This is a genomic window from Magnetovibrio sp. PR-2 (genome assembly GCF_036689815.1).
Classification (GTDB): Bacteria; Pseudomonadota; Alphaproteobacteria; order Rhodospirillales; family Magnetovibrionaceae; genus Magnetovibrio.
The window spans coordinates 1-56,383 of sequence record NZ_JBAHUR010000007.1; the positions used below are offsets into that span (position 1 = coordinate 1).

Consider the following 56,383-nt stretch of genomic DNA (forward strand, 5'->3'; position numbering starts at 1 on the left):
CTTGATGTTTCTTATGGTTGAGTTACTATTCTGTCACTTAATCAAAAAGAGAGTGGCGATATGTGGTTACGTGTGGGGCTGAGTGCGCTGGTCGCAGTGGTGATGTTTTTTACGCCTCCTGACAAAGTGCATGCTAACGAAACCATTGAAGTTCTTCAGACTTACTATACTGCGCCCGATCCCAATGTGGCGCTGCGCCTTCTTAAAGATTTTGATGCTGGCATGTTCCGAGACGCAAGGCGTTACACAAGTGTGATTGTTGGGTTTTGTGCGGCTATCTTTCGCGAGCAGCCAGAATATATCGCATCCTTCACACTCTCTTTTGAACGCCAAGACACTCAACTTCTTGTCGGCTATGCACTGACGATGGCGGGAAAACGTGATCTTGCCGTCGACTATCTTCAACAATCAAATATCAATGAAGCCTTGATTGCGGAGCTCAAATTTCTCCCTCAGGATATCAAGGCGTTTCATCTGACCGTTCCCGTACATTTGGATTTTTTACTGGGGGCTAGTTACGCCACGGGAGATGGTGAATATATAAACCGCATTCTTGATTACGTTGCGGTTTGGTTGGATGCAGACGTGTTCCCTTCGGACGATGTGATGAAAATCGTTGGCCTGTTGATGGGCAAACAACCCTCCAGAAAAATCAAAGAGGTCTTGAGCCAACACAAACAGGTGTATCGCACCAACCTGTATATGACCGCAGCGGGAATATATTACGTTGGGCAAAACAGTGCGAAGCACAAATTTATGCAGCAAACGTTGTTCCAAAGAATAGCCTCTGCGCCCCGTTCTGCTCTGAGCAACGTATTCACGAAGTACCGGATGGTGTCTGATTTGGAATTTTCTGCGCCACAATTGCCGCATGTCTCGACTTATAAGATCGGGGACATCGAGTTTTTTGTCTATTTGACGCAAAACTATGATGGCGCGCGGGAGGCGGTCGCTGATCGTAACTTTCGTGGATTGTCGAAATACGTAGCTTCCCAATTCACGTCTTCGGACAATTTGGTCGTGGTCTTTGATTTTATTATTCGAGAAGAAATTTATGGTGAGATCAGTCTTCAAATTACAGAGCCATCGGGCTTCGTGAATGAACAACGACCATTCCCCATAGATGGGAAAGGGTATAAGACGGTCGCGCTTGAATTGTTTAAACTGATCTCAACCACACCTGGCCCATATACCATTGCCGGGACCTACAGTACGACTGACGGACGCCAAATCAAGTTCTCCAAAAAGTTTGTCATCACGGGAAAATAAGTTTTGGCCCAATGGGGGCAAACCGTTTTATCCGTTAATTTTAGTGAAGCTTGAAATGTATATTACGGCCTTTTTTTCGACAAATTGACAGCTATACTGTTTATCATGTGAATTAAAACAAATACGCGGTGATGGCTGTGAAATTCAACAAGGTGTTCCCCTTGGCTGTGGTGGCTGTTTTGGTTGGTGGCGGTGTTGTTGTTGCGACGAAAAGCAATCTGAACACGCAACCCAACACCACGGTGAACGTTGTCGTTCCAGAGCTGTCGGCCAAAGCGCGCATCGGGCAAACCAAATTCAATCAAAATTGCGTCGAGTGCCATGGGGCAGATGCTGGGGGAAGTGAGAAGGGGCCACCGCTGATCCACCGTTATTATGAACCGAACCACCACGCTGACGGAGCCTTTTTCTTAGCTGCCCAACGTGGTGTGCGCGCCCACCACTGGCCCTATGGCGACATGCCGCCGCAGCCGCATATGAGTACGGTTGACATGGCTGCCATCGTGCAATACGTCCGTGAACTGCAAAAGCACAACGGAATTTTTTAATCTCCTTTGGGAAAGAAATATGTTTATCAAACGCAGCTCTCTTTTGGTCCTTCTTTCGGTCCTCGTGGCCGTTCCGGTTATCGCCAGTGCACACAGTGGCGCAACCGGCGTGGTCAAGGAACGCATGGAGCACATGAAAGCCATGGGCGCGTCCATGAAAACGTTAGGGAAAATGGTTGGGGGGCAAGTTCCCTTTGATTCCGCTGAGGTGTCAAAAATCGCAGATCTGTTTGCCGCAGGCAGTGGGGAAGCCATGACTAAGCTGTTTCCCGAAGGCTCACCCCCCCATCCCAGCGAAGCAAAAGCTGAGATTTGGCAGAAGTGGGATAAGTTTCAACACTTGGCGGACGAGCTCAAAGCCCAAGCGGAAACCTTGTCCATGACGGCGAAGGGCTCGCCGATGATACGCACGCCTCAATCGTTTAATGGCGCTGGCAAAAGCAAGGCCTTAGGCGGCGCAGACGTGATGGAGGGGGGACCTGTGCAGATGCCGCCACAAATGGCCGTGCGCATGAATTTCATGCATTTGTCCAGCGTGTGCAAAAGCTGCCATACCGAATTTCGTGAAAAGAAGGCTGAGTGATCAGACTTCCCTTGCAATTCAAGGGTTTAAAGCGGAACGTAATTCACGTATAACCATGGTTGTCTAGTCCCATACACCGTTTGATTTTTTTGGCCTGTCCATGAGCACCGAGCACTGCCTGTCTTTTTTTATTGTTGATGACGATCCCAATCTGGTTGAGTTGGTGAGCGTGATTTTGCAGGCGGCTGGGCACAAGGTGGCCTCCAGCCTATCAAGCGTCGAAGCTTTAGAACGCATAGAGGCACAAAAACCCGACGTCGTTATCGCCGATATCATGTTGCCGGAGATGGACGGCTTTCAGCTTTGCAAGCGCGTCAAATCCAATCCAGATTTATCCGCCACCCAGGTGGTGATGTTGTCGGCGAAAGCTTATGACTTCGACAAAGCCTATGCCACCAAAATGGGCGCAGACGGCTACATCGTTAAACCGTTCAATCCCGAAACCTTGGCCGATGAAATGATGGCCATCGTTTCGTCCGGCATGACGGTGCGGTACTGGGGTGTGCGCGGCACGCTTCCTGTGCCCGGTGAGGACACGTTGCGCTATGGCGGGAACACGTCGTGCGTCAGCATCGAAGTGCCCAATAAGCCCATGCTGATCTTCGACGCCGGAACAGGCATCAAGAAGCTGTCGGATTACATCTTTGAAAACGTCAAAGGCAAGATCACGGCCAAGGTCTTTATTTCGCACCCGCATTGGGACCATATCAATGCGCTTCCGTTTTTTGGACCGATGTATGTGCCCGGCAACGAGTTTGAGATTTTGGGCACGCGTCATGGCGACACCAGCATGCGCGAATTGATCAGCGCGCAGATGGACGGCATCTATTTTCCCATCACCATTCGTGAGTTTGGTGCGCGGGTGTATTTCCGCGATCTGGGCGAAGAAACACTGCAAGTGAACGGCATGACGGTGAAAACCATGCTGTTGAACCATCCTGGCAATTGTCTGGGTTACCGGGTCGAGCTTGCAGGCAAAGTGGTTTGCTACATCACCGACCACGAATTGTTCTTGGACGACAATCCCATGTACAACCCTGGCTATGTCGATCACCTAATCGCGTTTTGCCACGGGGCGGATATTCTGATCACCGACACCACGTATGCGGATGAAGACTATCCGTCAAAGGTCACGTGGGGCCATTCGAGTGTTGGCCAAGTGGTGGGCTTGGCCCATCGCGCAGAGGTCAAAACACTGCATCTGTTTCACCACGATCCAGACCAAGACGACAGCGCGATTGATGCAAAGTTGAGCCAAGCGCAGCGCAAACTCGATCAGTTGGGTTCTTCGACCAAAGTCGCTGCGCCAGCTGAAGGCGACAGCATCTCTCTTTAAGCGATTTCGGCGTCTTCCACGCCGTGTGCGGTTTCCACGTCAAGACGGCGGGGTGTGGTGCGCTCTGCGGGGAAGTGCACGCTGACATGCGTGCCGCTGCCTTTGTGGCTTTTGATTTGGAAGTTTCCGCCGTGCAAATCAACCAAACCTTTGCACAAGGGCAGGCCTAGCCCTGTGCCCTGTTCCGTGCGCGAAAAGACACTGTCGACTTGTCCGAACATGGACATGGCGTGCTCCAGTTCTTGCGCATCCATGCCTATGCCCGTGTCGGATATGGAAAACCCGATGCCGCCCGAAAGGGTTTGATAAAAATCCAATTCAACAGTGCCGCCTTTCGGCGTGAATTTTATGGCGTTGGTGAGCAAGTTGATCAGAATTTGCTTCACGCGCCGCTCGTCAGCGCCCAGCTTGGGGAAGGGGGTGGTGATGTGGTGCAATAGTCGAATGCCCTTTGTCGTAGCGTGGGGCATGACGATGCGCAACACCCGCCCCGCGACCTCTTTCATGTCGATCAGGTCTTCATGAAGTTCGATCTTGCCGACCTCAAGTGCGGAGACATCCAAGATGTCGTTGATCAGCTCCAACAAATGATTGCCCGAATGATGGATGTCGTCGATGTATTCGCGTTGTTTGGGATTGGTGAGCTGTCCAAACACTTCAGTGCGTAACATGTTGGAAAAGCCGATGATGGCATTTAAGGGCGTGCGCAACTCGTGGCTCATATTGGCGAGAAACTCGCTCTTTGCACGGTTGGCGTTTTCCAGTTCGGTCTTGGAGTGCAGCAACCGGGCTTCGGTTTGTTTATGGCGTTCAAGTTCGCGCGACAATTCCCGCGTGCGGATGTCGATGCGCATTTCTAAGTGATCGTTGAGCTGCTCCAAGCTTTTGTGTGCATTGGACAGCTCTTCACGGTCACGCCGGGATGCGGCCAGATGGGTCACCAGTTCGTGATTGGACTGGGTCAGCTCATTGAGCGATTGGCGCAGCTGGCCTTCTAAGGGGCGGAATATGAAATAGGCTTCGATGCCCAAGATGCTCAACGTGACAATCCACAAGATCGTTTCAATGCGCTTGATCCGGTCGATGGCCTGACGACTGACATTTTCATATTCATCACTGGCGGCAGTGAACATGGCGTCTAAGACGTATGGGCCGTATTGCTGCAAAAACACCAGCGATCCGGTGTTGTGCTTCAGCTCCGACTGGGGCATGTCGTAGATGGTCCGTGCATGGTCAAGGTAGCGCTCCAAGGCCATATCAAGCCCAACTGTCGGGTCGAAGTAGATGGCTTTGAGAATGTCGGTTTGAATGCGCGGGATGCCGCTTTCCTCATCCCCCAACAGCAGTATCTTGTGCGAAGCTTTGAGCTTCGAGATGGCACGCCCCAACTGCGATTTTGCAATTTGAAACTCTTCTTCGTCGTGGGTGTGCACCATCAGCGCGGAAAAGTGCGAGATCCGCTCCGACAAACCGTTCTGGTTTCCAGCAATGGTCATCAGATGCGAATAGTTGCGCTGGTGATCGACAACGGCTTGCATGCTCAACCACGTGCCTGTCGCCAGCATGGCGATGGCGCTCAAAGCAATGATGTAGCGGTTGCGAAGGCGCTTGACGTCTTTAAATTCAGCCATGAGGCCCCAGCACAAAAATGAGCACAAACGATAGAGGTTGGGCACGTCAATTCGGGCGCCATCATAGGTTCGGGAGATGTCAGTTCTGTGTAGCTTTTTTGTCAGTGAGGCTGGTACTTGTGGGTAAGGTGGTTTTCGGGATGTATGGAATCAACAAAAACGGTTCGATTTAGGTCGAACCGCTTTTGTTGTGAATTCTCAATTAGCCTAGAGGTTGGTTTGAGATTAACTCAGCATATAAAGTATCGAGGTCATCAGATCTGACGCTCGCTAAGTTATGTTGATCCAAAAACGAGTTGATAAACGCTTTTGTAACCCTACCCATGACGCCGTCTGGCTTTATGGCTTTATATGTTTTACCGCGAACACGAATCGGGCCTAAATCATACTTTGTCAAAAGACGCTGAATTTCCATAACCTTACTAGCGTTAGATTTTTGTCCGAAGGATTTCATCATTGATTTCATGATGTTCGGATCCGCCTTCGCAGATCCAAAACCGCGCCAGTAGGGGAGATCATAATATTTCCCCATGAGCTCCAGCACGGACAACTCAACCAAGTTCCGCACGGCTTGGTGTAGGCCCTGGCTGGTTTTTAAGCGACCATTGCCGCCAACACCCGACCCATATACCAAAAAACCAAGTTGGTTCGATCCCCTCACTTCATAGACATAGATGGTATTGGTCGCTTGAATGCCAGGAACGTATGCTTGGGTTGCATAGTCTAGGAGGTGCAGGTCAATGGTGACGCGGGTGAAGCTTTCGCTATCTGCAACTTCGCCTCCTGCATCGGTTTCTCCACCACCGCCACCTAATATGATATCAACGTTGAATCCGCTGTTTTTTGTCTCGACGTCTTTGTCGTATTCGGTAATCGATCCTGCAATGACGACGTTTGGCAAAACGCGGTTCATGTTCGCATTACCGGTGTTGAGTTCGTTTTGGTAGTAGCTAGGGTCATAGCCAACGTAAACAAGGCGTTGCCCTGCCATACGGTTGACACTAGACGCGACCATGTTCGTTACATCAACGGGGAGCTCGCCACCACCTGCGGTATTGCCAATCGGTTTAGATTGCACAACAGTCATGTAATCAACGTTGTTGTTGATTTGGTTGCCTAATGTATCCAAGGCATCGCCGTAAATCGTCGTCCGTGTGAAGGCGAAACGGCTTTCGTTCATTTTTTTCTTCTGGCCTAGGTCGAGCTCAGGAATCATGATATTTGCGTTGCAGGCACTTACGCTTAACGCAGCCAATGTCATAAGGCCGAGTGCTTTTGCGCGAAGAATTTGTTTAGCGGACATTGACATTCCCTTGGACGGTTACGCTGTTTCTTAAAGTGTTTATACGGGCATTGCCGTGTGTTTTGATGTTACCGGTGTTGATTTGCCCACCGGAACTGCTCAGGTCGCCACTGACTTGTGTTCGATTGTCAACACTGTTCAAGGTGTTTGCGCCATTGATTGTGACCTCACCAATCGAAACGGATTTGTTTTGCAGGTTCAGATTTCGATCAATAACGGTTCGGTTATAGACGTCCCTGACGTGAGAACGTTTTCCGACATTAATATTACCGACTTTGGCAGCGTCTTCAGGCTTCGCGCGGCGATCAACACGGGTATATTGATAGACAACGGTACCATTTGCCGTGAACCCCCGGCTGGAGCGGTTTTTAATCTTTTTCAGCTGGTAGATGCCTTCGGGCGTTGCATCACCCGCGTGTAGTGTTTGGGGCAACGTCAAGACAAACGCGAACACACCGACCCAGATGCCATGCAAAAATCTGGCGTTCATGATCATACTCCTCAGCCACGCCAGTACCCCGCCGAAGCGGTGATACCGTGTGTTATTGGGAAGTGAAATTGCCCATATTCAAGTGGCTGTTGTTACTAGCGTTGATGGTGCCACGCACAGTGTTTTCTGTGGTGATTATTGCCGTCGAACCTTTGAGGTTTTGGACGTTGACATTGCCAAGGTTTGCAGACGAATTGTTGCGAATGTTCATAGATTGCGTCGAGTTGGTTGTTGTGATCTTGAGATCTTTCAGCTTGGTATTTTGCAAGCTGACATTTCCAAGGTTGGCTTGGGAATTGTTGTTGAGGTTGACGCTGCCCGACACGGTGTTTTGCTGCGTCACTTCCAGGTTTTCGATTTCGTTACTGGTGTGCAGAGCCCTCGCGCCCGCTTTCCCCCCTGCAGAAATCACATCACTGAGGGCTTGCCCGCCGCTGTTGACGACTTTCTGGCCAGCTTGAGAAGTCGCATTTGCCACTTTCGCGATGTTCGTGAGGGTTTTCCCCAACTCTTTCAGGTTGGAATTGGATTGGGCGGATTGGGCGTGGGCAATATTGGCCTGAGATAGGATAAGACCTAACGCCGTCGTGGTCATCAGAAGCATTTTGTGCATGATTGAGACTCCCTCAATAAGAGTATAGTTAATAAAGTACTACCAAAATGCATGCTACACATAGGGTGTGTTGAAATCAACATGCTATTTTAAGTAGATTTGAGGGGGCCGCATATGGCCTCATTTCAATAAAAATCATTGGGGAAGTCAGTTTTAGCCAGATACTTGGATGGGTTAAACCTATTGACGGCGGCGGGCTTGAGGGGTTAAATCCTTCTCACGGCTTTCTGCCGAAGACCAGTAGACGCCGAAGACCAGTAGACAAGGGTTTTGAGACATGACGGCACACGTTGCCAGCGCGAAAACGATCCAAGAGGCTGACATTCAGCGCTCTTTGCGTGCGCGTGCCCTCGATCTGCTGCTCCTGAACGGGAACCTGCTCCTAAGGAACCCCTAACACCTACGTCGTACATATGCCGATGGTGTTTAGGGGTGAAAAAAACTGCAATCTCAAAGGGTTGAGGTTGATCACACCTTACAAAGCAGACCCGAAGGAAAAGACATCATGACATCCCAAGATAAAAACCGCGTCGTCATTTTTGACACCACCTTGCGCGACGGCGAACAGTCGCCCGGCGCATCCATGAACTTGGACGAAAAGATCCGCATTGCCACCGTTTTGGAAGAAATGGGTGTGGATGTGATCGAAGCCGGTTTCCCCATTGCGTCCGAAGGCGACTTCGAAGCGGTGAACGAAATCGCCAAAATCGTCAAGAATTCCACCGTGTGTGGTTTGGCCCGTGCCACGAAGATGGATATCGAACGCTGCGCCGAAGCCATCAAACCGGCCCCGCGCCAACGCATCCACACGTTCATTTCCACCTCGCCCTTGCACATGAAGTACAAATTGCAGATGGAACCGGACGCTGTGTTTGAAAAGGTCAAGGAAAGTGTGACTTTGGCGCGCAACTTGACCGATGACGTGGAATGGTCCGCCGAAGACGGATCGCGCACGGAACGCGAATTTTTGGCGCGCTGCGTCGAAGCCGCCATTGCGTCCGGTGCCGGCACCATCAACATTCCCGACACCGTCGGCTATACCATGCCGCACGAATATTCGGACTTGATCGACTATTTGTTCAACACCGTGCCCAATATTGATAAGGCCATTATCTCGGTCCACTGTCATAACGATTTGGGCTTGGCGGTGGCGAACTCCTTAGCGGCTGTTGGTGCCGGAGCGCGTCAAGTGGAGTGCACCATCAATGGCTTGGGCGAGCGGGCAGGCAACGCGGCGATGGAAGAAGTTGTCATGGCCTTGCGCACGCGTCAGGACTTGATGCCGTACACCACGGGCGTGGTCACGGAAAACATCACCAAGGCGTCGCGCTTGGTGTCCGCCATCACCGGGTTCACCGTGCAGCCCAACAAAGCCATTGTCGGCAAAAATGCCTTCGCGCACGAAAGTGGCATTCATCAAGACGGCATGTTGAAGCACGCGGGCACCTACGAGATCATGACCCCCGAATCGGTCGGGCTCAATCAATCGAAATTGGTTCTGGGCAAACACTCGGGCCGCCATGCCTTCAAAGAGAAACTGAAGGGCTTGGGCTACGATTTGGGCGACAGCGCCGTCGAAGATGCGTTCAAACGCTTCAAAGACTTGGCCGATAAGAAAAAGGACGTGTTCGACGAAGACATCATGGCCTTGGTCGATGACGAGATTTTGCGCGTCAATGACCGCTTGCAGATGGTTGCGTTGGAGATCTTGTGCGGCACAAAGCACAATCCGCCCCAATCCAAGTTGGAGATGATTATCGATGGTGAATCAAAGACTTGTGAGTCTACCGGCGACGGCCCCGTGGACGCTGCATTCAATGCTGTGAAGGAATTGTTCCCCCACGGCGCGCGTTTGCAGCTCTACCAAGTTCACGCGGTTACCCAGGGCACCGACGCCCAAGCCGAGGTTACGGTTCGTTTGGAAGAAGACGGTCGGACTGTAAATGGTCAGGCTGCAGACACCGACACCATGGTCGCCAGCGTAAAAGCCTACATCAACGCGTTGAACAAATTGTTGGTGAAACGCGAAAAAACAGCGCCTTCTGCGCTTTCGGCCTAGCTTTCTCAAGCTTGGATTGAGTATAAATAGAGGGCCAGTGAGCGATTCGCTGGCTCTCTTTTTATTTGGCTTTCACTGTGACCCGCATGTGCAGGGGGAAACTCGGGGGAAGCTTGTTACATTTGCGGGGTTTAGCAACCAATGCTTTCGAAACTATTTGGCTTCCTGTCTGCCGATATGGCCATCGACTTGGGCACCGCCAACACGTTGGTGTATGTCAAAGGTAAAGGGATCGTCTTGAACGAACCTTCTGTGGTCGCCATCACTGAATCCAAGGGCAAGAAACAAGTTCTCGCCGTCGGTAACGAAGCCAAGCAGATGCTGGGCCGTACTCCGGGCGACATCAGCGCCATTCGCCCTTTGCGCGACGGCGTGATCGCCGACTTCGAAGTGGCCGAGCAGATGATCAAATACTTCATCCGCAAAGTTCACAACCGCCGCACCTTCGCCAGCCCCATGGTCGTGGTTTGTGTTCCGTCCGGCTCCACTGCCGTTGAACGACGCGCCATTCAAGAAAGCGCGGAAAGTGCGGGTGCGCGCAAAGTCTTTTTGATTGAAGAGCCCATGGCAGCTGCCATTGGTGCAGGCCTTCCGGTGACCGAGCCCACGGGCTCCATGGTCGTTGACATCGGCGGCGGCACGACAGAAGTCGCGGTTCTGTCCTTGGGCGGTATCGTTTATGCGCGCTCCGTTCGTGTGGGTGGCGATAAAATGGACGAAGCCATCATTGCTTACATCCGCCGCAACCATAACCTTTTGGTCGGTGAAGCCTCTGCTGCACGGATCAAGGAAACCATCGGTTCGGCGTGCCCGCCCGAAGACGGCGAAGGCCGCACCATGGAAATCAAAGGTCGCGATTTGATGAACGGTGTGCCGAAGGAAATCGTCATTTCCGAACGCCAAATTGCCGAAAGCTTGGCCGAACCTGTCGGTGCCATCATAGAGGCTGTGAAGGTCGCGTTGGAACACACCGCACCGGAACTGGCCGCCGATATTGTCGACAAAGGCATCGTGCTCACCGGTGGTGGCGGGTTGCTGGGCAACATCGATCACGTCTTGCGCCATGCTACGGGTCTGCCTGTGTCCATCGCTGACGACCCGCTGTCGTGTGTTGTGATGGGAACGGGCCGCGCGCTGGAAGAAATGAAGAAGCTGCGCAACGTGCTCACCACCATGTACTGATCCATTTCAGTTTGACTGAGAGCAAAACGCCCGCAGAGCATCTGTGGGCGTTTTGTCGCTTGTGGCGAAAACCGCAGAATTCTCACGCTTTTTGTTGTTTTGGCGTAAAAACTATATTAACCATGTAGCAGGCATAGTATCCGTCTGAAATTGGGTCAGACGGGTCGGATGGGCCCGTGCCCAATCAACAGTCCGGGGGAACCGGACGCAGGGGTTCGTAAGGAATTGCGTTGAGCAATCGACACAACCACGTTCATCATCTTGCGCACGCCGAAAAGGGCGTCGCTGGCCGCGTCGGGTACCTGGTGCTGGTGCTGGCGGCGTTTGCCCTGATGCTGTTGGGCAAGGCCGATGTCTTGGTGATGGAACGTGTTCGGGCGTCCATCGCAGACGCTGTGGCCCCGGTCCTGGATGTGTTGTCCCGTCCTGCTGCGACGGCAGACAACATGGTCGATCAATTTAATGAATTGTCAGCGCTGCGCGATGAAAACACCCGCCTGCGTATGGAAAACGAACGCCTGATCGAATGGCAAGCCTCGGCGCGCAAGCTGTCGTCGGAAAACCTTCAGCTCAAATCCTTATTGAATTTTGCACCCGGGGCAGAGCCGGGCTTTATTACAGGTCGGGTCATCGCCGATAGTGGCGGTGCGTTTGTGCATTCTCTTTTGCTCAATGCGGGTTCGCGCCAAAATGTGGCTAAGGGCCAAGCCGTCGTCACGGGTGACGGTCTGGTGGGCCGGGTTCACGGCGTCGGTGCACGCTCTGCGCGTGTGTTGCTGCTGACCGACTTGAACTCCCGCATTCCTGTGGTGGTGGAAGCCAACCGCACGCGGGCGATTTTGGCGGGCAATAACTCCGACCGTCCGCGTTTGATCCACATGCTGCCGGGCGTCAGCGTTACGGTCGGCGATCGCATTGTGACGTCTGGTCACGGCGGAGCCTTCCCGCCGGGTATTCCGGTTGGTGTTGTTGCGCAGTCCAGCGAAAATGGTGTGTTGGTGAAACCGCACGTTCAACGGGATCGTTTGGAATACGTTCGTGTGGTCGATTACGGCCTGCAAGGCATTTTGGATGCCAACTCCGCCGTCGAAGGCGCAGGGTTCTCGAGATGAATCTAACGTTCTGGCAGCGCCTGGACTTGATTGTTCGTGGCATCACGCCGTTTGTGTTGACGTTGATGTTGGTTGTCCTGGGCCAAGTCCCGTTACATGTTCCGGGCTTTGCCGAAGTCGCACCCCTGCTGCCACTGATGGCGGTTTACCATTGGGCCATTTATCGTCCCGATTTGTTGCCCGCGATCGCCGTCTTTTTTGCAGGTTTGTTGCAAGACGCCTTGAGCGGCATGCCCTTCGGTGTGAACACGGCGGTGTTCGTGATCATGCACATGGTTGTGATTGGACAAAGCACGTTCTTTGTCGGTAAGTCCTTTTTGATTGTTTGGTTGGGCTTTGGCATGGTTGCCGCCGCCGCGACAATACTGACGTGGTTGCTTACGGCACTGTTCTTTTCCGCCTTTACGACGCCGGATGCAGCCTTTGCCCAATATGTGATTACGGTGGGCCTGTTCCCGATCTTGGCGTGGCTACAGGCACGATGGCAACAAACGGTTTTGGCACAGGTGTAAGGCGCACAGGGCAGATCGATGCATAGAGATTCGGAACGCCACAAACTCTTTTCCCGCCGGGCTTTGATGTTGGCCGGTGGCAAGACTGCGTTGCTGTCGGTCTTGGTCGGTCGCATGTACTATCTGCAAGTGGTGGAATCTGAACGCTATGTGACGTTGGCGGACGAAAACCGCATCAACTTGCGTCTGTTACCGCCGCCCCGTGGGCGCATCGTTGACCGCTTGGAACGCCCGATGGCGGACAACCAGCAAAACTACCGCGTGGTGATCATTCCCGAACAAGCCCAAGATGTGCACAAAACGTTGGACCGCTTGTCCTTGATCGTATCGCTGAGCGCTGGTGAGCGTCGGCGCATCATGCGTGAAGTCAAACGCAAGCGCGCCTTTGTGCCGATCACGGTTCGGGAAAACTTAGACTGGCGTGAAGTGGCCCGCATTGAAGTCAATACGCCGGACCTTCCGGGTGTGTTGATTGATGTCGGTCAAAGCCGGAGCTATTTACATGGACCGCAAACCGCGCATGTCTTGGGATATGTGGCGGCTGTTTCTGAAAAAGATCTAACGGGTGATCCATTGTTGGAGCTTCCCGGGTTTCGGATTGGGAAAGCCGGGGTTGAAAAAGTCTATGATTTGGCCTTGCGCGGTTCGGGGGGCAGCTCACAAGTCGAAGTCAATGCTTTGGGCCGTGTCATTCGTGAATTGAACCGTCAAGAAGGCCAGCCGGGCACCGAAGTCCGCCTGACCATTGATCGTGACCTGCAAAACTACATTGCCAACCGGGTTGGCAACGAAAGCGCCTCTATTGTGGTGATGGATGTGCATACCGGTGAAATCTTATCCCTGGTGTCGTCTCCGTCGTTCGATCCGAATTCGTTCAACAAGGGGCTCAGCCAGGCTGAATGGGAATCGCTCATCAGCAATCCAAAGGCGCCGCTGACCAATAAATCCATTGCCGGGCAATATGCGCCGGGGTCAACCTACAAGCCTATTGTCGCCTTGGCAGCCCTGGACAAGGGCGTGATCAATCCTGAAACTAAGATCCATTGCAGTGGCGTGACCAAGCTGGGCAATGCGGAGTTTCACTGCTGGAAAAAAGGTGGGCATGGGCCGCTGAATATGCGCGAAGCCATCGAACATTCGTGCGATGTCTATTTTTACGAAGTCGCCCGGCGCACGGGAATTGATCGCATCGCCGCCATGTCTCGACGCTTAGGCTTGGGCAATCCGTTGGGGCTCGACTTGCCGGGTGAAAAATCCGGATTGGTGCCCAGCGACAAATGGAAACGCGGCGCCATCGGTACGCCTTGGCAACTGGGTGAAACCCTGATCGCGGGGATTGGCCAAGGTTACATCTTGACCACGCCCTTGCAGCTTGCGGTAATGACGGCACGTTTGGTCAACGGTGGCCGGGCGGTCAAACCGCATTTGACCATGGATGTGGTGAGCGAAGAGGGCGTCCAGCCTTATCCGGATCAAGAAGCCGATCCGTTGGGGATCCCGACTGAGCATCTCAATATCGTCCTGGGCGGCATGCAAGACGTCGTCAATGCCCCGACCGGCACGGCCTTTCGGGCCCGCATTCAAGAAGAAGAATGGCGCATGGGTGGAAAAACCGGCACCGTTCAGGTGCGCCGGATCACCAAGGCCGAACGTGAAACAGGCGTCGTGAAAAATGAAGACTTGCCCTGGGAAGAGCGCGATCACGCCTTGTTTGTGGGCTATGCCCCGTTTGAAAGTCCGCGTTATGCGGTATCTGTTGTGGTTGAACATGGCGGCGGCGGGTCGAGCACGGCCGCACCTATTGCCCGCGATGTGTTGCGCGAAACGCAACGCCTCGCCGCATTGCGTGCCCCTGACCAAGAGGCACAAGCCTATTTGAAGAAACGTGAGGAGGGCTGAGATGTTGACGCACGACGGCATATTGTCTCAGCCCAAGGTGAGCATCGGTCACAAGCTTTTGCACCTGCACTGGATCTACGTGATTTTGCTGACGCTGACTGCCAGCATTGGATTTGCCATGCTGTTCAGTGCGGCAGGCGGTGACTTTGATCCATGGGCGTCGCGCCAAATGGTACGTTTTGGCATCGGCGTCGTTGGCATGATTATTGTGGCGGTCATCGATATCCGGTTTTGGCTGCGCTACGCCTACGGCTTCTATTTTGTCGTCTTGGCTTTGCTGGTGGCTGTTGAGATTGCTGGTTTTGTCGGCATGGGCGCGCAGCGCTGGATCAGCTTCGGTATCTTCAATGTGCAGCCGTCAGAGCTGATGAAAGTTGCCATGGTGCTTGCGTTGGCGCGCTATTTCCACGGCGGCAGCATCGAAGATGTCGGGCGCATATTTTTTCTGGTGCCGCCGTTGGTGATGGTGGTGGTGCCGGCCGTTTTGATTATTCGCCAACCGGATCTCGGCACCACATTGATGCTGGTGTTGGCCTCAGTCGCCATGTTCTTTGCCGCCGGCGTGCGCATGTGGAAGTTCATTTTGGCGGGCGTGATCGGTTTGATCAGTGCGCCTGTGGCGTGGTTTACGATTTTGCGCGATTACCAAAAGCAGCGCATTTTAACTTTTATCAATCCCGAAACCGATACTTTGGGATCGGGCTATCATATCATTCAGTCTAAAATCGCCTTGGGATCAGGGGGCATGTTCGGCAAGGGCTTTATGCAAGGCACGCAAAGTCACTTGAACTTTTTGCCGGAAAAACAAACGGACTTCATCTTCACCATGCTGGCCGAAGAGTTCGGCTTGGTTGGCGGATTGACCTTGGTGGCGCTGTACATTCTTTTGTTGGCGTATGGTTACGTCATCTCTATGTCGTCGCGCAATCACTTTGGCCGCTTGGTCGGCATTGGCGTGATTGTGACCTTCTTTTTGTACATCTTCATTAACATCGCCATGGTGATGGGCCTGATCCCGGTTGTGGGTGTACCGTTGCCGTTGGTGTCATACGGCGGCACGGCGATGCTGACGTTGTTGTTTGGCTTTGGTCTGTTACTGAACGTGCACATCCACCGCGAAATGACCATTGGGCGACGCGACAGTGGGGATGAGTTTTAGTATACTGACTGCGTGATGATCCCAACGTTGGGGGCGTATAGCTCAGTTGGTAGAGCAGCTGACTCTTAATCAGCGGGTCCACGGTTCGAGTCCGTGTACGCCCACCATTTACATCACGCTTTCAAAGTACGCGATGGTTTTCTTTAACCCGTCTTCCAACTTCACCTTCGGCTCCCACCCTAAATCAGCCTTGGCCTGAGCGATGTTGGGGCAACGCTGCATGGGGTCGTCGGTGGGCAAGTCTTTGAACGCGAGCTTGGATTTAGCCCCCGTCAAGTCGATGACTTTTTCAGCGAGCTCCTTAATCGTGAACTCACCGGGATTGCCTAGGTTTACAGGACCCGTCACGCCGTCTTTGTCCATCAATGCTAAAAATGCATCGATCAAATCGTCCACATAACAAAATGAGCGCGTTTGCAGTCCGTCGCCGTAAATCGTGATGTCTTCGCCGCGCAACGCCTGGATGATGAAATTAGACACCACGCGTCCGTCATTGGGGTGCATGCGCGGCCCATAGGTGTTGAAAATGCGCGCAACCCGGATGTCGAGACCGTATTGGCGGTGATAGTCGAAAAACAAGGTTTCCGCACAGCGTTTGCCTTCGTCATAACACGCGCGCGGGCCGATGGGATTGACGTTGCCCCAATAGTCCTCGGTCTGCGGGTGGATGGAGGGATCGCCGTAAACTTCGGATGTCGAGGCCTGAAAAATCTTCGCCTTGATGCGTTTGGCGAGGCCCAACATATTGATGGCGCCGTGTACGGAGGTTTTGGTCGTTTGCACGGGGTCGTGTTGGTAGTGAATGGGCGACGCGGGGCAGGCGAGATTATAAATCTCGTCCACCTCCACATACAGCGGGAAGGTCACATCGTGGCGCATTAGTTCGAACCGGGGTTCGTTGATCAAATGCAAGATGTTGTCTTTGGGCCCGGTGTAGAAATTATCCACACAGATCAGGTCGTGACCTTGTTCGTGTAGGCGGTCCAACAGGTGCGAGCCCAGAAAGCCTGCACCACCGGTGACCAAAATGCGTTTGCGATCAAAAATGCTGAGCGCCATGTGTCCTCCCTGAGTTGTTGGGACGATAGCACCACCACAACCGCAAGAAAAGAGGCGAAAAGAAATTCAGGTCCTTGTTTTCAATGTTTTAGACCTGCTGTCATGATAGCGTTATACTGTTGGGGTTAACTTGGGAAAGCCCAGGTTGAGGATGTGGGGTTTGAATATGGTACGTGTATTTCCAGCCGATGAGTTGAGCGGCTTGCTGACCGTTTTGCAGAAATCCGGTTATCAAGTGATCGGCCCCAAAGTCGAAGACGCAGCGATTGTTTTGGGTGGTGTCTCTGACATTGCGGACCTGCCCAAAGGTTGGGTTGACGAGCAAGACGGCGGTCATTATCGCCTGAAATCCTCCAAAAAAGCGGGCTACTTCGATTTTACCCATGGCTCCCACACCTGGAAACGCTATCTGTTTCCCCCCAAAGAAAAGCTGTGGACGGCAACCAAATCGGGCCAGAAAATCTCCATCGAAGAACATCGCGACGCACCAAAGTACGCCTTTTTGGGGGTGCGCGCATGTGAACTTACGGCCATGGAAATCCAAGACGAAGTCTTGATGAAGGGCGATTATGTGTCCGAATCCTACACGGAGCGGCGTGAGCAGGCCTTTATCATTGCGCTCAATTGCCGTCGCGCGGGCGGAACATGCTTTTGTGTGTCCCAAGGTGCTGGTCCAAAAGCCAAAGGCGGCTTTGATTTGGCGCTGACGGAGCTCAAAGATCGCTTCTTGGTCGAGGCCGGAACGGATCGCGGCGAAAAAGTTCTGGCTCAGCTGAAAACCGTAGAAGCCACCAAGGCAGATATCAAAGCCGCCGACAAAGCCGTGCAAAAGGCCGCCGACGGCATGGGGCGTAAAATGCCTGCCAAAGCGGCTTCGATCTTGGAAAAGAACTTGGAAAGCCCGCGTTGGGACGAAATCGCCAAGCGCTGCTTGGATTGCGCCAACTGCACATTCGTCTGCCCCACGTGTTTTTGTTCGACGACGACCGACGAAACTTCGCTGGACGGTGCCACGGCGGAACGCTTCCGCCAGTGGGACAGCTGCTTCACGCTGGATTACAGCTACATCCACGGCGGCGCCATCCGCAATACGGGCGGGGAACGGTATCGTCAATGGATTACTCACAAATTGACGCATTGGCATGAACAGTTCGGAACGTCGGGCTGTGTCGGCTGCGGGCGATGTATCACCTGGTGCCCGGTGGGCATCGACATCACAGCAGAGGTCAATGCGTTTCGGAAAGGGAAATAAGGAGACACGTTATGGTTAAAGTTGATGGTCTCGATAAATTGCTGGCGGAACATCCCTTTTTCGACGGAATGGATGAGAGTTACCGCAAAACGCTCGCGGGCTGTGCGCGCAACGAACGTTTTAAGCCGGGCGAAATGATCGCCCAGGAAGGCAAACCGGCGGAACGCTTTTATTTCATCCGCACGGGCGCTGTGTCCTTGGAATTTCATGTGCCGGGCCACGACGGACTGGTGTTGGAGACCCTTCATGACGGAGATATCTTCGGATGGTCGTGGATGGTGGAACCCTATGAGTGGTCGTATGATATTTGCGCCCTTGAGCTCACCCGCGTGATCAGTCTGGATGGTGCATGTCTGCGCAAGAAGCTCAAAAAAGATCATGCGCTGGGCTTTGAGCTGTATTCCCGCTTTATGCCGGTGATGGCGAAGCGGCTGTATAGAACGCGCCAGCAGCTCACCGACATGTTTGCGAAGAAGTAGGTCCTCCATGCCCGATCAAACCACCTCAGACGCCCCCTATGCAGACCCTATGGTGCCGGACCTTCTGCCCATCACACTGCGCCGGAAAGAGCTGGACGACACCTTCACCATAGAGCTTGATCCCGGCAAACCTGGATTTCACTTCCAACCCGGTCAGTTCAACATGCTCTATGTGTTCGGCGTTGGCGAAGTGCCCATTTCCATCAGCGGCGATCCGGCTAATCCGGGCAAGCTGGTGCACACCATCCGCAATGTCGGTGCCGTGACGGATGCCTTGTCGAAACTGAAAAAAGGCGATCAAGTCGGCGTGCGCGGGCCCTTTGGCAGTGCCTGGCCGGTGATTGAGGCGGACGGTCACGACGTGGTTATCATAGCGGGTGGCATCGGCTTGGCCCCGCTGCGCCCGGCCATCGAACACGTTTTGGCGAACCGCGAACACTTCGGCCGTTTCGTGATTTTGTACGGTGCGCGTTCCCCCGAAGACGTCTTGTACATGAAGCAGTTACAACAATGGCGCGGGCGCCTGGACACCTATGTCGATGTCACAGTGGATCACGCGGACCGCAGTTGGGCCGGGAACGTCGGGGTGGTGCCACGTCTGATCGAGCGCGCGGATTTTGATCCGCACCACACCAAAGTGATGATCTGCGGCCCCGAAATTATGATGCGCTTCACCATCAAAGAGCTGGTCCAGCGCGGGATGGAAAAAGACGACATCTTCGTGTCCATGGAACGCAATATGAAGTGCGCCATCGGGCATTGTGGGCACTGTCAGTTTGGCGGCAAGTTCATCTGTAAGGACGGACCTGTGTTCGCCTACAGCCAAATCGAAGACCTGTTGCAGGTGAGGGGGCTTTAATGGCTGCACGTAAACCCAAACTGGCCGTCTGGAAATTTTCGTCATGTGACGGCTGTCAGCTGAGCCTGCTGGACTGTGAAGACGAGCTTTTGGCGGTCGCGGACAAAGTCGATATTGCTTACTTCTTGGAAGCCACACGCGCGCAGTTGAAAGGGCCTTATGACATTTCTTTGGTCGAAGGCTCCGTCACTACACCGGAAGAGGCAGAGCGTATTCAGAAGGTGCGCAAGCAATCGAAGGTGTTGATCACCATCGGCGCTTGTGCGACGGCGGGCGGCATTCAGGCGTTGAAGAACTACAACAAGGTGGACGATTTCATCAACACCGTTTATGCCCATCCCGAATTTATCGAAACGCTGGAAACCTCCACCCCCATCGCGGCCCACGTGCCTGTGGATTTGGAGCTGCGCGGCTGCCCCATTGACAAAGGTCAGCTGTTGGAAGCCTTGGGCGCGTTGTTGGTCGGGCGCAAACCGAACCTGCCCAACCACAGCCAGTGTATGGAATGCAAGATGGAAGGCACCGTGTGTGTCATGGTCGCACAAGGCAAGCCGTGCCTCGGCCCCGTGTGTCACGCGGGCTGCGGCAATATATGTCCCAGCGTGGACCGGGGGTGCTATGGCTGCTTTGGGCCCAAAGAACTGCCCAATGTTCCGGCTTTGTCAGGTCGTTTAGGCGAGCTGGGCTTTAGTAAGAAAGAACGCAGCGATCTGTTACGCACATTCAATGTGGCCGCCTTTGACGAAGCGGAGAAGTCCCATGGCTAAACAGACCCAAAAATCTCAAAGCCGCAAAATCAAAGTCGATGCCTTGTCCCGCGTTGAAGGCGAAGGTGCTTTGGACCTGCACATCCGCAATGGTGAAATCAAGGATCTGAAGTTCCGCATCTTTGAGCCGCCGCGTTTCTTCGAAGCCTTTTTGGAAGGGCGCGATTTTACCGAAGCCCCGGACATCACGTCACGCATCTGCGGTATTTGCCCCATCGCTTATCAAATGGGTGCGGCTCAGGCCATGGAAGACGCCCTGGGCGTTTCGGTAACGGGGCCGCTGCGCGATCTGCGCCGCTTGATCTATTGCGGTGAATGGATAGAAAGCCACGTTTTGCACGCCGCCATGCTGCACGCACCGGATTTTTTGGGGTTGGATGACGCGCTGCAAATCGCCAAAGCCAATCCCGAATTGGTGAAAAAAGCCTTGCGTCTTAAAAAGATCGGCAACGATATTTTGGACGTCGTCGGTGGGCGGGCTGTGCACCCGGTGAACTTGAAGGTTGGCGGTTTTTATAAATCCCCCAGTGTTGAAAAAGTGCGTGGCCTGATTGAGGATTTGAAGTGGGCCATTGAAGCATCGCGCGAACTCACGCTGGCGTTCGGCGGGTTCGATTTTCCCGACTTCGATTATGACTACACCTGTGTCTCGCTTCGCCATGATGATGAATACGCCATCCACGAAGGGCGCATAGTGTCGAACCGTGGCTTGGATATTCCCGTGGCCGAGTTCCGCGATCATTTTGGTGAAGAACACGTCGAGCATTCCAACGCTCTGCATGGCACGCACCCAGACGGGCCGTACTTGGTCGGTCCCATTGCGCGCTACAACAACAACTTCGATCAGTTGTCGGACTTGGCGAAAAAGACGGCAAAAGAAGCGGGACTTGAAAAGGTCGTCACCAATCCGTTCAAAAGCATTGTCGTGCGTATGGTTGAAACGGTTTATGCGTTTGAGGAATCTTTGCGCATAGCGGAAAATTATGAACTTCCCGACGCGTCGTGCGTGGAGGTGACGCCGGGCAAAGGCACCGGACACGGCTGCACCGAAGCCCCGCGCGGCATTTGTTATCACGGCTATAGCCTGAACAAAAAAGGCCTCATCACCAAAGCCACCATCGTGCCGCCCACGGCGCAAAACCAAAAGCAGATCGAACAAGACCTGCGCGGTGTGGTTGAAAAGAACTTGAAGCTCAAAGACGAAGACTTGAAGTGGCGCTGCGAACAAGCCATCCGCAACTATGATCCGTGTATCTCATGCGCAACGCACTTCTTGGATTTGCGCGTCAGGCGGGATTGATATGGCGTTGGTGATTGGTGTCGGCAACGCCATGCGCGGCGATGACGGGCTCGGCGCGGCGGTTGTTGACGCCTTGAGCGATCATCCCGGCATTGAAACCTTTGCGTTCGACGGCGACGGCATAGAGCTGATGGTGTTGTGGCAAGGGCGACACCATGTGGTGGTGGTGGACGCGACCCAATCGGACAAGCCTGCGGGAACCCTTCAGAGATTTGAAGCCCACGAAGCGGAACTCCCACAAAATTTGTTTCGCCACTCTACCCACCAGTTCGGCGTTGTCGAGGCCGTGGAAATGGCCCGCGTTTTGGGTGATTTCCCGGACCGCTTGACGGTGATCGGCGTCGAAGGGGCTGATTTCACATTGGGCGCGGGGCTAAGCGACGCCGTAAAGGGTGCGTTGGATGACGCCGTGGCTGAAGTTTTGAAGGCTTGTCAGCCTTAACGGCTTGCCCCATCCCGCCCATCGCGCTAAACACGGGCCATGGCTGCACCACTTCTCACTTTGCGCAACATTCACCTGACCTTCGGCGGAACGCCGTTGTTGGAAGGTGCGGACTTGGTCGTCGAGCCGGGCGAACGTTTGTGCCTGGTTGGGCGCAATGGCTGCGGCAAATCCACGTTTTTGAAAATCGCAGCGGGTATGATCGAACCGGACAAGGGCGAGCGTGTGTTGCAAACCGGAAAATCTGTCGCTTACCTGCCCCAAGAACCGGACCTGTCTGAGTATGCGACCACTTTGGACTATGTCGAGGCCGGTATGGGCCCGCACGACGAGGTCTATCGTGCGCAAATCCTGTTGGCGGACTTAGGTCTGAGCGGTTTGGAAGACCCCAAAACCTTATCGGGCGGTGAAGCGCGCCGGGCGGCGCTCGCACGCGCCTTGGCACCCCAGCCCGACATCTTGCTGTTGGACGAGCCCACCAACCACTTGGACTTGCCGATTATTGAGTGGCTCGAAAAGGAACTGAATGCCATCAATGCGGCCTTGGTGGTGATCAGCCACGACCGCACATTTTTGGCAAATGTGTCCCAATCCACCGTTTGGATTTACCAAGGCATCACCCACAAGCTGCCCAAGTCCTTTGCGCACTTCGAAGAATGGCGCGATGAAACGGTGGAGCAGTTGGAGCTGGACCGCCACAAGCTGGACCGCAAAATCGTGCGGGAACTGCACTGGTTGCAACGCGGCGTCACCGGGCGACGTAAACGCAACATGGGGCGACTGCGCCGTTTGAACGATTTGCGCGAAGAACGTCGGGACCAGCGGTCCTTGGGCGGTAGCGTCAAAATCACCACGTCGGAAACCGGACAATCGGGCAAGCGTGTGGTGGAAGCGGAAAACATCTGCAAGGCCTATGGCGACAACACCATCGTCAAAAACTTTTCCATCAAAGTCATGCGTGGCGACCGTTTGGGCATTGTCGGTGCCAACGGTGCGGGCAAAACGACGTTGCTCAATATGCTGATCGGGAAACTCCAACCCGACAGTGGTGAGATTGATATGGGTACCAAGATTGAGCTCGCGACCCTGGATCAGATGCGCGATGCCCTAAACCCCAACTGGTCGCTCAAAGACGCCATGACGGGCAAAAGCGGCGATGCGGTGACCATCGGCGGCAAACAAAAGCACGTCATGGGCTATATGCAGGACTTTCTATTTTCCCCGGAACAAGCCAACACCCCGGTGCATGCGCTTTCCGGTGGCGAGCGGGGCCGTTTGATGCTGGCGCGTGCATTGGCTCAGCCTGCGAACGTTTTGGTGCTGGACGAGCCCACCAACGATTTGGATTTGGAAACGCTGGATTTGTTGCAGGAAATGATCTCGGATTTCGACGGCACCGTGATTTTGGTCAGCCACGACCGTGACTTTCTAGACCGGGTGGTGACGTCTGTCATCATCAACGAAAATGACCGGGGCGGGGCCGGGGCTTGGCGCGAATACCCCGGCGGCTATTCCGATATGATCGCGCAACGCGGTGCCGGCATTACGGCGCGCGAAGCCCCAAAGGTGGAAGACAAAGCGGCCAAGCCCAAAAAAAAATCGGCTGCGAAGTCCGAAGGCGAGAAGCTCAAGCTGTCCTATAAAGAAAAGTACGCGCTGGAGACACTGCCCGGGAAAATGGAAGAGCTGCAAGCCGACATCGATAAACTGCAGGCCAAAATGGACGATCCGGACTTGTACCAAAAAGACCCGGAAACCTTCAGCAAAGCCGCAAACTTGTTGGAAGCCAAATCCATCGAACTGCGCGACGCCGAAGAACAGTGGCTGACTTTGGAAGTCCTGCGCGAAGAGATCGAAGGGTCTTAAGCGCTTTTGTGGGCGGTGAGTTGCAACACCACCATGGCCCCCACCACCAAAGCCAAGCCTGGAAAGGTCAGCATGGGCGGGGCGGCGTCGCCCAAAATCAAGCCGATCACCAACACCAATGCTGGGTTTAAGTAGGTGTACGACAACACCTTGGTCGGCCCGACGATGGTGGAGCTCCAATGAAAAATGAAAAAGGTGATGACGGTGGTGAACACTGCCAAATAGCCGATGCCCAAATAGATGTTCATAGGCACTTCGCCCCAAGCGGTGGCTTGCAGATTGGGAAACGATATCAGCAACATCCAAAAGGCCCCCGTGGTCAGCACCCAAAAGCTCATGCGCGCCATGGGTTCGCCGCGATGCAGGAACTTCACCAAAGGGCCGTAAAGCGCCATAGAGCACGTGCCCAGCAAAAAGATCGTATCGCCCTTATTCCATGCCATGCCCAGCAAATCGGAAAAGTTGCCGCGATAGATGACCCAAATCGCGCCGACCAATCCCAAGCCAAGGGCCGCCATGGAACGTTTTTTCAGCCGTTCTTTGAGCAAAAATGCAGACACCACGGCTGCGATCAATGGGGTGAGGGTGAAGATCGTCGCGGTGTTGAGCGGGCTGGTGTAGCGCAGCGCCTCGAACATGGCCCAGAAAAAGCCCACCATGAAGGCGCTGACGGTGCCATAACGGGCCAAATCTTTGAGCGACGGCAAGGGCAGTCCCACCCGCCAAGCCACCAAGGGGCCGAACAGCACAGCCGCCAGCGAAAAGCGCAAAAACGCCATGACGGAGCTGTCCAGCCCATGCGCAATCATCCCCACCACGGGAAATGAGGTGGAGACCAGCACAGTGGCAAACAAGGTCCAGCTTTGGGCGCGGCGTTCAAGCTCTGTCATGGCATAACCAATGGAGTTTGTTGCCCCTCTTGGCAAGCAGAACTTGCCGGGTGGGCCAAGTTTTTCCGCCTATGAGCATTTGGAAGTGGCGTATTTTCAAGAGCTTAGTTCAGGCATGGCTGTTGCAATGCATTGGCTAAGATATGGAGAATGCATATGGCCACCGTCACCGACCAAGTCGACTTGATCCTGTCCGAAGTCCAACTGCTCAACGCCAAACGCTATGGTTTGAGCCAGGAAGACTTCGACAATTTCGCCAATTTGATGCGGGGACACCGCGATGGCGAAGACGCTCCAGCCACCGACGATATGGTGCAATCCGACGAAGCCATCGTCGATACCCTCAAAGGCCGCATGCAGGACTGGGTGATGGCGCGCATGAAGTCCCGAACCATGAACGATATGCAAAAAGACGTTCTGGGGTACGATCCAGATCAGCTGAAATACATGTCTGCCGAAGATTTGATGTTCGACATGGTCGGTCGGCGTGATGATGAAAAACGTCATGATTCCAGCGGGATTTCTTCGCTGCTGAACACGCATTTCGATTTGAATCTTCTGCAAATGTTGCAGGGTTGACGCGGAATTCCAGGGGGCATCCGCTTTACCTTCTATACTGTCACGGTCATCCACGTTTTCACCCCAGTTGAGTGAAGAGATCATCCCACTTCGGGTTTACACCTAAAATTAGCCGGACTTTCCACGCTCGCGGCCAATGCTTCATGTTCTTTTCACGCTGTATAGCCACGCGGATATCGTCATACGGTTCCATATAGACCAATTGTTTGAGACCGTACTTCTTGGTGAAACCATCGACCACACCCTCGCGGTGTTCCCAAACCCGCCGTGTGAGATCACTGGTCACGCCCACATAGAGCGTGCCATTGGGTCGATTTGTCATGATGTATACCCATCCGCCAGACATTTCGGAATATTAAGTGTTTCCCGTGAGTTCCGCTATAATGGCGTTTGCGGCTCTATGCACGACTGCACACCCTCCACCGTCACCACCGGACTTGTTCCGGTGGTCCATTGCTGGTTCTTCGTGTGTGTCAAGACGTGGATGGCCGTGACAAGCACGGCCATGACGGAAATGAGGCAATAGCACGTTTTGACAGGATCCCAAAAGAAGGGGGCACGACTAAATTAGATAGATGTGTATCGATATGTCCGCCATTCATTTAGCATTTGATCGAAATAGGTCTGGTCAAACTTCAGCAAATCAATTTCGCGAACCTCATGACCATCTGCCCAGGTAATAAAGGTAGAATAGAAGGCTGAAGTGTATGATCGGACAATCTACGAAAGCTCACAACAGGCTCCAATCGGATTTTGAAACTACGCAGTGATGTCCGCACGTCGAAAAACCTACCCAAACGCACCCGGGACGCGATATATAGGGCGCATGACTGATCACCGTTCCGAACTTCTCATGCCTGCGGGCTCGCTTTCCAAGCTCAAAACCGCCATTTTGTATGGCGCGGATGCTGTGTATGCGGGCACGCCGGATTTGTCTTTGCGCATCCAATCTGAGTTTTCTTTGGAAGACTTGATGGAAGGCGTGCGCTTTGTCCATGAACACGGCAAGCGCATTTATCTGACGCTGAATTTGTTCACCCACAACAAAGACATCGAAAAGCTGCCGGAATTTGTCAAAACCATCCGCCAAGTGAACCCCGACGGGTTGATTATCGCAGACCAGGGCGTGTTTCATTTCCTGCGCGAACATGCGCCGGAGCTGGATTTGCACGTGTCCACCCAAGCCAATGCGTGTTCGTGGCTGACGGTCAAAAGCTGGGAAGCCATGGGGGCGAAGCTGTGCGTGTTGGCGCGCGAAGTGAGTTTTGACGAGCTGGCCGAAATCCGCGAAAAGTGCCCCGACATCAAGCTGGAGGCGTTTGTGCACGGCGCCATGTGCATGACGTATTCGGGCCGTTGTTTGTTGTCGAACTATTTGGCGGAACGCGGTGCCAACCAAGGCAATTGCGCACAGAGCTGTCGCTGGAGCTACAAGGTCCACGCCCAAGCCAAAGACGGTACGACCTTTGAAATCACCCCGGACAACAAAGACCAGTTCGACTTCTACCTGGAAGAAGAGTTCCGCCCCGGCGAGTTTATGAAAATCGAAGAAGACGATCGCGGCTCTTACATTATGAACGCAAAAGACCTGTGCTTGATGCCGAAGTTGGATGAGTATCTCAAGCTCGGCGTTGACAGTCTCAAGGTCGAAGGGCGCAACAAAAGCGAATATTACGCCGCCATTACCGCGCGGGCGTATCGCTTGGCCATTGATGATTGGTATGCGGACCCTGAAAACTGGACACCCGATCCGTATCTCCGCGAAATCTATACCCTGCAAAACCGTGGGTATTCTTTGGGTTTTCATGAAGGCCGACTGACCAACATTGCCCACAATTACGACCGCACCGACACGGTGGGCGGTTGGCTCTATGCCGGTGTGGTGGAACGTTGGGAGGGGGACGACATCATCTTCAGTCTACGCAATGCCCTAAAAGCCGGAGCTGTGGTTGAATTCCTGTCCCCCAATGAAATTGAACCGATCCGCTTGAGGCTGTACGAATTCATTGACGCCAAAAAAGGTACGGTGACGGAAAAAGCGTCTCCCGGTCAAGACCGCGCCATCCGCATTCCAGGCGAGCTGTTCCACAACGAAGACTTGGACCGCTTAAAAACGCTATTGCCACCCCTGTCCATTGGCCGCACCGAAGCGGTGTTGAGCGAAGACCGACAAGCCCTGTTGCACGGCAACTTGATGAGCATGGACGTGGAACGCGGCCTGCGCGACGGGTCTGAAGAACGCCCAACGCTGAAAGGCCGCGCGCATACGGGCAAGACGCCTGCGCTGGGCTTAGAAGCGTGTTGCGGGTTGGGCTGCAACGGCTGTCATATGTTTTGGAACGACGACAAATACGCCAAAGCGCGCGAAGCGCTCAAAGCGAAAAAGATCGGTCAGATGCTGGGCAAAGACGAAGCTGAACAGTCCGTCGACACGGACGCCGCCGAATAATTACCAATCGGGTCGCGCGCGCGAAAACAGATACATCCAGCGCATGGGCACTTCATAGGGCATGGCGCGGCCAGACATCATGTCGTCCGCCATGTCTTTCCACATGCAACTTTGTTTGTAAGCCCATCCCATGGGATCGTCGCACGGCGTCATAGCGATAGCGTCATACATGGCGCGCGCGGCGACGTAGACCGTTTCGTTCGGATAAGACATCGCGCTGACTTCGTTCATGAAGGCAATATCGCAACCGCAGTCCCCACGGCCTTGCACGACATAACACATGTCATGGCGCATGCAGGCGTTGTCCAGCGGGTCAATGGGCGGAGCATTGCCGTTGGAATTGCCGGGGCCACACCAATTGCCCCACAGCAAAACACCGGGATCGGCCTTGGCCTCCGATACAAAGGCAAGGCTGGCGAGCAGAACCAATACGGGTAGACGTCTTTTCATAAGTAAATGCTAATGTGCTTGGCGCTTTATGCCAAGCCATATTTGCGCATGCGCCGCCACAATGTGGTGCGATCAATCCCCAAAGCTTTGGCCGCTTGGGTTTTGTTGCCCTCTGCAGATTGCAAAGCACGTTGGATTTCAACGGCTTCGGCGTTGGTGTTGTCCATCTGCACATCGTCGCGCCTGCGCCCATAAAGTGCGGGGACGTCAATGACAGTATTGGTATAGGGCGTCGCCACAGTGAAGTGGCGGATGTCTTGAGGCAGGCTTTCGGGCACAACGGCTTTGTCCACGGCACAAATGTAGGCGTGTTCCACCGCGTTGAGCATTTCGCGCACGTTGCCGGGCCAGTTGTAGTCCATCATCATGCGCATGGCTTCGGGTGTGCAGGCGACGTCGTCGGGATAGCCTTTGTCCGTGAGATCCGTGCAAAAGTGTTTCAACAACAAGGGGATATCGCCAACCCGGTCGCGCAGTGGCGGGATGTTGATGGGCACCACAGCCAAGCGATAGAACAAATCCGCACGGAAGTTGCCGTCGTTGACCATCATTTTCAGATCTTGGTTGGTGGCCGAGATCACACGCACATCGACTTCCACGGTTTCATCCGAGCCCACGGGCTCGAACTTTTGATCTTGAATGGCGCGCAACAGCTTGGCTTGCAGATGCAGCGGGATTTCCCCGACTTCATCCAACAGCAGTGTGCCGCCATGGGCGGCCTGAAAGCGGCCTTTGCGTTTTTGTGTGGCGCCTGTAAAGGCGCCTTTGACGTGGCCGAACAGCTCGGATTCCAGCAATTGTTCCGGGATAGCGGCGCAGTTGAGCTCGATCAGTGGTTTTTCAGCACGCGGGCTGCGCTCATGGATCATGCGCGCAATTTGGGTTTTTCCGGTCCCGCTTTCGCCCATCAAAAGGACGGGGGCAGGGGAGTCCGCAATCTGGTCCAAACGCGACAGGATCGACAGCATTTCGACGTCGTTGGTGATGAAGCCTCTGGCTTTGAGCTCGGCGGGCGTGTCGATGTTGCGCTCAGCCGTGCAGTCGCGGGCGATCACAACTTTCAAATCGCGCCCGTTTTCCGGCAAGTGAACGGTGCCCAACGACAATTCCAGCTCACGGGTGCCATCCGGGCAATGGATCTCTTCTTTGGCCACGACAAAGTTGTCTAATGGCGTGCCGGGTGTCGCGTAAGTCATTGCAGCACATGAAGACTTTTCTGAAAGAGCAAAAATTTCACCCAGTTTGCTTTGGCTGAGCGTTTGGTCGCAATCTTCACCAAACATTTCGCAAATCATATCGTTCTGACAGAGAACACGGTTGTTTTCATCCGCGATTAACACCCCGTCGGAAATGCAGGTGATCAGCGTTTCAAACAGGGGCCGGGCCCCGGTCAGGTCCAGTTTGTGGTCGATAATACCCATAGGTTTTGGTCAGCCTCCGCAGCTCACGCTTTTGTTATCAGTGTTACAGCTTTAAAGCTGTTGCATGAGTTGTTGCATCATCGTTGCATGTATTGCACCGTTGCGCAACAGTGTTGCAGGGTGTTGCGGTCCAATATCTTTAACATTATCAATGCTGTATATGAATATTATCTAATTTAGGTGTTGCAGGTGGGTGAAAAACTTATTTCCGGTACTTGCTAATAAAACGCAGAAAACAAGGGATTAGCCCCGATTCGCTGTTTTGGCATAGGGGTTGCTTAATAGGGTCTTAACGTTTTAAGCTACGGGGCCTGACAGGGCGGTGTTTTTGGGAAAAACAATCAAATAGCGCCTTAAGGGCCTGTTTTGGAAAGTTTATAGGGGGAGATAACGACCATGGCAGATTTATTTTCTGCAGACTGGATGGCTTCATTCCAAAATGTTTGGAATTCTGAAGCTGGACTTTCAGACGAACTCGAAAAGATCGGGTTCACTTCCACAATTGGATACGGTTTCACCGGGGACGACGCGCCCTTGGGTGTTTTGGTCGTGGAAAACGGCAAAGCCACCGCAGGCGAAGCCTATGATGGGCAAGAGCTCAACTGGGACTTGCGCGCTTCGCAAGATCACTGGGAAAAGTGGTTGAAAAAACCGCCCGGAATGATGGGGCTGGGTATGGCCTATACGTCCGGGAAACTGAAGTTCAACGTTGGTGACTACGGCGCAATGGTCAAAGACCCGCGCATGGCTGGTCCTTTCGTCAAAAGCTTTGCCGCAATGGGCAAAGCTTAAAAACTGTAACATATACAGCGCAAAATCCCGCCGCGTTCAGCGGCGGGAGCGCAGCTTAAAACGTTTATTCGGAGTTCGAGGAATGTCGGTTCACAAGTCACACAACAAAGGTTCAATGTTGCGGGGAGGGATTGTTGGCGCAATCGCCCTTGTGGCGTTCGGCTTGACGACGCCGGGGTATTCATCCGAATTCCAGACTGCGGTCGTCAGCGTCGAGCAAATCGGCGAAACGACCACGCTGGCTGGAACCGTGGTTCCGTACAAAGAAGTCAACTTAGCCGCACAAGCACCGGGTCGTGTGACCTTCATTTCCGGCGCGGAAGGCGACGACTTCTCCAAAGAAGAGCTCCTGGTCACCATTAATGACGACAGCATCCAGGCGCAACGCCGCGCGGCTTTGGCCGACATCGCCAGCGCGCAGGCCGGGATGCAAAACGCGCGGGTTCAGTATTCCCGCGAATTGATTTCGCCACGCACGAACTCGGTCACCGGCATGCCGGGCATGGGCATGCCGACCATGTTCGATCAGTTCTTCACCCGTGGGTTTTCCAACATGGTTGGCAATTCCAATACCGGGGTCGAACGTCAGGCCGATCTCTACAACAGCTATTCCGGCATGAACCAGGCCCAAAGCCAGTTAACCCAGGCTTATGCGCGCTTAGAAACGTTGGACACGCAATTGCGCGACACCCGCACGCTGGCCCCGTTTGACGGCGTGATCACCCAAAAACTGGTGGAAGAGGGCGACACCGTGCAACCCGGCACGCCCTTGCTGCGTTATGCGTTCACCAAGTTTTTGCGCCTTCAAGTCGAAGTTCCCGTGCGTCTGGTGTCTAGCCTGGAAAAAGGCATGATGTTGCCTGCACGCTTGGACGTGCGCGGTGCGGAAGTGCAAGCCCGCGTGGCGCAAATCTTTCCCATGGCGGACGCGTCCGGCCACACAGTGACGGTGAAGTTCGATTTGCCCGAAGGCACGCCCGGTGGCGCGGGCATGTACGCAGAAGTGCGTGTGCCCGACCTGTCCACCGCATACCGCAGTTCGCCTGTGGTGCCCAGCGAAGCGCTGGTTTGGCGTGGCAGCTTCCCGTCGGTCTTTGTTTTGAACGGCGAAAAAGTATCGCTGCGTTTGGTTCGTCTGGGTGTGAACCTAGAAGATGGTCGTATGACGGTTTTGTCGGGACTTAAGGGTGGCGAGCAAGTCATCCTCAATCCTCCGGCAGGCCTCTCATCGAGCTCGGCTAAGTAAGTAGGGCCGGGGGAGAGACATAAAGATATGACCGATCAAACCAACAACAATAACAATCACACAGAAGAGCAGACGCATCCGCTCGGCATTGCCGGTGGCATGGCGAAGGAGTTCATCCACTCGCCGCTGTCCATCTTGCTTTTGCTGGCCAGCCTCGCCATTGGCATCATGGGCCTGCTGTTCACACCGCGCCAAGAGGACCCGCAAATTTCGGTTCCCATGGTGGATGTGTTCTTCAGCTATCCCGGTGCGTCGGCCAAGCAGGTCTCGTCTTTGGCGATTGATCCGCTGGAACGTTTGATGAGTGAAATTCCCGGCGTCAAGCACGTCTATTCCGCAGCCCAACACGGCGGTGGTATGGTGACGGTGCAGTTCGTTGTGGGTGAAGAGCTCGAAAACTCTCTGGTGAAGCTGTACGACAAGCTCATGTCCAATATGGACAAGATCCCGCCGGGTGTTTCTCAGCCGATGGTTAAACCCAAAGGTGTTGACGATGTTCCGGTGGTGACGTTGACGCTGTGGTCCCATGATGTGGACGACGCCGCGTTGCGTTTGGTGGCGCTGGACGTGATGCAGCGCATGAAGGAGGTCCCCAATACCTCCCAAAGCTTCATCGTTGGCGGACGTGCCGAAGAGCTGCGGGTCGAAGTTTTCCCCGAACGTTTGGCCGGTTACGGCATTTCCGTCGGCCAGTTGGCGAAGACCATCACCAGTGCGAACTCAGAAACGGACGCGGGCCAGGTCGAAAGCTCTGGCAACAGCTTACAAGTCTACACAGGTTCGTTCCTGACCAAGCCCGAAGATGTTGAACGCTTGATCATCGGCGTGCACAACGGCTCGCCGGTTTATGTCCGCGATGTCGCGCGCGTCAGCCAATCCCCTCAAGTCGCCGAAAATTTGGTTCAATACTTCACAGGACCGTCTTATCAAGCCGGTGAAACGCTGGCTCCGGTCGGCGCGCCGGGTGTGACCATTTCCGTGGCGAAAAAGGTCGGCACCAACGGTGTGAGCGTCGCCGAAGACGTCCTCGCACAGGTGGAATATTTAAAAGGCCGCATCATCCCCGACAACGTCGAAGTGTCGGTGACGCGCAACTACGGCAAAACCGCCAACGACAAAGTGAATGAGCTGATCTTCAAGCTGTTCGTCGCCACGGGCGCGGTGACGGCCTTGATCTGGATTTTCTTAGGCTATCGTGCCGCCGTTGTGGTGTTGATCGTGATTCCGGTGGTGATTTTGGTCACCGTGTTCTCAGCCTGGATTTTGGGCTTCACCATTGACCGGGTGAGCTTGTTCGCCTTGATCTTCTCCATCGGTATTTTGGTCGATGACGCCATTGTTGTGATCGAAAATATTTATCGCAGATGGTTGATGAAGGGCGACGTGGACACACCGACGTCCGTTGATGCTGTGGCCGAGGTCGGTAACCCGACCATTTTGGCGACCTTCACCGTGATTGCAGCACTCATGCCCATGGGCTTCGTGTCCGGCATGATGGGGCCGTATATGGCACCTATTCCGGTTTTGGGCTCGGTGGCGATGATCTTCTCGTTGTTTGCTGCGTTTATCTTTACGCCGTGGCTGGCCATGCGCATCCGCCCGAGCTTGGACTCCCTGAAGAAATCGCACGAAAAAGAAGAAAAGCAACAACAGTGGTTGGACGGCTTTTTCCGCAAGACCCTCAATCCGCTGATCGACAGCAAGGTTAAGTATCGTATCTTCCGTTTGGGTATGCTGTTCATTCTCTTTGCGTGCTTCGCGCTGTTCTACACCACGTCTGTGACGGTGAAGATGTTGCCGCTGGACAACAAACCGGAATTTAACGTGGTCGTGAACATGCCCGAAGGTACGGCGCTGCCGGAAACCGCCAATGTTGTTCAGGCGATGACCGATCAGTTGCTCACCATTGATGAAGTGACGGCAATCCAAACGTATTCCGGTACGGCGTCCCCGTTCAACTTCAACGGCTTGGTGCGTCACTATTATCTGCGCGACAAAGCGTGGCAGGGCGACATTCAAATCCAGCTGTTGGACAAGACCGAACGCGAACGCACGTCTCACGAGTTGGCCGTCTTGGCGCGCGATATGCTGACGCCGATGGCCAAAGAACTGGGCGCGAAAATCCAAGTGGTTGAAATGCCGCCGGGACCGCCCGTTCTGCAAACCATGGTCGCTGAAGTTTACGGCCCCGACGCAGAAACGCGCCGCCAAGTGGCCCGTGATCTGACGGCTATTTTTGCCGAAGCGGACACCGTGGTGGACGAAGACAACCTGATGCAAGACGAGTTTCACGCTTGGCACTTCATCATCGATCGTGAAAAAGCCGTGCGCCGTGGGGTCTCTATTGAAGACATCAACAAGCAGCTCGAAATGGTCATGGGCAGCTTCAAGCTGGGCGACGTGAAAATTGGCAACATCTTGGAGCCGCGTTACATCGTCATGCAAATTCCGATTTCCCTGCGTGACCAATTCTCCCGCTTGGGCCAATTACCGATCCCGTCTGCGACGGGGGCGATGATCCCGCTGTCTGAGCTCGGCCGCTTTGAGAAGGTCTTGCAAGACCAGATGATCTTCCACAAAGACTTGCGCCCTGTTGAATTCGTCACGGGTGAGGTCGCGGGCCGTTTGGCAGCCCCCATTTACGGCATGTTCGAAGTCGAAGATTTGCTGGCTGAAAAGAACTACGTCACGCCGGACGGGGTTCAACTGTCTTCCCATTACATCGGCCCTCCGGGCAACAACTTTGAAAGTGCGTTTGAATGGACCGGTGAGTGGACGGTGACGTACGAAACCTTCCGCGACATGGGACTCGCTTTCGGTGTGGCCTTGGTGCTGATCTACATGCTGGTGATGTGGGAGTTTGGCAACTTCAAACTGCCGGGCATTATCATGGCCCCAATTCCATTGACCTTGATCGGGATTATCCCGGGGCACTGGATCTTTGGTGCCGAGTTTACGGCGACCTCCATGATCGGCTTTATCGCGCTGGCGGGCATTATTGTGCGCAACTCAATTTTGCTGGCAGACTTTTCCAAGCGCGCCGTCGAACAGGGCACGCCGGTGCGCGAAGCCGTGATCGAAGCGTGCCGTGCGCGGACCCGTCCGATCATGATCACCGCCTTGGCGCTGGTGGCAGGTTCCAGTGTGATCCTGTCCGATCCGATTTTCCAAGGCATGGCGATTTCGCTGATGTTCGGTGTGATGGTCTCGACACTTTTGACGTTGGTGGTTATTCCACTGAAATGCGCAACCGCGGATCCGAAAAAGGTCTATGGCTGCACAGGTTCACCAGAAGCAATGGGTGAGATGATGGATCAAGAAATCCATCAGATCGAAGGGGCCGTCGCCGTCTCTGCAACAGCCACGGCGGACACGCAATCAAGCAACAAATGGCGTTTGATTTGGGTGATCCCCGCGATGATCGTCATCTTCGCTTGGACCGCGCTTGTCACTTTCGTTCAGTGGGTCGCGCGTTGGCCGCTGGTCAAAAAGATCGTGCCGATGCTGTCCATGGTGTTTTACGCACTTCGCGCGCTACCGTATTTCATCTGGTTGTTCTTAAAAGAAACCATCGGTGGATTGTTTAAGCGCAAAGCCAAAGAACCTGAAGCTGCTACTCCGGCACCAGCTCCTGTTCCAGCTCCGGCGCCCAAGCCCGCACCGAAGGCGGAAGACGTAAAACCGGAACCCAAGCCTGAGCCGAAACCGGAACCCAAGCCTGAGCCAAAACCGGAACCGAAGCCTGAGCCAAAACCGGAACCGAAGCCTGAAGCCTCCAAACCGGAGCCGAAGGTTGACGTGAAAGTTGAAGAGCCCAAGCCTGAGCCGAAACCTGAGCCCAAGCCTGAGCCGAAAAAGGCAGAGGTGAAACCAGCCGCGCCGAAGAAAGCAGCTGTTAAAAAAGCTCCGGCTAAGAAGGCCGCTGTGAAAAAAGCCCTGGCTAAGAAGGCCCCCGCTAAGAAAGCCCCAGCGAAGAAAGTGGTGGCGAAAAAAGCGGCACCGACAAAAGCAGCGGCGCCGAAGGCCGCTGAACCCAAGCCAGCAGCACCGAAAGCTGCGGCTGCGAAACCGAAAGCCAAGCGTCCCAAACGTCGTGGCATTCGCTTGAAGAATATGCCCGACACCAATGGCTCTGGTTCAGAGTAAGGGGTGAGGGATGAGTGAAAGGAACAGAACCATGCGCAACACTTTGATGAAGGGGATCGCCTTTGTGGCTGTGTCAGCCACGTTCGTCTCTGCGCAAAGCTTTGCTGCGGATGAAGCTCCGGCGGCACCTGCTGTTCAAGCCCCTGAGCAAGGCGAGGGCGCTGTGCCGCCTGCACCGCAAGGTCCGTTTTTCTCTCGCGGGATGGCTGACAATATGGGCTTCCCGCCGATGGGCTTCGATCCGATGAACCCCACGGGTGCAGGCCAAACGATGAACAACAACGCCGGCGCTGGTTTAGGCGGTGGCAGCGATGTTGATATTCAAATTCGCGGCCGCATCAAACTCGGTGGCCAAGGATCTGGCAGCCAAGGCGCTGGTGGCAACAATGTCTGGCAGTCCACGCCATATGGCATGCCCTACAACCACGGTTACGGCGCACCCTATGGTACGCCCTTTAACCAAGGTTTTGGGATGCCGCAAATGATGCCGCAAGCCCCGGCTGCAGCACCCCAGACGGTGGCTCCGGCTGCACCAAAACCTGCGGCTCCTGCTCCGGCGGCTCCCGCAGCGCCTCAAGCGCCGAGCGCCCAAGCGGCCCCTGCAGAACAGGTGCCCGCACAGCCGTTCACTTGGGCCCCAAAAGAAGGCATGAGCGGGCCGAGCGGTTTCTACGCCCAGCCGCAAATGCCTGCAGCACCGCAAGGCCAACCCCAGGTCCAGCCCCAAGTCCAGCCGCAAACGCAGGCCGCCCCGGTTCAGCCGCAGCGCCCGGCGGAGCCGGCGTGGGTGAAACAGCAACGTGCCCAAGCTGAAAAACGTCAAAAAGAAGCACAAGAACGCTTCAAAGACATGCAAAAGAATAACCCGAACGCTCGACAGCCCGGCCAGTCGGTCTGGGGTGGACCTCACAATATGAACCGCGCTTACGGCATGCCGTTCCAGCACGGTTATGGCGCACCTTATGGTGCTCCGTTTGCAGGGCAGCCCTATGGCTACGCCCAACAGCAAGCGCCCCAACAGCAAGCACCCCAACCGCAAGCTCCGGCCGAAACCGGCGGGGATGCGAAATAGACCAGACAGAATGTGATCAATGGAGCACAAGACGATGACGAACCGTATGACACTGGTGGGAGTTTTAGCCGCGATGACCGTCGCGCTGCCCACCGTGGCTGCGGCTGACAACCCTTGGCGTGCAGATCCGCAAGCCCGAGGGGACTACGCCCCTTCGACGTTGCAGCAATCGTTGCAGTCGAAACGACCGCCGGAGCTGCCCAAGTACGCGCCGCTCGACGGTAGGGTGGATGATGGCGAAAGCAAAACGCCATATGGATTTCAGCCCTTTTCCCACACCGGGTACCCGAACACCTATGGGTATGGTCCGGGAAGGGGTGTTGGCCCTTACGGGGGCGGATTTGGACATCCCGGTATTGGGTACCCGGGCGCCGGATACCCGAATTTAGGCGCACCTTATGGCGGCGGGCTATGGCCCGGCGTTGGTGGCCTAAATGGACTAGGAGGACCGTTATCCTGGATGCCGTGGTGGTAATCCCAAGCGGTCAATGAGCTAACAGGTCTGAGGCCTGATGCGGGTTTGGAGTTTCCCCTCTCCAGCATCCGTTACGAACAGAGGGGAGCTAATGAAGTACAAAGGAGTACTGAATATGAACGCGACCAAAATGATGAAAGTGTTGGCTGTTGCTGGCATCGCTGCTGCTGGTTCCATGGCTGCAACCGAAGCTTCTGCTTGGGGTTGGGGCCCGTGGGGCGGTGGCCCGTGGAACAACGGTTGGGGTAACAACGGTTGGAACAACAACAACAACGGTTGGGGCAACGGCTGGGGCGATGGCTCCGGTGCAGGCGATTTTTCCATGAGCTTCAGCGGCCGTGGTAATGGCAACGCTTACAACAACTACAACGGCTACAACGGCTGGAATGGTAACAACGGTTGGGGCGGCTACGGCGCACCTTATGGCTATGGCGCACCGTATGGCGCACCTTACGGCTATGCTCCGTATGGCGCTCCGGTTGCTCCGGCTCCGGCTCCGGCAGCTCCGGCTGCTCCGGCTCAATAAGCCGAACGGATGGATGGGAAGCCCCGCTTTTGTGGGGCTTCCCGACCGTCTTTTCAGTTTTGTATTTATATATTTCTCGATACTGAGGAACGCTAAGGCATGCGCATTCTTACGATCATCACGACGGTGCTGTTCAGTGCCGTCTTATGGACAGCTCAAGCCCATGCAGACGGTCAAAAACCGTTCAGTGCCTGGGCTATGCAGATCGTGAACGGTCAAGAGGTGCACAAGGAACGCATTTTCGTTTCTGCAAACGGCATCCGCTCAGAATTTCAAGACCGCGGTCGTGAAATGGTGCGGATTGTTCTGCCCAAACTCAAGCTGATGCGCATTCTGTTCCCGCAAGAAAAAGTCTATTTCGAACTGCAAGCCCCGGCGGACACGCCGGCGTCCATGTCCAATGAGCGCAAACCATGCCCAGACGTCGAAGGCTTGGTCTGCGAGAAAGTGGGCAAAGCCGTTTTTGGCAATATTCCGGTTGAGCAGTGGAAACAAACCCACACGCCGACCAAGACGTCGTCGAATATGTGGTGGGAGCCGGTGCGCAAGATCGCCGTGCGCCAAGAATTTCCAGACGGACGCATTATGCAGCTGACATTGGAAGGCAATGTGGATTTCGACGGCCGTTCGGTTGAAAACTGGAAAGTGACCATGGCCGACAAAGACGGCAAAACGGCAGAGGCACAACGTTATATCGATATGGGGCTGGGCATTATCGTGAAAGAACACGACGCATCCAGCGGCATATCGCGCGAGCTGCGCAAATTGAAAGTGATGGCTTCGGATCAGGGCTGGTTCGATGTGCCTGCGGGCTATCAGCGCAGTGAAGCACCGCAAAAGCCTATGGGGCAAGGCCGCTAAGACGCGGCTGGAATTTTGAGACCAAAGGAACCAAGACGATGATTACAGTGGTGGGCAATCTGAAAGGCGGAACGGGCAAAAGCACCGTTGTGTTTAACTTGGCCCTGTGGCTGGCGAACAATGAACGCCCGGTCGTGCTGTGTGACTTGGATCCGCAAAACACCTTGCGCGATGCCGTCGATGTTCGCGTTGAAGAAGGTTACGACCCCACCGTTTCGGTGTTCGGCACCATCCCGAAAAAAGCCAACGGCAACGTGATTATCGATATCGGCCTGTCCGACATGGACGCAGCACGTACCGCGTTGGGCCGGGCCGATCGCGTCATCATTCCCGTCACCCCATCCCAGGCCGACGTTTGGGCGACGCAGCAGTTTTTGGGGATTATCGAAGAAAGCACGCGCGAAACCGGAACCAACCCGGACGTGATCTCGTTTATCAACCGTGCAGACACGCACCCCGCAGCAACCGAAAATGCGGAAACGCATGAGGTCTTGCAGCAAATTCCGGGTATGGACGTGCTGGACGTCGTTTTATCGCAACGCATGGCCTTCCGTCGCTCGTTCTCGGAAGGTCTTGGCGTTTTTGAATTGGAGCCGCGCGGAAAAGCGGCCGCAGAACTCAACACATTAGCCGAACGGCTTTATGACTGATTAGGGCGCGAAAGCCCCACTATTGGAGAGAAAGAATGCCTGTCATTCGTTGGATTATGAACCACCTCGTTATCGTGTTCGTCACTGCACTTGTGGTGGTGGGCTTGGTGTACCAAGACGAAATCGAATCTGAACTGGTTGAGCTCGGCGTGATGCAGCCGCAGGCTGAAGCCGTCGCAGACGCCGAAGGCGATGACGACGACGCTGCGCCGAAACAGATGCCGACGGATTTGGGCAAAGCTGAAATGCCGGCTGCTCCGGCTGAGGAAAAAGCTGAGGCTGCTCCGGCACCGGCTGCGGTTACAGCTGCAACGGCTCCCGCTCCGGTGACGCCTGCTGAACAAGCGGCGAAAAACCAAGCGGCCTTTGAAGAAGCCAAAGCCAAGGCTGAAAAAGCTCAAGCCGAGGCGGAAGCCCAACGCAAAGCGGCTTACGAAAAAGCGCAAGCCCAAATGAAAAAGGCCCAAGAAGAGCAAAAAGCCCGCGAAGCTGAAGCTGCTGCCAAAGCCGAAGCCCAACGCCAAGAGGCTGAAGCGAAAGCCGCAGCTGCGAAAGCCGAAGCTGAAGCCAAGGCTGCCCAAATGAAAGCCGAAGCCGACGAAGCCCGCGCTGAAGCTGAAGCCAAAGCCGCAGAGATGAGAGCTGAAGCACAAAAAGCTCAAGCCGAAGCTCAGGCCAAAGCTGCTGAAATGCAAGCCCAAGCCCAGGCCCAAGCGCAAGAACAAGCCGCAAAAGCGGCTCAGCAAATGGCCCAAGCACCGGGGCAGATGCCCACGCACTTAACGCCGCCGACGCCTCCGGCTGAAGTTGTTGAAGCGCAAGCCCAAGCCCAAGAACAACAGGCTCAAGCTCAAGCCAAAGCGCAAACCCAACAACAAGACGCCCAAGCTGCGCAAGCCAAAGCCATTGCGGACTACCAAGCGCAGATGCAAGCCCAACGCGCACAAATGATGGAACGCCAAAAGCAAGCCCAAGCCCAAGCCAAAGCGGCTTATGAAGCTGCGATGAAGCGTCGCCAAGAGATGATGGCGCAACGCCAACAAGCTCCGCAACGCCCGGCTATGGCTCCGCGTACCCAAGCGGCACCTGCTGTGCCGGAACCCGCACTGGACCCGGCGCTGAAAGAAAAATGGACGGCTGCTCGCACGGCATTTTGGAAACGCGACATGGCCAAGGCCGAAGAGCTATACAAAGCCTTGTTGAGCGAAACGGATGCCGCCGATGTGGCTGGTGAGTTGGGTAACGTTTACTTCACCCAGCGCCGCATGGACGAAGCAGCCGACATGTTCTTGGAAGCCGGTGTGCGTATGCTGAAGTCCGACACGCCGCAACAATCCATGACGGTGATGCGCACATTGGTGCGTTTGGACAAAGCCAAAGCGCAAGAACTGCGCACGATGATGCAGGCGAAAATGGAAGCCATGCGCGAAGAGGCCGCAGAACCCGCAGCCCCCACCCAGCCGAGCGCGGCTGAATAATTTGATTTGAGGACCTGACTTATGGATTTCATTCGCAATATTTTCGCCATTATCGGGGTGTTGGCCTGTGTTGCCGGCATCACGGCGGCCCCGCACGCCATGAAAATCAAAGGTGCCTTTGACACGTTTGATGAAAAGGCGATGGACACCTACTTGGAAATGTTTACCTCGATTTTGGAAACGGGCAATGCGGCTGAAGCGACAGTGTGGAAAGCACAGGTCAGCGAAGACCTGACCGCTGAAGACGTGGAAGAAACCATCAAGTTCGTCGCCAACGAACACAACATTCAAAACGTTGGTGAATTGCCCCTATATCGTCAAGTTCAAGCGATGAGTGGCAAGGAATACCGCTACGTCAAAATCTACATGTTCTGCAACGCCATGACGGCGGCGATGATGTTGGATTACTCGGACGCGTATTCGGCCTACCTGCCGTGCCGCTTGTCGGTTGTCGAAGACAAAGAAGGCCGTCTTTGGATCTACACTTTGAATATGGACCCGATGATCCATGGCGGTAAACCGTTGCCGGCGGAACTCAAAGCAGAGGCCGAGAAGGTCAAAATGATCATGCAAGACGTTCTTAAGCGTGGTTCTGAAGGCGACTTCTAAGTCGTCTCAAGGAGAGAGTTATGTTTTTCAATCGCCCCAGTACGACTTTGACGGAACGTTTAAACAATCTGGAGAAGCATCTTGCAGAAGAGCATCCGGATCTGTTGAGTGTTTTGCCGACGTACATGAAGTTGGACAAAGTGCTCTACCGTTTAGGGTTGCTGACGGCGGATGAAAGCTTGGCCACGCGCATCACCTGGTGGCCGCTGATCAGCGTGTTGGGCACGTTCTCCTCTGGTAAATCGACTTTCATCAATCACACGCTGGGCAAAGTCCTGCAGCGCACCGGCAACCAAGCGGTGGACGATAAGTTCACAGTGATGTGTTACGCGGCGCATGAAAATTCGCGCACGCTGCCGGGCTCGGCACTGAACCACGATCCGCGTTTTCCGTTCTTCGGCATTGGCGAAGAAATTGAAAAAGTGGCCGAGGGCGAAGGGCGGCGGATCGACACGTATCTGCAGCTTAAAACCGCTGACACCGATGTTTTGAAAGGCCGCACGCTGATCGATTCCCCCGGTTTCGATGCGGATGACCAGCGGCGCTCGACCCTGCGGTTGACAGATCACATCATCGATATTTCGGACTTGGTTTTGATCTTCTTCGATGCCCGCCATCCCGAACCGGGCGCGATGCAAGATACATTGACGCACTTGGTGTCCAAAGCTACGGGACGAGCAGATTCAACCAAATTCATGTACGTGTTGAACCAAATCGACACCACCGCCCGCGAAGACAATCCCGAAGAAGTCGTCTCCGCATGGCAGCGTGCCTTGGCTCAGGCGGGGGTGGCGAGCGGTCGGTTCTTGTGCATCTACAACGAAGACGCTGCGGTTCACATCGAAGACACAGCGTTGCGTGAACGTTATCAGCGCAAACGCAATGAAGATATGGCTGAAATTTCGCGCCGTATGAACGAGGTTGAAGTGGAACGCGGCTATCGCGTCGTTAGCGCCTTGGAAGACGTCTCGCGCCAAGTCGAAACCGAAGCTGTGCCCATGATCGAAGAGGCCGTGGCCAAGTGGCGTAAGTTCGTTATGGTCGGCGATGTTCTCGGTATTGTCGTTGCCGCTGGCTTGGTTTGGGCGGCCTTGCATTTCTTAGGTATGGAAACCCTTCAAGGCGCGTTCGATGCCGTTAACGGCTACATCGTGTCGATGATTGCGGTGGCTGCTGCCATCGGCGTTCTCGGGTGGTCGTGGCATTTCACCATGCGCAAGTTAATGACCAAATGGATTGCGCCTGCGTTGCCCGATCGCTATGGCGAACATGAGCTCAATATCCAAAATGGCTTTCGCAAAAGCACGCGCGTGTGGCGCAGCGCCTTTACGAAGGGTGTATCCGGTTGGGGCAAAGGCACGAAACGGATGCTGTCGGAAATCATCGGTGCTATTGAGGGCCACATTCAACGCCTAAACGATGAGCACACCGACCCGTCTGGTCGCAAAGCCATGCGTGTTGAATTGGAATCACAAATTCGGGAAACGGAAGACAAAGCTGAGGAAGAACCCGTAGCAGAAACACTCGTCGCAACCTCTACCGAGCAAGTACTGGCTCCGTCGGCAGATCAAAAAGTTGCGTCAAATTAACGGGAAATTTGGAAGTATATGGTTGGGTGGCTTAGAGGATGAACCTTTCAAGTGAACGTCAACCTAATGAATAAAAAAAGAAACGGGGTAGGCCGTGTATAGAAGAGTAAACAACAGCCGGTATATGGTCGCGGGCATCAGCGGTATCGTGGTTGTGATGAGCGTATTCACCTACTTGATGTGGGGGATTGCGAACCGGATCGACCAGATGACGGAAACCATCATCGGTATGGGGGACGATATCCACATTATGTCCGAAGCGCAAAAAGTGATGGTTCGTGACATTGGACAAATGTCTAAGGATATGAATTCCATGCAAGCTGCTGTCCAGGGTATGGATCAGCAGATGTATGTGGTGTCCCGCAATTTGGCCGTGATGACCGGATCGACCACGCACATGAATGCGAACATGGCACGTATGAGTCAAGACGTTGGACGTTCGTCCAACATGTTCTCATCGCCGATGGCGTATTTTTGGAACATGGGGCGCTAAGTTAAAGCACCACCCCAACGCATAAAAAGGCGGTCCTTAAGCAAGTTTCAGAAGCTTAAGGAAACCGCCTTTTTCTTTGGGCGGGCGCGGGATGTAGCGCTCAATGATTTTTGTGATTTCTTTGCCGTCCACTTCCATGTGGCCCAACTGGTCTTGTTCGTACAGATACTCAGCCACGGGTAAAATCGCGTCGCGCACATGGTCGGGCGCAAACATTTCGATGGCACGGTCTTCCAGTTCGAACAAAACGTCTTCGCTGTCGATTTCATCTTGGGGGGAAAGGCCCGCCAAAATGCGTGACAGTTCATCAATGCGTGAAATATCGCCGGAGCAACAGGCCGACATATCGCACACGGCTTCTTCGGCAATGTGTCCGCCGAACAGTTCCAGCGCGCGGTGCTCCAGAATATCCATGAAGGAATCCCAGCTGTTGGACATAAATCTTTTTTCGGAAATGGTCATCGGCGGGCGCGGCAACATGCGCACGGACACGATGTGTTGATTTAACAAATAGGCGGTAATGGTGTGCCCTGCTTCGTATACGCAGAGGCGAAAAAGATCATCCAAACATTTATCGTTGGGTGTTTTTGAAGTCATCCTGCCCTCGAATTTATGGTTCTTTATTCTTGGGCCGAATTATACATGATAGTTTGGTGTTAAGATATTTGAATTTTTCAAATGTGCAGTGCACAAAAGTGTGGTGCACGTTACGAACGTGCCGTTTCCCACCAACTTTGAAGGGCTTGTAAGTCGCACGTTAATTGTACATCCATGCCGCCCGTAAAGGCATTCCAGGATTTAAGCTCGTTCTTAGGCACGGAGACCACAGTGGGAATCGGCTCGGCGATGACGGCCATTAAGTCGTCGGAAATGCCGCCGCCGTCCTTTTCATGCTTGCCGAATTTTTCCACCACGACGATGTCTGCACCTTCGGCTATGGCGCGGCGCAAAATTTGCGCAGCCTCAGCCAAACGCGACAAGTCCAGGCTGCAGATTTTGTTGTCCAGTTCGTATTGGGTTGGGCGGACCAGTTCGACTTTGTCGCGTGTGTTGATGTCAATCGCGTCCACCCCACAACTTTCCGCCGGCACATCAATGTCGCCGGGTTGCTCTTGCAAGATACCGTGTACGTTCAGGCCTTGGGCTTGCAGGCTGTCGACGAAGCCCTTCATGACGTCCCGAATGGGCTCGCCGCGTTCGTACACGACACCGACGACAACTGGCTCTGACTGTTCAACACTGCTCATAGGCTCAATCTCGGCTGGGGAGTTTGATGCAGTATAAACATCCGCTTTAAATCCCGATAGGGCGATTTGTGAGCGCCGCGGTTTTCTTGACGTTTCAACGTCATGGTGCAAAGCTACGGCATGAAACTTTTACGCTTTGGCCCTAAGGGCTCTGAAAAACCGGGACGGCTGGACGGGGATGGAAACATTCGCGATCTGTCGGCTCTGATCTCCGATATCGATGGGGCTTGTCTATCCGACGCTGCATTGGCAAAGCTTGCAGATGTCAAAGACGAAGGCTTGCCTTTGATCAGTGACGATGTCCGTATCGGTCCGTGTGTGACGGGTGTGGGTAAGATGATGGCCATCGGTTTGAACTTTTCCGACCATGCCAAAGAAACGGGGATGGAACCACCTGCAGCTCCCGTGCTCTTCACCAAATACACGTCTGCTATTAATGGCCCCAACGATGATGTCGTGTTGCCGCGTGGATCACAGAAAGCGGATTGGGAAGTTGAACTTGGCGTCGTTATGGGCAAAGCGGCCAAGTATGTATCCCAAGCCGAAGCCTTGGATTGTGTCGCGGGCTACACCGTGGTTAACGATGTCTCTGAGCGCTCCTTCCAACTGGAAGGCACAGGGCAGTGGGTGAAGGGCAAGTCGTGCGATACCTTTGCCCCATTGGGCCCTTGGCTGGTGACCCGTGACGAGATCGCCGACCCGCAAGATTTGAACATGTGGTTGGACGTGAACGGCGAAGCGCGACAACGCGGCAACACGCAAACCATGATCTTTTCGGTTGCGCACATCATCAGCTTCTTGTCGAACCACTTCACCCTGCATCCGGGCGATGTGATTTGTACCGGCACACCTCCCGGTGTCGGCATGGGCATGAAGCCACAGCAGTTCTTGAAAGACGGCGACGTGATGCGCTTGGGCATCGATGGTTTGGGTGAGCAAAACCAAGCCGTGCGCACCGACGATTAGTCTTTGAAGATATTGATCAGCTAGTCTTTAAAGATATCGATCAGTTCTGGCATGACCGCGTCGGGTTGGTGTTCCAACGCTTTTTTCAGCACGTAGCTGACCGCCTTGGCGGTGTTTGACTGTGCGTTTAACGCGCTTGCCATGTCGGTGTAGTAATCTAAATCTTTGGAAGCATTTTTGAGGGCAAAGCGAAAGGCGGAGCTGTCGCTGTCTTCAATAAACGGGCGCATACGGTCCAGTGCCACCCCGCCCGCTCCACCGGTCGCAAGAACGTCCGTCAACACGTCCAATTGAACACCACCCCGGTTGGCCGCAGCGACGGCTTCGGCAATGATGACGGCCTGACCGATGGACACAAAGTTGTGCAGCAGCTTTAAGCGGTGTCCTGCCGATACAGGGCCGCCGTGATAGATGTTTTCAGCGTACGTATCGATATAAGGCTTGGCGTGCGCGACGTCTTCTTTCGAACCGCCGACCAGGACATTGAGACACCCTTCTTCGGCTTCTTTGGGGGGGCGGGTCATGGGGGCGTCGACATAGCGCGCGCCTTTGCCTTGGATCAGACCGGCGATAACCAACGTATCTTCCGGCTGTGCCGTTGTCGCATCAATCACCAATGTGTTTGGTGAAATCAAGGATAAGAACCCACCGTCCGCGGTGACCACAGTTTCGACTTCGGGCGACCCCGGCAAAACCAAAATCACAGCATCTTTGTCTGAGACCACGTCCGCCATCTCGGCACTTAAAACGGCACCGGCTTCCACCAAATCATCGCACGATTGGTTGGCGGGGTGATCGAATATGGTCAGGTTCTGACCGGCTTTCAGGAGGTTTTTCGCAAGCCCATGGCCCATCAGGCCGCAGCCGATCAGGCCGATTGTGTTGTGTTGCTCCACGAGATTATCCTTCCAACCTTGTCTGAGGTGGCATTAGACCTACATTGGGCTAAGATTGCCAGAGCGTTTCTGTAGAGGACTTTTCCACCATGGTGCTCATTGATTGGGCTTTGCCGATTGTCGCGTTTTGTGCGTCCTCGACGTTCACGCCGGGGCCTAACAATGTCATGGTCACGGCTAGTGGTGCAAACTTTGGGTTCCGCCGCTCGATCCCTCATATCCTTGGCATCGCCATCGGTTTTGGTGTGATGAACATGTGTGTAGGGTTGGGGCTTGGGGGTGTGTTTGTGGCCTATCCGGAACTTCATGTGGTCCTAAAATATGCGAGCATTGCTTACCTCACATATTTAGCGTGGAAAATCGCGAGGTCCAGCCGTGCGGGGAAAGAAGAAGAAAAGGGCAAGCCCTTTACCTTTTTCCAAGCCGCAGCTTTTCAGTGGGTGAACCCCAAAGCCTGGGTCATTGCCATCGGTGCCGTGTCGACGTTCACCACGGTCGGCGGCGACTTACTGTTCGAAGTGATGGTGATTTCGATCATCTTCATACTGGTGACTTTTCCCAGTGCCAGCACATGGGCGGTGTTCGGCCTGATGATTGGACGCTTTTTGCAAACCCCAGGGCGCTTGCGTGCGTTCAATTGGACAATGGCAGGGATATTGATGCTGTCTCTTCTGCCCGCAACAGGGTTGCTGGATTATTGAGAGACGATGTACTGCGGCTTCATGCGGCCCATGGACAGCAGAAGCTGATAGATCGCCACGCGTTCGTCATAGCTGGACGTGGCGTAGTTGATCTGGGCGTTGTTGACTTCATTTTCAGCGTCCAGCACGTTGATCACGGTTTCTTTACCCGCGTCGCGCAGCTTTTTGCGGCTGTCGAACACTTCAGCAGCGATGTTAACGGCGTTGCCCAAGAGTTCTTTGCGTTCGCGCGACGTGACCAGAGACTGCCAGGATAAGCGCACCTGCTCGATCACTTTGGTCGAGGTGTATTCGTAGTTGTTCATCTGGGCGCGGTAGTCAAATTCGCTGGCTTCGCGTCCAGCCAGGGTCGAACCGCCCGAGAAAACGTCCCAGCTGGCCGACATGATGACGGAATAGTCGCGCCGGATGCCATTGGTGGCGTTGTTTTTCTTTTCGTAGTTGGCTGTGCCGGTTAAATCCAGGCTGGGATAAAATCCGCTGTTGGAACTGCGGCGTTGTTCGTGTGCCAATTCAACGTTTAGGCTGCCGCCGATCAAAGACGGATTTTCCGCCAAAGCGATATCAACCGAGCGTTCCAGTGAGGATGGAATGACTTGGGCCGGGGGGGTCGGGTCCAGCATGGTGGGCAAGTTTGGCGGATGTCCGAAAACCTGTTCATAGGTGCTGACGGCGTTCAGAAGTGCACCTTCGAAGCCGACACGGCGTTCCTTTGCGATTTGCAGACGGGATTTGGCCTGCAATACGTCAACCGTCACACCGGAACCCCGGCGCACGCGTTCGTCTTCCAGGTTCAGCTGACGTTGAATGGTGCGTTCGTTGTCGGCAGCCATTTCCACCAGTCGGCGTTGGCGCAGCACATCAACATAGGCCCGCACACCTTCGAACAAGGTGTTTTGGCGCGTGCCTTCCAGGGTCAGTTGAGCAATCTCGTGATTGACTTCGGCAATGCGCACGGTAGCGGAGGTGGCAAAACCGTCGAAAATAGGCTGGGTCACCGTCAAGGTGGCCGAGTTCAAAACACCACGCCACGGATCGCTTTCGTTGGCTTCGTCGGAGCGGGTAGAGGCGGTGTCGACGGTTTGCGGCCCGATCTCACCGGCGATGTTCACGGTCGGATAATAGCCCGCTTCGCTTTCGCGGATGGTCGCGCGGCGCGACTCCAGCGTGTTTTCCGATTCTCTGATCTTGGGGTGGCGGTCGATTAAGACGCGGAGCTCTTCTTCAATCGGGCGCGCCTGAGCACCTTCAGGGGCAAGCACAACCGGTCCCAAAACGGCCAAAACCGTTAGGGTTGAGAGGCTCTGCGCCAGTTTAGAGCTCTGAAATGCCACGTTCGAAAAACCCTTCGAATATCCCCAAAAATGCCCCGCAAATGCAGCAGGGCGTTGTGCTGATGTTCTATCACACTTCACCCCATCCCACAATTGTGGCTTTTGCAAAGATGGCTGTGCAAAAGGGGGGAGAATCTGCTTAAATAGCGAAAATAAAATGAATATCTCAAATCGATTTGAGAATGGTATTGAGGTGAGAACCAAAGTGAGTGGTGAATTGAAGACTGCAGCCGGGCTTAAGGCTGTAGGTGTGGCCCTTTTTGTGGCTGTGAGCATGACGGCGTGTGGCGCCGGCGTTAAATCCAAAAAAATCCAGGATGCGGCAACTCAAGCAGTTCAAAGCGACGCACGTGAGGTCTTGACCGCCTTTGCGGCCGAGGGTGACGCGGGCGCTCAGCTGGACTTGGCGTTGACGTTGATGGACACGGACCCGGCGTCTGCAAAACAATGGCTGGAAAAAGCGGCCATGATGGGCAACGGTCGCGCGGCTTATGAATTGGGCTTGTTGCTGGACGATCCTCAATATGCGCTGGAATGGTTTTCCATGGCCTCTGCCATGGGCCACGTGGGCGCGCGTTACCAAATGGGTGAAGCCTATTTGAACGGCAACGGCACGGCGAAAGAACCCGGTTGGGGATTGATGTGGTTGGAACGTGCTGCACGGGCCGGAAATTGCGATGCGCAATACGTTTGGGCCACTGCCATGCTGACGGGCAAGACGGCACAAGTGCGCCCCCAAGAAGCCCTGAAATGGTTGATGATTGCCGAGGACGGCGGGGTCAGCGCGGCAACGCCGTTGATCGAACAGCTCAAAGCCGATTTGATGGCGTTGACCATCGAAACCATTGAGGGCTACGCCGAAGGCTATCGCGGCAAATTGGCCGCTCCCCAAGTCGGTGATCGCGCTTCAATCCGCTTTGCGCAATATGCGTTGAGCAAGCTGGGCTACAAGCCCGGCAGCATCGACGGCATTGACGGTGAAAAGACTTACACGGCATTGGTGGCCTTTCGCCGGGCGGAAGGGCTTGGCAATGGTGGATTGAGCACCGCTGTGATGGACCGGTTGCGTGAAAAATTGGCGCGTCGTTAATCACGACGTGTAAAGTGGGTCATGCACGCGACCTTTGGTGAAGTCGAAAGAGGGACTGGAGCCGGATTATGAGCATTTGGGGAAAAGTCTTAGGCGGTGTCGCCGGATTTGCCTTAGGCGGGCCGTTGGGCGCGCTGCTGGGGGCGGTGGCAGGGCATGCCCTCGACAAAGTCCACGGGACCTTACCCCATGGCCGCGCGTCTCTGGAAGACCAGCGCCAAATCGCCTTTACGCTGGCCGTGATTGCTCTATCGGCGAAAATGGCCAAGGCTGACGGTCAAGTGACCCGTGACGAAGTCGACGCCTTTAAACGCCTGTTCCATATTCCACCCGATGAAATGAAAAATGTCGCCAAGGTCTTTGACCGGGCGAAAGTCTCGACCGCTGGGTTTGAACAATATGCGGCCCAAGTCGCCAAGCTGTTCCCCCACGAACCGGCCGTGTTGGAAGAATTGCTGGGCGGCTTGTTCATGATCGCCCAAGCCGACGGTGTGGTTCACCCGGCGGAGCTTGCGTATCTGCAGCGTGTCTCTGACATTTTTGGGTTTGATCAAGCCACGTTTGAGCGCATCACGGCGACACACCAGCCCAAGGACGAAGCCGATCCTTACAGTGTTTTGGGGCTTGCCCGTGAAGCCACGGACGCCGAGATCAAGTCTGCCTATCGTAAATTGATCCAAGAAACCCATCCGGACAAGCTCATGGCCCAGGGTATGCCGCAGGAGTTTATTGATCTGGCCAATGACAAAATGGCGGCCATCAATGCGGCTTATGACAAGATCAAACAGATGCGGGGTCTAAACTGAGGTCACAGATGAGCACGCCGCGCGTATCGCCCAATTTTAATGACCGCCCCCCTGATGTGCCCATCGACATGCTGGTGCTGCATTACACCGGCATGCAAAGCGCGAACGCCGCTTTGGACCGTCTGTGTGATGCAGAGGCTGAGGTCAGTGCGCATTATCTCATTGAAGAAGACGGCACGGTTCATCGTTTGGTGGATGAAGACAAACGCGCCTGGCATGCGGGTGTGTCTTGGTGGCGCGGGGCCACGGACGTCAACAGCCGCTCGATTGGGATTGAGCTGGTCAATCCCGGTCATGAATTCGGCTACCGTGCTTTTCTGGAACCCCAAATGGTGGCTCTGGAAGGTTTGGCTGGTGCAATCTTGAAACGCCACGCCATTCCCGGCCGCAATGTGGTGGGCCATTCCGACGTTGCGCCGCTGCGCAAAACGGACCCGGGCGAGCTGTTCGATTGGGCCCGTCTGGCGCAAAAAGGAATTGGGTTGTGGGCGCAAGACAGCGTTCTCGTTGATGCCAGCGCCGCTGAATTCAAAGCCATGTTGTTGGCGTTTGGGTATGACACCTCTGATTTCAATGCAGCGATTGTCGCGTTTCAGCGCCATTTCCGCCCAGCGCGTTTGACCACGGCGATTGAACCGGACTGTGTCGGCGTTTTGCAGGCGTTGCTTGATCAGGTCTGAAGCGTTAGGTTAGCGCCAGACCAGATGGCTGGATGGCTGCCCCATTTATGTGGGGAGGAAAGTCCGGGCACCACACAAACACGGTGCCGGTTAACGACCGGCGAGGGCGACCTTAGGGAAAGTGCCACAGAAAGCAAACCGCCTGAGTTTTCTCAGGTAAGGGTGAAAGGGTGCGGTAAGAGCGCACCGCGCGCCTGGCAACAGGGGCGGCACGGTAAACCCCACCGGGTGCAAGATCGAGAAGGACGGCCAGGGGCTTTGGGCCCCACGTGTGTTTGTGCGCCGCCGTTCGGGTGTATCGCGTGAGGCGTTTGGCGACAAACGTCCCAGATGAATAGTCATCCATCTTTCTTCGGAAAGGGGACAGAACCCGGCTTACAGGCCATCTGGTCTTTTACATCGTTTTAGGAGCCCCACATGTCAATACACACGGGATCATGCCTGTGCGGTCTTGTGGCGTGTGTTCTGTTTGACGATTCGTCCGCATATGCGCCGTCCGATGAGTTATTCACTGAAACCAAACAAAATTGGACGGTACTGAACCCAGATTTGCCGCATGACAAAGGCTCGCGCAAACGCGGCTAACGTCCTCCACAAGATCCGCGAAAGAGCCGCCTTCGGGCGGTTTTTTTGTGTCAGAAAGGCCCGCTTAAACCCCAGTCAAATCCAGTAAATCCCATTGACGCCCATCAATTCCCATGCTATCCCAATAAGACCCAATGGGATCCATGGGCGCGTTTTGCGTGTGCGTGGATGGGTCTTCAAGGCTTTGGCTTTGGCTTCATCAAGGGGATGGGGCTGCGTGGAAGCGGCGAAGGCGAAACGTCAAAGGCTAATCCAAACAAGGGGTTAGGTCTTTGCTAGATGCATCTGTAAGGGGGAGTTATGGCGCTGCTCGTCGGCCGTCATCTCAACAAGATCGATAAAAAAGGCCGGGTTTCTGTCCCGAAGCCTTACCGTGAGGCCGTCTTGGCGGAAGGCTTCTCGGGTGTCTACATCTACCCTTATTTTAAATACCCCGCTCTTGAAGGCGCTGGCGAAGCCTTCATGAAACGTCTTTCTGAAAGCATGGAAGACAATCTCGACCTGTTTTCCGACGAACAGGAAGATCTCGCCGCAATCACCTTGGAAAACACGTTTCAGCTGGCTTTCGATTCCGAAGGTCGCATTGTTTTGCCGCAAGACCTCTGTACACATGCAGGGCTTGACGGTCAGGCCTTGTTTGTGGGGCGCGGTTCGCGCTTTCAAATCTGGTCGCCCGATGCGTACCAAGAACATCGCTCCGGCGCTTTGGAGCGTGCCAAAGCCACAGGTGCTACGCTCCGGCTTTCCCCACAACGAACGGACGGGGAGTAGTCAAATGTCCATGCCTCACATCCCCGTTATGTTGAAAGAGGTCTTGGATACGCTCATCCCCCGTGACGGTGGCGTCTATGTCGACGGTACGTTTGGGAATGGCGGGTATTCGCGCGGCATATTGGAAAGTGCCGATTGTACCGTCTGGGGCATCGATCGTGATCCGAACGTCATTGCCAAAGCCCGCGATATGGAAAGCGAGTTTGGCGGCCGACTGCGTGTCGTGCAGGGCCGTTTTGGCGACATGTCGGACTTGCTCAGCGACAAAGGTGTGTCCGGTGTCGACGGTGTCGCGCTGGATTTGGGCGTGTCGTCCATGCAGTTGGATCAAGCCGAGCGCGGCTTTTCGTTCATGAACGACGGCCCCTTGGATATGCGTATGGAACAATCCGGGCCCAGTGCAGAAGACGCGGTCAACGACATGGGCGAAGAAGAACTTGCCAACGTCATTTACGAATTCGGCGAAGAGCGCAAATCGCGTTGGGTGGCGCATGCCATCGTCGAGGCGCGCGCTGAAAAACGCATCACCCGCACGAAGGAGCTGGCCGACATTGTGTCTTCCGTCGTGCGTAAATCCAAAGACGGCATCCACCCCGCGACCCGCACCTTCCAGGGCCTGCGCATTTATGTGAATGACGAGCTTGGCGAAGTGGATCGTGGTTTAAGTGGTGCGGAACAGCTTCTCAAGCCTGGAGGACGTTTGGCCGTGGTGGCGTTTCATTCTTTGGAAGACAAGCGCGTCAAAAGGTTTCTCAATGAGCGTTCGGGGAATGTGCCGAACCCTTCGCGCTATATGCCCGACCTCGAAGACAAAGGGCCTGAGCCCAGCTTTACGTTGCTCAAAAAAGGTGCGCTAAAGCCTGGCAAAGACGAATGCAAACTCAATCCGCGTGCGCGCTCTTCACGGTTGCGCATGGCGGAGCGCACGGATGCGCCAGCTTGGCGGCAGGGAGGGACGGCATGAATAAAGCTTTTGGCTATATCCGTCACACCACTTTGCTCTTTGTCATTTTGGCGGGTGGAATCTCTGCTGTTTTGTTTTCGGTGAAGTATCAGGTTCACGAGTTGGAAGACAATCATACGCGTTTGCTCAAAGAGCTCGACGAAGAACGCCGCGCGCTTCACGTGTTGCACGCCGAATGGGCAACGTTGAACGATCCGCGTCGTTTGGAAACTTTGGCGAGCGAACATTTGGGCCTAGAACCCGTGCCGCCGCGTCAAGTGGTGCATCCGGATGCCGTGTTGAACATTCCTATGCGTGAAATGACGTTTGGTGAAGAGGAGACAGCGAATGACTAAGCTATCTTCTCTGCAAAGCGAAATTCCGTTCGAAGCTTTGGACCCCAAACGCATCAAACTGGAAAGCTCGCGCAAAAATGCTTTGGACCAAGGGCGCACGCGTCTGCTGGTGACGGGTGTGGTGTTCTCCTTGGCCTTCTTGGTTTTGGGGGCACGTCTGGTTGATTTGTCGCGTCACGGCAACGGGGGTGGACCGAAGTGGCAGGCCCTGAGCTCCGCACAAATCGAAAAGCCGGTGGTCGCACGCGGTGATGTGTATGATCGCAATGGACATTTGATTGCAACCAGTCTGCCGACGAAGTCCTTGTATGTGGATTCCAAAGAGGCTCTGCGTGGTGGCAAGGCCGAAGCGGCGGCAGAAAAGTTGCTGACGGTGTTGCCGGGCCTGGATCGCAAGAAACTGATTGCCCGGATTAAAAGCGGCGGGCGTCAGGTGTGGATCGATCGCAATCTGACACCGGATCAAGTTTATGCCGTCAACCACTTAGGTCTTCCGGGATTTGGCTTTCGCCGTGAAGAACAACGGGTCTATCCCTTTGGCCCTACTTTTGCCCATGTTCTGGGTTACACCGATGTGGACGGCAAAGGGATTGCCGGATTGGAGCGCACGTTCCATTCCAAATTGGGCACGCACGGCGAAAGCTTGGAGCTGTCCATCGACTTGCGCGCGCAAACGGTGCTGCATCAAGAGCTCACCAAAGCGAAGGATAAATACACCGCCACGGGTGCTGCCGGGGTGGTGATGGACGTGAAGACCGGCGAGATCGTCGCCATGGCTTCTCTGCCCGATTTTGATCCCAACACCCGCCGAGGATCATTGGGGGACGCTGGGTTTAACCGCGTCACCAAAGGTGTGTACGAAATGGGATCGACCTTTAAACTGTTCAATACGGCGATTGCGTTGGACACGGGCACGGTGGGCATGACGGACGGCTATGACGCCACCGACCCCATTCGCGTGTCACGCTTCACCATTTCGGATTACCACGCCAAGAAACGCTGGTTGAGCGTGCCGGAAATTTTGATGTACTCCTCCAACATCGGCTCGGCCAAGATGGCGTTGGATGTGGGGGCGAAAACGCAAAAAGAATACCTCAAACGCTTTGGCTTCTTGGGCTCTGCGGATGTGGAGTTGCCCGAAGTCGGTAACCCGCTTTATCCGGTGCGTTGGAACAAGACCGAAACCATGACCATTTCCTATGGTCACGGCATCGCCGTCTCGCCGTTGCAGGTGGTCGCAGGTGTGTCTGCGCTGGTCAATGGTGGGGAAATGGTGCGGCCGACCTTGATCAAGCGTTCGGAGAAAAATCCGTTGGTGACGGAACGCGTCATCAAAGCCAAAACGTCCGATGCCATGCGCAAGATGATGCGCTTGGTGGTTCGCGGCGGTTCAGGGACGGCTGCTGATATCAAGGGGTACTTGGTGGGCGGCAAAACGGGGACGGCTGAAAAGCAAGCCGATGGCGGTTATGACAAAGACAGTTTGATGTCGTCGTTTGTTGCAGCCTTCCCCATGACCAGCCCGCGCTTTGTGGTGTTGGTGGTGATGGACGACCCGCAACTGCACGAAGGCCCTGCATATTTGCGCCCCACAGGCGGGCGCGTGGCAGCTCCGGTGGTGGGGGAAGTGATTGCGCGCTTAGGCCCGATCTTTGGCGTGGTGCCCGACAGCGGTGGCGATGACGCCGAAGAAGACCCTGACCACCCGTTGCATGTTCCGATTTCCGTCGGACCGAAACAATCCGCTGAGCTGCGTGGGGGCTTAACCCATGCGGCTTTCTGAGTTGATGAGAGGACAAAAGCCCGTGTTGAAACTGGCGTTACCGGATGAGGACTTGGAGGTGGCAGGCTTGACCTGTGACAGCCGCGCCGTGCGTCCGGGTTACGTCTTTGCGGCTCTGCCCGGCGCAAAAGTCGATGGTCGTGAATTCATCACCCAAGCCCAAGACAAAGGTGCGGTTGCCGTCTTGGCCCCCAGCGGCACCGAGGCCGATATACCCGTCATTCAAGACGACAACGTGCGTTTGCGGTTCGCCCAAATGGCCGCGAATTTCTATGGTCGCCAGCCCGAACACGTGGCCGCGATTACGGGCACCAACGGCAAAACTTCGACGGCTGCGTTCTTGAGCCAGATTTGGGAAAAGCTCGGCCATAAGTCCGCAACTGTTGGCACGTTGGGTGTGCATGGTTCCGGCTTTGAAGAGCCCGGAACTTTGACCACCCCGGACCCGGTTGATTTGCATCACACCTTGGCACGGTTGGCTGACGGCGGCGTGGATCACTTGGCCATGGAGGCCTCCAGCCATGGCTTGGAGCAGTTTCGTCTGGACGGTGTGAAGGTGAAGGCCGCAGGCTTTACCAACATCACGCGCGATCACTTGGATTACCACGGCACCATGGAAGACTACTTCGCCGCCAAGCTGCGTTTGTTCCGTGACGTTTTGCTGGACGAAGGTGTTGCCGTTGTGAACGCCGATTGCAAAGACATGTGCAAAGTGGTTGAGGCCGCTGAACTGCGCGGTATAAAAGTTTTGACGTTCGGCCGTGCAGGCAAGGACATTC

55 protein-coding genes, 1 tRNA gene and 1 other RNA gene (1 of these 57 cut by a window edge) are annotated in these 56,383 nt (G+C 54.7%); 44 read left to right on the top strand and 13 right to left on the bottom strand.

The annotated features are described in order from the left end of the window. Positions 1 to 60 precede the first annotated feature (60 nt). From V5T82_RS09855 to V5T82_RS09870, 4 genes are all read left to right on the top strand, one after another. A complete protein-coding gene (locus tag V5T82_RS09855; RefSeq protein WP_332895464.1) occupies positions 61 to 1,269 on the top strand; it encodes a hypothetical protein in 1,209 nt (402 codons plus the stop codon). 137 nt (positions 1,270 to 1,406) lie between these two features. After that, positions 1,407 to 1,817, top strand: coding sequence for a c-type cytochrome (locus V5T82_RS09860; protein WP_332895465.1), 411 nt, complete (start codon positions 1,407 to 1,409; stop codon positions 1,815 to 1,817). Positions 1,818 to 1,836: 19 nt separating this feature from the next. Further along, complete coding sequence (locus V5T82_RS09865; protein ID WP_332895466.1) at positions 1,837 to 2,400, top strand: c-type cytochrome; 564 nt, start codon at positions 1,837 to 1,839, stop codon at positions 2,398 to 2,400. A 100-nt stretch (positions 2,401 to 2,500) separates the two neighbouring features. After that, positions 2,501 to 3,736, top strand: coding sequence for a response regulator (locus V5T82_RS09870; RefSeq protein WP_332895467.1), 1,236 nt, complete (start codon positions 2,501 to 2,503; stop codon positions 3,734 to 3,736). Here V5T82_RS09870 and V5T82_RS09875 read toward each other — a convergent pair. The 4 genes from V5T82_RS09875 to V5T82_RS09890 form a co-directional block, all read right to left on the bottom strand. Continuing rightward, a complete protein-coding gene (locus tag V5T82_RS09875; protein ID WP_332895468.1) occupies positions 3,733 to 5,367 on the bottom strand; it encodes a sensor histidine kinase in 1,635 nt (544 codons plus the stop codon). The two genes, V5T82_RS09870 and V5T82_RS09875, sit on opposite strands and share 4 nt — an antisense overlap. Before the next feature lie 202 nt (positions 5,368 to 5,569). Further along, positions 5,570 to 6,670, bottom strand: coding sequence for a hypothetical protein (locus tag V5T82_RS09880; protein ID WP_332895469.1), 1,101 nt, complete (start codon positions 6,668 to 6,670; stop codon positions 5,570 to 5,572). Then, a complete protein-coding gene (locus tag V5T82_RS09885; protein ID WP_332895470.1) occupies positions 6,660 to 7,160 on the bottom strand; it encodes a hypothetical protein in 501 nt (166 codons plus the stop codon). Before V5T82_RS09885 ends, V5T82_RS09880 begins: the two co-directional genes overlap by 11 nt. Positions 7,161 to 7,212: 52 nt before the next feature. After that, positions 7,213 to 7,773, bottom strand: a complete 561-nt coding sequence (locus V5T82_RS09890) for a hypothetical protein (RefSeq protein WP_332895471.1) — start codon at positions 7,771 to 7,773, stop codon at positions 7,213 to 7,215. 505 nt (positions 7,774 to 8,278) lie between these two features. Between V5T82_RS09890 and V5T82_RS09895 the strand changes: the two genes are divergently transcribed. From V5T82_RS09895 to V5T82_RS09925, 7 genes are all read left to right on the top strand, one after another. Continuing rightward, positions 8,279 to 9,832 (top strand): 2-isopropylmalate synthase, encoded by a 1,554-nt coding sequence (locus tag V5T82_RS09895; RefSeq protein ID WP_332895472.1) that lies wholly within the window; start codon positions 8,279 to 8,281, stop codon positions 9,830 to 9,832. A 141-nt stretch (positions 9,833 to 9,973) separates the two neighbouring features. Beyond that, positions 9,974 to 11,014, top strand: coding sequence for a rod shape-determining protein (locus tag V5T82_RS09900; protein WP_332895473.1), 1,041 nt, complete (start codon positions 9,974 to 9,976; stop codon positions 11,012 to 11,014). A gap of 230 nt (positions 11,015 to 11,244) precedes the next feature. After that, positions 11,245 to 12,126, top strand: a complete 882-nt coding sequence (gene mreC, locus V5T82_RS09905; RefSeq protein ID WP_332895474.1) for a rod shape-determining protein MreC — start codon at positions 11,245 to 11,247, stop codon at positions 12,124 to 12,126. Beyond that, positions 12,123 to 12,638: a rod shape-determining protein MreD gene (mreD, locus tag V5T82_RS09910; protein WP_332895475.1), complete on the top strand. Its 516-nt coding sequence runs from the start codon at positions 12,123 to 12,125 to the stop codon at positions 12,636 to 12,638. The genes mreC and mreD overlap by 4 nt, the downstream gene beginning before the upstream one ends. An 18-nt stretch (positions 12,639 to 12,656) precedes the next feature. Then, positions 12,657 to 14,537 (top strand): penicillin-binding protein 2, encoded by a 1,881-nt coding sequence (mrdA, locus tag V5T82_RS09915; protein WP_332895476.1) that lies wholly within the window; start codon positions 12,657 to 12,659, stop codon positions 14,535 to 14,537. Between the two features lies 1 nt (position 14,538). Further along, positions 14,539 to 15,696 (top strand): rod shape-determining protein RodA, encoded by a 1,158-nt coding sequence (gene rodA, locus V5T82_RS09920; protein ID WP_332895477.1) that lies wholly within the window; start codon positions 14,539 to 14,541, stop codon positions 15,694 to 15,696. A gap of 31 nt (positions 15,697 to 15,727) precedes the next feature. Beyond that, positions 15,728 to 15,803: transfer RNA gene (locus tag V5T82_RS09925), tRNA-Lys, on the top strand. A 1-nt stretch (position 15,804) separates the two neighbouring features. On the opposite strand, the gene V5T82_RS09930 is transcribed toward V5T82_RS09925, so the two are convergent. Then, positions 15,805 to 16,755, bottom strand: a complete 951-nt coding sequence (locus V5T82_RS09930; RefSeq protein WP_332895478.1) for a UDP-glucuronic acid decarboxylase family protein — start codon at positions 16,753 to 16,755, stop codon at positions 15,805 to 15,807. Positions 16,756 to 16,921: 166 nt separating this feature from the next. On the opposite strand from V5T82_RS09930, the gene V5T82_RS09935 reads away from it, so the two are divergent. The 7 genes from V5T82_RS09935 to V5T82_RS09965 are packed head-to-tail and all read left to right on the top strand — an operon-like array spanning position 16,922 to position 23,720. Beyond that, positions 16,922 to 18,007, top strand: coding sequence for a 4Fe-4S dicluster domain-containing protein (locus tag V5T82_RS09935; protein ID WP_332895479.1), 1,086 nt, complete (start codon positions 16,922 to 16,924; stop codon positions 18,005 to 18,007). A gap of 11 nt (positions 18,008 to 18,018) precedes the next feature. Then, positions 18,019 to 18,486 (top strand): Crp/Fnr family transcriptional regulator, encoded by a 468-nt coding sequence (locus V5T82_RS09940; protein WP_332895480.1) that lies wholly within the window; start codon positions 18,019 to 18,021, stop codon positions 18,484 to 18,486. A 7-nt stretch (positions 18,487 to 18,493) separates the two neighbouring features. Then, positions 18,494 to 19,345, top strand: coding sequence for an FAD/NAD(P)-binding protein (locus V5T82_RS09945; RefSeq protein WP_332895481.1), 852 nt, complete (start codon positions 18,494 to 18,496; stop codon positions 19,343 to 19,345). Then, on the top strand, positions 19,345 to 20,112 hold the full coding sequence (locus V5T82_RS09950; protein WP_332895482.1) for an NADH-quinone oxidoreductase subunit B family protein: 768 nt from the start codon (positions 19,345 to 19,347) through the stop codon (positions 20,110 to 20,112). The genes V5T82_RS09945 and V5T82_RS09950 overlap by 1 nt, the downstream gene beginning before the upstream one ends. Then, positions 20,105 to 21,412: a Ni/Fe hydrogenase subunit alpha gene (locus V5T82_RS09955; protein WP_332895483.1), complete on the top strand. Its 1,308-nt coding sequence runs from the start codon at positions 20,105 to 20,107 to the stop codon at positions 21,410 to 21,412. The genes V5T82_RS09950 and V5T82_RS09955 overlap by 8 nt, the downstream gene beginning before the upstream one ends. Before the next feature lies 1 nt (position 21,413). Further along, on the top strand, positions 21,414 to 21,854 hold the full coding sequence (locus V5T82_RS09960; RefSeq protein WP_332895484.1) for a hydrogenase maturation protease: 441 nt from the start codon (positions 21,414 to 21,416) through the stop codon (positions 21,852 to 21,854). 39 nt (positions 21,855 to 21,893) lie between these two features. Beyond that, positions 21,894 to 23,720, top strand: coding sequence for an ABC-F family ATP-binding cassette domain-containing protein (locus tag V5T82_RS09965; RefSeq protein ID WP_332895485.1), 1,827 nt, complete (start codon positions 21,894 to 21,896; stop codon positions 23,718 to 23,720). Here V5T82_RS09965 and V5T82_RS09970 read toward each other — a convergent pair. After that, positions 23,717 to 24,610, bottom strand: a complete 894-nt coding sequence (locus tag V5T82_RS09970) for a DMT family transporter (RefSeq protein ID WP_332895486.1) — start codon at positions 24,608 to 24,610, stop codon at positions 23,717 to 23,719. The genes V5T82_RS09965 and V5T82_RS09970 overlap by 4 nt on opposite strands. A 156-nt stretch (positions 24,611 to 24,766) precedes the next feature. On the opposite strand from V5T82_RS09970, the gene V5T82_RS09975 reads away from it, so the two are divergent. Beyond that, entirely contained in the window at positions 24,767 to 25,189 is a 423-nt protein-coding gene (locus V5T82_RS09975; protein ID WP_332895487.1) for a hypothetical protein, read from the top strand. A 58-nt stretch (positions 25,190 to 25,247) separates the two neighbouring features. On the opposite strand, the gene V5T82_RS09980 is transcribed toward V5T82_RS09975, so the two are convergent. Then, positions 25,248 to 25,535, bottom strand: a complete 288-nt coding sequence (locus V5T82_RS09980) for a GIY-YIG nuclease family protein (RefSeq protein WP_332895488.1) — start codon at positions 25,533 to 25,535, stop codon at positions 25,248 to 25,250. A 480-nt stretch (positions 25,536 to 26,015) separates the two neighbouring features. Here V5T82_RS09980 and V5T82_RS09985 point away from each other — a divergent pair, with 480 nt between their 5' ends. Then, positions 26,016 to 27,638, top strand: coding sequence for a U32 family peptidase (locus tag V5T82_RS09985; protein ID WP_332895489.1), 1,623 nt, complete (start codon positions 26,016 to 26,018; stop codon positions 27,636 to 27,638). On the opposite strand, the gene V5T82_RS09990 is transcribed toward V5T82_RS09985, so the two are convergent. Both V5T82_RS09990 and V5T82_RS09995 read right to left on the bottom strand, forming a co-directional pair. Further along, on the bottom strand, positions 27,639 to 28,088 hold the full coding sequence (locus V5T82_RS09990) for a phospholipase A2 family protein (RefSeq protein ID WP_332895490.1): 450 nt from the start codon (positions 28,086 to 28,088) through the stop codon (positions 27,639 to 27,641). Positions 28,089 to 28,114: 26 nt separating this feature from the next. Continuing rightward, complete coding sequence (locus tag V5T82_RS09995) at positions 28,115 to 29,509, bottom strand: sigma-54 interaction domain-containing protein (RefSeq protein WP_332895491.1); 1,395 nt, start codon at positions 29,507 to 29,509, stop codon at positions 28,115 to 28,117. A 396-nt stretch (positions 29,510 to 29,905) separates the two neighbouring features. Here V5T82_RS09995 and V5T82_RS10000 point away from each other — a divergent pair, with 396 nt between their 5' ends. The 12 genes from V5T82_RS10000 (at position 29,906) to V5T82_RS10055 (ending at position 43,446) form a co-directional block, all read left to right on the top strand. Further along, positions 29,906 to 30,301 carry a hypothetical protein gene (locus tag V5T82_RS10000; RefSeq protein WP_332895492.1) on the top strand — a complete coding sequence of 132 codons (396 nt, stop codon included), beginning with the start codon at positions 29,906 to 29,908 and terminating at the stop codon, positions 30,299 to 30,301. Positions 30,302 to 30,383: 82 nt separating this feature from the next. After that, a complete protein-coding gene (locus V5T82_RS10005) occupies positions 30,384 to 31,547 on the top strand; it encodes an efflux RND transporter periplasmic adaptor subunit (protein WP_332895493.1) in 1,164 nt (387 codons plus the stop codon). Between the two features lie 27 nt (positions 31,548 to 31,574). Beyond that, positions 31,575 to 35,693, top strand: a complete 4,119-nt coding sequence (locus V5T82_RS10010) for an efflux RND transporter permease subunit (protein WP_332895494.1) — start codon at positions 31,575 to 31,577, stop codon at positions 35,691 to 35,693. Between the two features lie 31 nt (positions 35,694 to 35,724). Further along, positions 35,725 to 36,765 (top strand): hypothetical protein, encoded by a 1,041-nt coding sequence (locus tag V5T82_RS10015; protein ID WP_332895495.1) that lies wholly within the window; start codon positions 35,725 to 35,727, stop codon positions 36,763 to 36,765. A 34-nt stretch (positions 36,766 to 36,799) separates the two neighbouring features. Continuing rightward, positions 36,800 to 37,240, top strand: coding sequence for a hypothetical protein (locus V5T82_RS10020; protein ID WP_332895496.1), 441 nt, complete (start codon positions 36,800 to 36,802; stop codon positions 37,238 to 37,240). Between the two features lie 115 nt (positions 37,241 to 37,355). Then, positions 37,356 to 37,766, top strand: coding sequence for a sulfur globule family protein (locus V5T82_RS10025; protein WP_332895497.1), 411 nt, complete (start codon positions 37,356 to 37,358; stop codon positions 37,764 to 37,766). Between the two features lie 99 nt (positions 37,767 to 37,865). After that, positions 37,866 to 38,627, top strand: a complete 762-nt coding sequence (locus V5T82_RS10030; RefSeq protein WP_332895498.1) for a hypothetical protein — start codon at positions 37,866 to 37,868, stop codon at positions 38,625 to 38,627. 38 nt (positions 38,628 to 38,665) lie between these two features. After that, the gene (locus tag V5T82_RS10035; protein WP_332895499.1) at positions 38,666 to 39,277 is read left to right on the top strand and encodes an AAA family ATPase; all 612 of its coding nucleotides are present in this window, start codon (positions 38,666 to 38,668) and stop codon (positions 39,275 to 39,277) included. 35 nt (positions 39,278 to 39,312) lie between these two features. Then, complete coding sequence (locus V5T82_RS10040) at positions 39,313 to 40,755, top strand: hypothetical protein (protein WP_332895500.1); 1,443 nt, start codon at positions 39,313 to 39,315, stop codon at positions 40,753 to 40,755. A 21-nt stretch (positions 40,756 to 40,776) separates the two neighbouring features. Continuing rightward, positions 40,777 to 41,364 (top strand): DUF302 domain-containing protein, encoded by a 588-nt coding sequence (locus V5T82_RS10045; protein ID WP_332895501.1) that lies wholly within the window; start codon positions 40,777 to 40,779, stop codon positions 41,362 to 41,364. Between the two features lie 20 nt (positions 41,365 to 41,384). Continuing rightward, on the top strand, positions 41,385 to 42,953 hold the full coding sequence (locus V5T82_RS10050; protein ID WP_332895502.1) for a dynamin family protein: 1,569 nt from the start codon (positions 41,385 to 41,387) through the stop codon (positions 42,951 to 42,953). A gap of 94 nt (positions 42,954 to 43,047) precedes the next feature. After that, positions 43,048 to 43,446, top strand: a complete 399-nt coding sequence (locus V5T82_RS10055) for a hypothetical protein (RefSeq protein ID WP_332895503.1) — start codon at positions 43,048 to 43,050, stop codon at positions 43,444 to 43,446. 36 nt (positions 43,447 to 43,482) lie between these two features. On the opposite strand, the gene V5T82_RS10060 is transcribed toward V5T82_RS10055, so the two are convergent. Next, complete coding sequence (locus V5T82_RS10060; RefSeq protein WP_332895504.1) at positions 43,483 to 44,043, bottom strand: hypothetical protein; 561 nt, start codon at positions 44,041 to 44,043, stop codon at positions 43,483 to 43,485. Between the two features lie 110 nt (positions 44,044 to 44,153). After that, positions 44,154 to 44,693, bottom strand: coding sequence for a DUF2478 domain-containing protein (locus V5T82_RS10065; RefSeq protein ID WP_332895505.1), 540 nt, complete (start codon positions 44,691 to 44,693; stop codon positions 44,154 to 44,156). A gap of 120 nt (positions 44,694 to 44,813) precedes the next feature. Here V5T82_RS10065 and V5T82_RS10070 point away from each other — a divergent pair, with 120 nt between their 5' ends. Further along, entirely contained in the window at positions 44,814 to 45,659 is an 846-nt protein-coding gene (locus V5T82_RS10070; RefSeq protein ID WP_332895506.1) for a fumarylacetoacetate hydrolase family protein, read from the top strand. Positions 45,660 to 45,679: 20 nt separating this feature from the next. Here V5T82_RS10070 and V5T82_RS10075 read toward each other — a convergent pair whose 3' ends face one another. Then, the gene (locus tag V5T82_RS10075; protein ID WP_332895507.1) at positions 45,680 to 46,555 is read right to left on the bottom strand and encodes an NAD(P)-dependent oxidoreductase; all 876 of its coding nucleotides are present in this window, start codon (positions 46,553 to 46,555) and stop codon (positions 45,680 to 45,682) included. 89 nt (positions 46,556 to 46,644) lie between these two features. On the opposite strand from V5T82_RS10075, the gene V5T82_RS10080 reads away from it, so the two are divergent. Further along, on the top strand, positions 46,645 to 47,256 hold the full coding sequence (locus V5T82_RS10080; RefSeq protein ID WP_332895508.1) for a LysE family translocator: 612 nt from the start codon (positions 46,645 to 46,647) through the stop codon (positions 47,254 to 47,256). Here V5T82_RS10080 and V5T82_RS10085 read toward each other — a convergent pair. After that, a complete protein-coding gene (locus V5T82_RS10085) occupies positions 47,250 to 48,590 on the bottom strand; it encodes a TolC family outer membrane protein (RefSeq protein WP_332895509.1) in 1,341 nt (446 codons plus the stop codon). The genes V5T82_RS10080 and V5T82_RS10085 overlap by 7 nt on opposite strands. 205 nt (positions 48,591 to 48,795) lie before the next feature. Between V5T82_RS10085 and V5T82_RS10090 the strand changes: the two genes are divergently transcribed. From V5T82_RS10090 to V5T82_RS10135, 10 genes are all read left to right on the top strand, one after another. After that, the gene (locus V5T82_RS10090) at positions 48,796 to 49,680 is read left to right on the top strand and encodes a peptidoglycan-binding protein (RefSeq protein WP_332895510.1); all 885 of its coding nucleotides are present in this window, start codon (positions 48,796 to 48,798) and stop codon (positions 49,678 to 49,680) included. Between the two features lie 68 nt (positions 49,681 to 49,748). Then, positions 49,749 to 50,486 (top strand): TerB family tellurite resistance protein, encoded by a 738-nt coding sequence (locus V5T82_RS10095; RefSeq protein ID WP_332895511.1) that lies wholly within the window; start codon positions 49,749 to 49,751, stop codon positions 50,484 to 50,486. An 8-nt stretch (positions 50,487 to 50,494) separates the two neighbouring features. Then, positions 50,495 to 51,166, top strand: a complete 672-nt coding sequence (locus tag V5T82_RS10100; RefSeq protein ID WP_332895512.1) for an N-acetylmuramoyl-L-alanine amidase — start codon at positions 50,495 to 50,497, stop codon at positions 51,164 to 51,166. A gap of 20 nt (positions 51,167 to 51,186) precedes the next feature. Continuing rightward, positions 51,187 to 51,560: RNase P RNA component class A (gene rnpB, locus V5T82_RS10105), an RNA gene on the top strand. Positions 51,561 to 51,583: 23 nt separating this feature from the next. Then, a complete protein-coding gene (locus V5T82_RS10110; RefSeq protein ID WP_332895513.1) occupies positions 51,584 to 51,751 on the top strand; it encodes a hypothetical protein in 168 nt (55 codons plus the stop codon). A 300-nt stretch (positions 51,752 to 52,051) separates the two neighbouring features. Then, positions 52,052 to 52,522 carry a division/cell wall cluster transcriptional repressor MraZ gene (locus tag V5T82_RS10115; protein WP_332895514.1) on the top strand — a complete coding sequence of 157 codons (471 nt, stop codon included), beginning with the start codon at positions 52,052 to 52,054 and terminating at the stop codon, positions 52,520 to 52,522. A 4-nt stretch (positions 52,523 to 52,526) separates the two neighbouring features. Further along, entirely contained in the window at positions 52,527 to 53,486 is a 960-nt protein-coding gene (rsmH, locus tag V5T82_RS10120; RefSeq protein ID WP_332895515.1) for a 16S rRNA (cytosine(1402)-N(4))-methyltransferase RsmH, read from the top strand. After that, on the top strand, positions 53,483 to 53,821 hold the full coding sequence (ftsL, locus tag V5T82_RS10125; RefSeq protein WP_332895516.1) for a cell division protein FtsL: 339 nt from the start codon (positions 53,483 to 53,485) through the stop codon (positions 53,819 to 53,821). The genes rsmH and ftsL overlap by 4 nt, the downstream gene beginning before the upstream one ends. After that, entirely contained in the window at positions 53,814 to 55,604 is a 1,791-nt protein-coding gene (locus tag V5T82_RS10130) for a peptidoglycan D,D-transpeptidase FtsI family protein (RefSeq protein WP_332895517.1), read from the top strand. The genes ftsL and V5T82_RS10130 overlap by 8 nt, the downstream gene beginning before the upstream one ends. 22 nt (positions 55,605 to 55,626) lie before the next feature. After that, positions 55,627 to 56,383, top strand: partial view of a UDP-N-acetylmuramoyl-L-alanyl-D-glutamate--2,6-diaminopimelate ligase gene (locus V5T82_RS10135; protein ID WP_442917540.1) — the 5' portion only. 659 nt of this gene lie beyond the right edge of the window; the window shows 757 of its 1,416 coding nt (coding positions 1–757); the start codon lies at positions 55,627 to 55,629; its stop codon lies off the right edge, out of view.

What these genes read in the sequence shown, in the direction of transcription:
- V5T82_RS09900 (WP_332895473.1), top strand. Translation starts at nt 9,974, where the DNA reads ATGCTTTCGAAACTATTTGGCTTCCTGTCTGCCGATATGGCCATCGAC.
- V5T82_RS10035 (WP_332895499.1), top strand. Translation starts at nt 38,666, where the DNA reads ATGATTACAGTGGTGGGCAATCTGAAAGGCGGAACGGGCAAAAGCACC.
- V5T82_RS09890 (WP_332895471.1), bottom strand. Translation starts at nt 7,773, where the DNA reads ATGCACAAAATGCTTCTGATGACCACGACGGCGTTAGGTCTTATCCTA.
- V5T82_RS09870 (WP_332895467.1), top strand. Translation starts at nt 2,501, where the DNA reads ATGAGCACCGAGCACTGCCTGTCTTTTTTTATTGTTGATGACGATCCC.
- mreD (WP_332895475.1), top strand. Translation starts at nt 12,123, where the DNA reads ATGAATCTAACGTTCTGGCAGCGCCTGGACTTGATTGTTCGTGGCATC.
- V5T82_RS09960 (WP_332895484.1), top strand. Translation starts at nt 21,414, where the DNA reads ATGGCGTTGGTGATTGGTGTCGGCAACGCCATGCGCGGCGATGACGGG.
- V5T82_RS10015 (WP_332895495.1), top strand. Translation starts at nt 35,725, where the DNA reads ATGCGCAACACTTTGATGAAGGGGATCGCCTTTGTGGCTGTGTCAGCC.
- V5T82_RS10115 (WP_332895514.1), top strand. Translation starts at nt 52,052, where the DNA reads ATGGCGCTGCTCGTCGGCCGTCATCTCAACAAGATCGATAAAAAAGGC.
- V5T82_RS10030 (WP_332895498.1), top strand. Translation starts at nt 37,866, where the DNA reads ATGCGCATTCTTACGATCATCACGACGGTGCTGTTCAGTGCCGTCTTA.
- V5T82_RS09930 (WP_332895478.1), bottom strand. Translation starts at nt 16,755, where the DNA reads ATGGCGCTCAGCATTTTTGATCGCAAACGCATTTTGGTCACCGGTGGT.
- V5T82_RS09995 (WP_332895491.1), bottom strand. Translation starts at nt 29,509, where the DNA reads ATGGGTATTATCGACCACAAACTGGACCTGACCGGGGCCCGGCCCCTG.
- V5T82_RS10005 (WP_332895493.1), top strand. Translation starts at nt 30,384, where the DNA reads ATGTCGGTTCACAAGTCACACAACAAAGGTTCAATGTTGCGGGGAGGG.
- V5T82_RS09880 (WP_332895469.1), bottom strand. Translation starts at nt 6,670, where the DNA reads ATGTCCGCTAAACAAATTCTTCGCGCAAAAGCACTCGGCCTTATGACA.
- mrdA (WP_332895476.1), top strand. Translation starts at nt 12,657, where the DNA reads ATGCATAGAGATTCGGAACGCCACAAACTCTTTTCCCGCCGGGCTTTG.
- V5T82_RS10060 (WP_332895504.1), bottom strand. Translation starts at nt 44,043, where the DNA reads ATGACTTCAAAAACACCCAACGATAAATGTTTGGATGATCTTTTTCGC.
- V5T82_RS09965 (WP_332895485.1), top strand. Translation starts at nt 21,894, where the DNA reads ATGGCTGCACCACTTCTCACTTTGCGCAACATTCACCTGACCTTCGGC.
- V5T82_RS09875 (WP_332895468.1), bottom strand. Translation starts at nt 5,367, where the DNA reads ATGGCTGAATTTAAAGACGTCAAGCGCCTTCGCAACCGCTACATCATT.
- V5T82_RS09865 (WP_332895466.1), top strand. Translation starts at nt 1,837, where the DNA reads ATGTTTATCAAACGCAGCTCTCTTTTGGTCCTTCTTTCGGTCCTCGTG.
- V5T82_RS10065 (WP_332895505.1), bottom strand. Translation starts at nt 44,693, where the DNA reads ATGAGCAGTGTTGAACAGTCAGAGCCAGTTGTCGTCGGTGTCGTGTAC.
- V5T82_RS10040 (WP_332895500.1), top strand. Translation starts at nt 39,313, where the DNA reads ATGCCTGTCATTCGTTGGATTATGAACCACCTCGTTATCGTGTTCGTC.
- V5T82_RS09990 (WP_332895490.1), bottom strand. Translation starts at nt 28,088, where the DNA reads ATGAAAAGACGTCTACCCGTATTGGTTCTGCTCGCCAGCCTTGCCTTT.
- V5T82_RS10045 (WP_332895501.1), top strand. Translation starts at nt 40,777, where the DNA reads ATGGATTTCATTCGCAATATTTTCGCCATTATCGGGGTGTTGGCCTGT.
- V5T82_RS10025 (WP_332895497.1), top strand. Translation starts at nt 37,356, where the DNA reads ATGAACGCGACCAAAATGATGAAAGTGTTGGCTGTTGCTGGCATCGCT.
- V5T82_RS10020 (WP_332895496.1), top strand. Translation starts at nt 36,800, where the DNA reads ATGACGAACCGTATGACACTGGTGGGAGTTTTAGCCGCGATGACCGTC.
- V5T82_RS09955 (WP_332895483.1), top strand. Translation starts at nt 20,105, where the DNA reads ATGGCTAAACAGACCCAAAAATCTCAAAGCCGCAAAATCAAAGTCGAT.
- V5T82_RS09940 (WP_332895480.1), top strand. Translation starts at nt 18,019, where the DNA reads ATGGTTAAAGTTGATGGTCTCGATAAATTGCTGGCGGAACATCCCTTT.
- V5T82_RS09855 (WP_332895464.1), top strand. Translation starts at nt 61, where the DNA reads ATGTGGTTACGTGTGGGGCTGAGTGCGCTGGTCGCAGTGGTGATGTTT.
- V5T82_RS10000 (WP_332895492.1), top strand. Translation starts at nt 29,906, where the DNA reads ATGGCAGATTTATTTTCTGCAGACTGGATGGCTTCATTCCAAAATGTT.
- V5T82_RS09975 (WP_332895487.1), top strand. Translation starts at nt 24,767, where the DNA reads ATGGCCACCGTCACCGACCAAGTCGACTTGATCCTGTCCGAAGTCCAA.
- ftsL (WP_332895516.1), top strand. Translation starts at nt 53,483, where the DNA reads ATGAATAAAGCTTTTGGCTATATCCGTCACACCACTTTGCTCTTTGTC.
- V5T82_RS10070 (WP_332895506.1), top strand. Translation starts at nt 44,814, where the DNA reads ATGAAACTTTTACGCTTTGGCCCTAAGGGCTCTGAAAAACCGGGACGG.
- V5T82_RS09895 (WP_332895472.1), top strand. Translation starts at nt 8,279, where the DNA reads ATGACATCCCAAGATAAAAACCGCGTCGTCATTTTTGACACCACCTTG.
- rsmH (WP_332895515.1), top strand. Translation starts at nt 52,527, where the DNA reads ATGTCCATGCCTCACATCCCCGTTATGTTGAAAGAGGTCTTGGATACG.
- V5T82_RS10130 (WP_332895517.1), top strand. Translation starts at nt 53,814, where the DNA reads ATGACTAAGCTATCTTCTCTGCAAAGCGAAATTCCGTTCGAAGCTTTG.
- V5T82_RS10095 (WP_332895511.1), top strand. Translation starts at nt 49,749, where the DNA reads ATGAGCATTTGGGGAAAAGTCTTAGGCGGTGTCGCCGGATTTGCCTTA.
- V5T82_RS09945 (WP_332895481.1), top strand. Translation starts at nt 18,494, where the DNA reads ATGCCCGATCAAACCACCTCAGACGCCCCCTATGCAGACCCTATGGTG.
- V5T82_RS09885 (WP_332895470.1), bottom strand. Translation starts at nt 7,160, where the DNA reads ATGAACGCCAGATTTTTGCATGGCATCTGGGTCGGTGTGTTCGCGTTT.
- V5T82_RS10080 (WP_332895508.1), top strand. Translation starts at nt 46,645, where the DNA reads ATGGTGCTCATTGATTGGGCTTTGCCGATTGTCGCGTTTTGTGCGTCC.
- V5T82_RS10050 (WP_332895502.1), top strand. Translation starts at nt 41,385, where the DNA reads ATGTTTTTCAATCGCCCCAGTACGACTTTGACGGAACGTTTAAACAAT.
- V5T82_RS09950 (WP_332895482.1), top strand. Translation starts at nt 19,345, where the DNA reads ATGGCTGCACGTAAACCCAAACTGGCCGTCTGGAAATTTTCGTCATGT.
- rodA (WP_332895477.1), top strand. Translation starts at nt 14,539, where the DNA reads ATGTTGACGCACGACGGCATATTGTCTCAGCCCAAGGTGAGCATCGGT.
- V5T82_RS09980 (WP_332895488.1), bottom strand. Translation starts at nt 25,535, where the DNA reads ATGTCTGGCGGATGGGTATACATCATGACAAATCGACCCAATGGCACG.
- V5T82_RS09935 (WP_332895479.1), top strand. Translation starts at nt 16,922, where the DNA reads ATGGTACGTGTATTTCCAGCCGATGAGTTGAGCGGCTTGCTGACCGTT.
- V5T82_RS09985 (WP_332895489.1), top strand. Translation starts at nt 26,016, where the DNA reads ATGACTGATCACCGTTCCGAACTTCTCATGCCTGCGGGCTCGCTTTCC.
- V5T82_RS10110 (WP_332895513.1), top strand. Translation starts at nt 51,584, where the DNA reads ATGTCAATACACACGGGATCATGCCTGTGCGGTCTTGTGGCGTGTGTT.
- V5T82_RS10010 (WP_332895494.1), top strand. Translation starts at nt 31,575, where the DNA reads ATGACCGATCAAACCAACAACAATAACAATCACACAGAAGAGCAGACG.
- V5T82_RS10100 (WP_332895512.1), top strand. Translation starts at nt 50,495, where the DNA reads ATGAGCACGCCGCGCGTATCGCCCAATTTTAATGACCGCCCCCCTGAT.
- V5T82_RS09970 (WP_332895486.1), bottom strand. Translation starts at nt 24,610, where the DNA reads ATGACAGAGCTTGAACGCCGCGCCCAAAGCTGGACCTTGTTTGCCACT.